The following is a 55,682-nucleotide window of genomic DNA, read 5'->3' on the forward strand; positions in this document are numbered from 1 at the left end:
AGCCTGGGCCTGGCCAAAGGCGACCGCATTGCCATCATGATGCCCAACGTGCCGCAGTATCCGGTAGCCGTGGCGGCCATCCTGCGCGCCGGCTATGTGGTGGTCAATGTGAACCCGCTGTACACGCCGCGCGAACTGGAGCATCAGCTCAAGGACTCCGGTTCGAAGGCGATTGTCATCATCGAAAACTTCGCCAACACGCTCGAGCAGTGCATTGCCGCCACGCCCGTCAAGCACGTGGTGTTGTGCGCCATGGGCGACCAGCTGGGCATGCTCAAGGGCGCACTCGTCAACTATGTGGTGCGCAACGTCAAGAAGATGGTGCCGGCCTTCAACCTGCCCGGCGCCGTGCGTTTTAACGACGCTGTGGCGCGGGGCACGCGCCTGACGCTCAAGCGGCCCGACATCAAACCCGACGACGTGGCCGTACTGCAATACACCGGCGGCACCACCGGTGTTTCCAAAGGCGCCGTGCTGCTGCACCGCAACGTGATCGCCAATGTGCTGCAGTCCGAAGCCTGGAACAGCCCGGCCATGGCGGCCCTGCCGGCCGGCGAGCAGCTCACGTATGTCTGCGCGCTACCGCTGTACCACATCTTCGCATTCACCGTGAACATGATGCTGGGCATGCGTACCGGAAGCAAAAACATCCTGATCCCCAATCCGCGTGACCTGACGGCTGTGCTTAAAGAGCTCTCCAGGCACAAGATCAACAGCTTCCCAGCGGTCAACACGCTCTTCAACGGCCTGGCCAACCACCCGGACTTCAACACGGTTGACTGGTCGCACCTGAAGATTTCGCTGGGCGGCGGCATGGCGGTCACGGGTGCGGTCGCCAAACTGTGGCTTGAAAAAACCGGCTGCCCGGTCTGCGAAGGTTACGGCCTGTCCGAGACATCACCCTCGGCTAGCTGCAATCCGACCAACAGCAAAGCCTTCACCGGCACCATCGGCGTGCCGATTCCCGGTACTTATTTCAAACTCCTTGATGACGACGGCAACGAAGTGCCACCCGGCCAGCCCGGTGAAATCGCTATCAAGGGGCCGCAGGTCATGGCCGGCTACTGGCAACGCCCCGATGAAACCGCCAAGGTCATGACGCCCGACGGCTACTTCAAGTCCGGCGACATTGGAGTCCTTGATGAAAACGGCTTCTTCAAGATTGTCGACCGCAAGAAAGACATGATTCTGGTGAGCGGCTTCAACGTCTACCCGAACGAGATTGAAGACGTGGTCTCCAAGCTCGACGGTGTGATGGAATGCGCCTGTGTGGGCGTTGCCGACGAAAAATCCGGCGAAGCTGTGAAGCTGGTCATTGTCAAAAAGAACCCCGACCTGACAGAAGCGCAAGTGCGCGAATATTGCAAAACCAACCTGACCGGCTATAAACAGCCCAAGGTGGTGGAGTTCCGCACCGACCTGCCCAAGACGCCGGTCGGCAAGATACTGCGCCGCGAACTGCGCGACAAGAAATAAACGGCAAGTTTCAGAGCTCGCCGCGCTTGCGCGGCAGGTTTTCTAGAGGGCGGCGCAAGCTGCCCTTTTTTCTGCGTCCCCGGTGTTGAAAGCGCGGGCAAAATCAGGCCATGACTTCCGCTGACACCTTCCCCCGCGCACCCACCGCCATCCTCAGCGCCCTTGCTGAAGAGCAGTCCGGCCTGATTGACCTGCTGGAAAACGCGCGGCAGGTGAAGCGCGCTGGCCGTGAGTTCTGGCTTGGTGCCCTGCACGGCCACCCGGTCGTGCTGGTGCTCGCGCGTATCGGCAAAGTGGCGGCTACCACCACGGCGGTGGCGCTGATCGAGCACTTCAAGGCCGGCCGCATTGTTTTCACCGGTGTAGCCGGTGGGCTGGGCGAAAGCGTGAATGTGGGCGATGTGGTGGTGGCCGACAGTTTTGTGCAGCATGACATGGACGCCTCACCGCTGTTTCCCCGCTATGAGGTGCCGCTGTACGGCAAGACGGTTTTTGAAAGCAACGCGGCTTTGACGTCGTTATTGCACGCGGCGGCGCTGGCTGCCGGTACGGTGCCGGCGTATCCGTCTGCGCGCGTCCACCGCGGGCTGATGATCAGCGGCGACCGTTTTGTCTGCAGCGCGCAGGAAGCTGCCGGTATCCGTGCGGCGCTGATTGCAGCAGGCCACACGCCGCTGGCGGTCGAGATGGAGGGTGCGGCCGTGGCACAGGTCTGCCATGACTACGGCGTGGCGTTTGCGTCGGTGAGAACGATTTCCGACCGCGCCGACAACACCGCGCACGTGGACTTTCCGGCATTTGTGGCGGAAGTGGCCAGCGTCTACGCGCGCGCCATTGTTGAAAAGTTGCTGCCGACGATTTCTGCCTGAGCGATTGCTATCTATTTAATAGCTGCTCGCGCTCGTCTTTATTGGATTACAGGCCGATTTGATGCAAAATTCAGCGCCCAAAACGATCCAGAACGCGGCAGACGACCTTATTGCAGCCAACCACGCTTCCTGAAGTACCACATGGGCACCACCGCGCTGGCAATCATCAGTCCCAGTGCATATGGGTAGCCATATGCCCATTCCAGTTCGGGGAAGTAGCCCTTGAAGTTCATGCCGTACACGCTGGCGATCAGCGTGGGCGGCAGCAGGGCGACGCTGGCCACCGAGAAGATCTTGATGATCTTGTTCTGGTTGATGTTGATGAAGCCGACCGTGGCATCCATCAGGAAGTTGATCTTGTCGAAGAGGAAAGCGGTGTGTGAATCGAGCGAGTCGATGTCGCGCAAAATCTGCCGCGCTTCCTCGAACTGCTCGGCGTTGAGCATCTTGCTGCGCATCATGAAACTGACAGCGCGGCGCGTGTCCATCATGTTGCGGCGAATGCGGCCGTTCAGGTCTTCGTGGCGGGCAATGGCGCCCAGCACTTCGCCGGCCAGGGCGTCGGTCACGTCGCCCGACAACACCTGCGCGCTTACTTTTTCGAGCTCGACATAAACGCCTTCCAGCGTGTCGGCGGAATACTCGGCGTCGGCGTCAAACAGCTTGAGCAGCACCTCCTTGGCATCCTCGATCAGCCCCGGGGCGCGGCGCGCGCGCATCCGCAGCAGGCGAAACACCGGCACGTCTTCGTCGTGGATGGAAAACAGCACACCCTTGCTCTTGAGGTCGTCGTTGACCAGGTTCAGGATGAAAGCCACCCGCACGGTGCGCGGTTCTTCGTCGTCGGCAATCAGGAAGTCGGAGCGGATGTGCAGCTCGCCGTTGTCTTCCTCGTAGAAGCGCGCGGACTCTTCAATGTCCTCGTCCATCGCGTCTTCCGGAATGGACAACCCGTAGTACTGCTTGATCCAGCGTTTTTCTTCGAGGGTGGGAGACTCCAGATCCACCCAGATGGGCTGGAATTTGGAGAGTTCTTCCAGGGATTCGATTTCTTCCTGGAAAAGCCGGCCGTTGGCCAGCGTGAAAATATTGAGCATGACTGACTGCCTATCGGTTCAGGGGCCGGCACAAGGCGAACGCTCAGGCCTTGCGCGAAAGCGCGGTAAAAGGGCGGTGGGATATGGCATCGCTTTCAACCCCCCTTTTCAACGTGAGCCTTTGCAAGCCTGGCGTCAGTCTGCGGTGTTGAAAGCTAGCAACTAGGACTGCTTTCCAAGGATTTCTCCGTAATGAATAAGCGGCGATTATGGCATTTCACACCTGGTTTATCCACCGCTTGCGCTACATAAAAAACTCGATGAGCTCGCTCTTTCGCGCGTAAGCGTCCTGTTCGCCCAGCGCCATCAGCGCCTTGACAAACCCCGGTTCGAAAAGCAGGTAGCTGGCCAGTGCGGCGCCTCCCGGACTGCCTTTGGCGCCCAGCGCACCCAGGCCAGCCAGCGCGTTGTAGGTTCCCCGCGGTAATTCGCCGGCGTGGGCTTGTGCCAGTGCGTCGAGCGACTGTGACGGTGCAATCGCCAACACGTCGACGGGCCGGTAGGGCATGACAGCCGCGATTTCGCGCGGCATCTGCCGCACGGTTTTGCTCACGCGCTGAGCCTGCTCCACGTCGGCCTGCAGCGTGTCCTGAAACACACTGGCCATGGCATGGCCGGCAATGGCGCCCAGCGTGGGCCGGCCGCTCACGTTCGGCCCGTTGCTGCCGACGAAACCGGCGCGCTCGGGTTGCCCCACGCCGATCACCAGCACCTTGCTGGCCCCAAGGTGCAAGGCGGGTGAGAGCGGGGAGCTCTGGCGCATGGAACCATCGCCAAAGAACTCGCGGTGGCCGTCCACCCAGAGCGGTGTGGAGGGGAACAGGAAGGGAATGGCGCTGGAAGCCATCAGGTGTTCGATGGTGACGGGCTGGAACTCTGCACGCCGCCCTGGCCGGCTCCAGAGATCGGCGTGGCGGCCGGCAGCCATCTGGCAGAACGTCCAGTGCACGCCGCTGCTGTAGCTGGAGGCCGTGATGGCCAGCGCGTGAAGGGTTTTATCCTGCAGCGCCTGCTCGATATGGCCCAGCGAAATGGCATGGTGCAAGGTGTCGACCAGCGGTGTGTTGTCCAGCAGGGATTGTTGCGCCCGCACCTGCTGCGACAAAAACAGCGCCGCCGCAATGCGGCTTGAGCGGATCCACGCGGGAACCTTGAGCTGGTAAACCTGCGATGAGCGCAATGTGGTCCAGAAATTGGCCAATCGGCCGAACGCCTGCAAGCCTTCACCCGCATGGCTTGCCAGGAAGGCCGCGTTCAACGCACCGGCTGACGTGCCCACCAGGATTTTGAACGGGAATTTCGGGTCAGCCGCACCGCCCTGCACGCTGAGCATGGTTGACAGGGCGTGAAGCACTCCCGCCTGGTAGGCCGTGCGTGCGCCGCCGCCCATGAGGACAAGGGCATTTTGCGCCTCGTCAGGGCGGGTTAACGCAGAAGAAATGATGGTCTCAAGCGACATGGCCGGGCCGGGTATGCGGCGGACGTGGTGAAAGCAGGCGAGGCATGAGCTTGATCGGCTGGTGTTATGGTTTTTTCGCCATGGGGCGCTGTTTCAGTCTTTGCCATTGCCCCATTGATGGGGCCGGGCCGGCTGCGGGCAATTGTGTCAGCATGATGCCGCCGCGAAAGACTTCCTGCAAGTCCGCTGGCTTGGCCGCTACACGGTTTGACTTGGTAAAAATCCAGAAGAATCAAAGGCCTTCAGGCGCTGTCAGGGCGGCACGCCAGCACGCAGCGCATGCAGTGAAATGGGGTCAAGGAGTTTTTCATAAGGTTTCATTATTTATTGCGGCGCAAGGTTGCAATTGCGGGGCATCGGGCGCATAGTGAATCCAAGAGAGTGTCCCCGTCCGCTGCCTCGCCTTCATGGGCCCGGCAGTGTTTTCAACCCAGCTCCAACCTTGGAAAAAGGAGTCTCTTTATGAACTTGACGATCAGCGGCCACCATCTTGAAGTTACCCCCGCGCTACGCGGTTATGTGACAAGCAAGCTGGATCGGATTACCCGGCATTTCGACCAGGTAGTAGACGTAAAAGTCCTGTTGACAGTGGACAACATGAAAGAAAAGGAAAGACGCCAGCGGGCCGAATGCAATGTGCATGTCAAGGGCCGCGACCTGTTTGCCGAGAGCTCCCACGCTGATCTTTACGCCGCAGTTGATGAATTGACAGACAAGCTGGACCGTCAGGTTGGGCGTTACAAAACCAGAACCCAGGATCACCACCACGTTGCTGCCAAGCGCCAGGCCTGAAGGTCTTTTCGGGCTGTCCCTTTTTCAGGGTGTGCGGCTTCTCCCGAAGGGCCGCATGTCACCGATGGCGTGCAGGCGGAAAACCTGCATCGCACGTTTTCTGTCGCGGCGAATCTGCAGGGCATCTGCAGGCGCGCCAAACCAGACGCCGAAGCCGCTTGTGGCGCCAAGCGGCTTTTTAATGCCTTTTTTGCGGTCAACCCGCTGCAAAGTGCATAATTCGGCGACTAAAAGATTGTTATGAACCGTCTTTCGCAAATTTTGCCCCCCTCCCAGGTTCTGGTCAGCGTTGAAGCAACCAGCAAGAAACGCGCTTTCGAGGAAGCCGGTCTGCTGTTTGAAAACCAACATGGCCTGAACCGCGCATTGATCACGGACAGCCTGTTCGCCCGCGAACGCCTGGGCTCCACCGGGCTTGGCCACGGCGTGGCGATTCCGCACGGCCGGATCAAGGGCCTCAAGGCCCCCATGGCGGCCGTTTTCCTGCTACAGGCGCCTATTGGCTTCGATGCGCCGGACGAACAGGCCGTGGCCCTGCTGATTTTTCTGCTGGTTCCCGAGGCAGCCACTCAAAAACACCTCGAAATTCTTTCGGAAATTGCCGAATTGCTCAGCGACAGCTCCCTGCGCGAGCAACTCAAGACCAGCACCGATGCCGCTGCGCTGCACAACCTGATCGCTTCCTGGCATTCCGTCCACGAAGTCAGTTCTTAGATGCGGTGTTGCACGGTTGCACGCTGTCCGGCCCGGCGGGGTCTTGAACAGGAAAAGTACAAGGCCGCATGAAGCCCACCGTTGTCAGCGCTGACGTTTTATTTGAAGACCACCGCGCCGCCCTGAAATGGGAATGGGTCGCCGGCCTCGGGGCCTCCGAGCGGCGTTTCGACGAAGTCGCCGTGCGGGCTGCACGCTCCGGCGCCGATCTGGTCGGATACCTCAACTACATTCATCCCTACCGCGTGCAGATCCTGGGCGAACGCGAGGTTGCTTACCTCACGAATGCCAGCCCAGAGGACTGCGCCCGGCGCATTTCCCGCATCATCACGCTGGAACCACCGGTGCTGATCGTTGCCGACGGCCAGACCGCGCCGGACACGCTGCTGTCCATGTGCGAACGCGCCCAGTTGCCGATGTTCGCCACACCCGAATCGGCGGCTTTCGTGATTGACGTGCTCAGGGCCTACCTGTCCAAGCATTTTGCCGACCGCACCTCCATGCATGGCGTGTTCATGGACATCCTGGGCCTGGGCGTCATGATCACCGGTGAATCCGGCCTGGGCAAAAGCGAACTGGGGCTGGAACTGATTTCGCGCGGACACGGCCTGGTGGCCGACGATGCGGTAGACCTGTACCGGATCAACCAGACCACGATTGAAGGACGCTGCCCGGAACTGCTGCAGAACCTGCTGGAAGTACGCGGCATCGGCCTGCTCGACATCAAGGCCATTTTTGGGGAGACGGCGGTGCGCCGCAAGATGCGCCTGAAAATGATCGTGCACCTGGTGCGCCGCGAGACGCTGGAGCGCGATTACGAACGCATTCCGTATGAGCCGCTGACGCAGGACGTGCTGGGCATCCCGGTGCGCAAGGTCATCATCCAGGTGGAAGCCGGCCGTAATATCGCCGTGCTGGTCGAGGCCGCCGTGCGCAATGCGATCCTGCAGCTGCGCGGCATCAATACCTACCAGGATTTCGTGGAGCGGCACCGCCGCGCCATGGAACAGGATGACTAGGGCCCCCACGGTCGCTCACTGCGTGTAGCTCCCTGCCCCCCGAGGGGGCCGCTGTGCCTGCGGCCCGGCAAAGCCGGTTCCGCGGCCCCTGCTGGAACAGAATCCTCGCGACCTCGGACCGCTCGCTACGGTTTCTTCACACCTTCTACGCGGTGGATTTCTAGATTGCTATCAAATTAGTAGCTGCTTGCGCAAGTGAGCAAAGGGTTTCAGGCCCTTTTTTCTCAAAACTCAGGCGTGATGATGCCGTACCGGCGCGCCGTTGCGGTTGGGGCACTTGTCCTTGGTGCAGTTGGCGTAGATCGACAGCGAATGGTCGGCGATGGTGAAGCCTTTGGCTTTGGCGACGGCATTCTGGCGTTTTTCGATCTCGGCGTCGTAAAACTCCTCGACCTTGCCGCAATCGAGGCAGACCAGGTGGTCATGGTGCTGGCCTTCGTTGATCTCGTAGACCGCTTTGCCCGATTCGAAATTGCTGCGGTTCAGCAGTCCGGCCTGCTCGAACTGGGTCAGTACCCGGTAGACCGTGGCCAGGCCGATGTCCGACCGGTCTTCCAGCAGCACCCGGAACACATCTTCGGCTGTCATGTGGCGCTGTTTGCCCGCCTGGAAGATCTCCAGGATTTTCAGGCGTGGCAGGGTTGCCTTGAGGCCGGTGTTTTTCAGTTCGTCGATGTTGCTCATGGGAAAACTCTCTGGGTGAAACCGCTGTGTAAAGCGGTGGTGCGACCCTTCTGGGCAGGTGCCGGCCGGGGGCCCCCAGCCGCTACAATGAACGATCATATCGCTACACCCCCTCACTATGTCAGCCATGCCTGCAAATCATCGTTACAGCGCCAAAACCGCTTTCCTGCTCCTGGCCTGCACGGTGCTGGCGTCCTGCAGCAGCCTGAGCAACATGAGCAGCAGTTCGATCAACCCGGTCAACTGGGTCACGCCCTATAAGGTGGACGTCATTCAGGGCAATTTTGTCTCCAGGGAGCAGGTTGAGCTGCTTCGCCCCGGCATGACGCGTGAACAGGTCAAGGCCATCATGGGAACGCCCCTGATGGCCAGCCTGTTTCATGGCGACCGCTGGGACTACGTCTTTACGCTGAAGCGCCAGGGCGTGGAGCCCCAGTCGTACAAATACACCGTGTTTTTCAAGGGTGACCAGCTGGAGCGCTTTGAAGGCGACGCCATGCCGAGCGAAACTGAATTCATTGCCAAACTGGGCAACCGACGCAAACTGGGCGATGTGCCCGTGCTGGAAGCCACCGAAGAGCAGCTCACCAAGGCTTCCACAAAGGTCAAAGCCAATCCGGCGGCAGCCACTTCGGCGCCCACCAGTACGCCGGCGGGCTCTCCGTCTGCCTCCTATCCGCCGCTCGAAAGCCCGAAACAGTGAGCGGGGCCGGCTCAATCCAGGCGACCCAGGCCAGACGGCACCGGGTCGCGGTGGCGGGCGCCAGCGGCCGCATGGGCCAGATGCTGATTGAGGCCGTCGGCGCCAGTGCCGACTGCCAGCTGACCGGTGCGCTTGATGTGGCTTCCAGTCCCGCCATCGGCAGCGATGCCGCCGCCTTTTCGGGACGCATGAGCGGCGTCCTGATCAATGCCGATCTTCGGCAGGGCCTGAAAGATTCCGGCGTGCTGATTGATTTCACGCGTCCCGAAGGCACGCTGGCCCATCTGGCGGCTTGCCGCGAGCTGGGTGTCAAGCTGGTGATCGGCACCACCGGTTTTTCCGATGCGCAGAAAACCGAAATAGCCGCGGCGGCCAAAGACATCGCCATCGTCATGGCTCCGAACATGAGCGTAGGCGTCAACGTCACGCTCAAGCTGCTCGAGATGGCGGCTCAGGCCCTGTCTACCGGCTATGACATCGAAATCGTCGAGGCGCACCACCGCCACAAGGTGGATGCCCCATCCGGCACCGCACTCAAGATGGGTGAAGTGATTGCCGGTGCGCTGGGTCGCGACCTCAAGGATTGCGCCGTCTATGCCCGCGAAGGCGTGACGGGCGAGCGCGACCCGTCGACCATCGGTTTTGCGGCCGTGCGCGGCGGCGACGTGGTGGGTGACCACACCGTGATGTTTTTGGGCACCGGCGAGCGTATCGAAATTTCCCACAAGTCATCCAGCAGGGCCAACTATGCCCAGGGCAGCTTGCGTGCCGCGCGCTTCCTCGATTCGCACGCCACCGGCCTTTTTGACATGTTTGACGTACTGGGCCTGAAAAAATGAATGCGGTGCCGGCCACGGCAGTTTCGGAGGTTTTAACCTGATGGACTTCTTCAGCCTGATGACCCAGGGCGGCATCGTCAGCCAGCTGGTGGCGGCCTTGTTGCTGGCCATGTCGGTCGCGAGTTGGGTCGTGATCCTGTGGAAGGCCTGGCTGCTTCAGCGTGCCGCCAAAGACGTGGCACGCAGTACCGCTGCTTTCTGGCAGTCGACCTCTGTAGAACAAGCCCGGGAGAAAGTTGCCGCCTTCGACCGCGAGGCGCTGGTGTTGCCTCTCATTGTTGCCACGGACATCCAGGCCGGCGGTACGCTGGCGTCGGCGGGCGACAAGTCCCAGCAACTCACCCGCGTGTTGCGCGACGCCCTTCATGACATCCTGGACAAGCTGCAGTTCGGTCAGGTGCTGCTGGCTACCGTCGGTTCTACGGCTCCCTTTGTGGGGCTGCTGGGTACGGTCTGGGGCATCTACCACGCACTTGTCGGCATCGCTTCAGCCGGCCAGATCACCATCGACAAAGTCTCCGGCCCCGTCGGCGAAGCGCTCATCATGACGGCGGCAGGCCTGGCGGTAGCGATTCCAGCCGTGCTGGCGTACAACATTTTCGGCCGTCGCGTCGGCCGTATCGAGGCCGACCTCGAAGGCTTTGCACGCGATTTGCGCGAACTGTTTTTATCAACAGCGTCATCAAAATGAAAAGCACATTTTTTCGACGGGCCGCCCCTGGAAAAAATGGCCCCAAAATTTGGGGAAAGGGGCAGCGTACCGCCGCAGGCCCACGAAGTGAAAAGCGTGGGGGCTCATGAGTTTCGGCCGCCTCGAACGTACCCAGGGCCCGCAGCCCATGAGTGACATCAACGTCACGCCGCTGGTCGACGTGATGCTGGTGCTGGTGGTCATTTTCATCATTACAGCTCCGCTGCTGGCCAGCACCATCCGGCTCGACCTGCCAAAAACCGAGGCGGCCAAGCCGGCAGATGCGCCGAAATTCGTCACGCTGGTGGTCGACAGGGCCGGCCAGGCTTTCCTGAATGACAAGCCCTTGGGCCTGGATGAACTTGCCCGCCGGTTGGCGGAAACTGCCGGCCAGAATCCCGACACCGAAGTGCAGTTGCGCGCGGACGAAGCCGTGCCTTACGGGAAAGTCGTGGAAGTCATGGGCGTGGCGCAAAAAGCCGGGCTCAACCGCATCGGCTTTGTGGCAGATCCTGTTCCGTCCGCGGCTGCCGGCCCTGCGGCGGCCCGGTAACCTGCGCAGAGCCGCCCAGCATCTAAAATCGGGGATCGCCCTTTGGCCGCGTGGCCCCGTATGGCGGGGCCGGAGCCTTTCACGGCCTCCATTTTGTTATCCCGTTTTCGCCTTTCCGGTTCTCCATGCAAGACAAATACAACCACCTCGACGTTGAGCGCGACGCTCAAGCCCACTGGACCGCAGCCGACGCCTACCGCGTGACGGAAGACGCCAGCCGCAAGAAGTACTACGCCTGCTCCATGCTGCCCTACCCCAGCGGCAAGCTGCACATGGGCCACGTGCGCAACTACACCATCAACGACATGCTCACGCGCCACCTGCGCATGAAGGGCTACAACGTCTTGATGCCCATGGGCTGGGACGCCTTCGGCCTGCCGGCCGAAAACGCCGCCATGAAGAACGGCGTGCCGCCGGCGCAGTGGACCTACGACAACATCGCCTACATGAAAAAGCAGATGCAGGCGATGGGGCTGGCCATCGACTGGAGCCGCGAAGTTGCCACCTGCGACGCGAGCTACTACAAGTGGAACCAGTGGCTCTTTCTGAAGATGTTGGAAAAAGGCATTGCCTACCGCAAGACCCAGGTCGTGAACTGGGACCCGGTCGACCAGACTGTGCTGGCCAATGAGCAGGTGATCGACGGCAAGGGCTGGCGCACCGGCGCCGTGGTGGAAAAGCGCGAGATCCCGGGCTACTACCTCAAGATCACCCAGTACGCCGACGAACTGCTCGACAGCGTCAGCAACAAATTGCCCGGCTGGCCCGAGCGCGTCAAGCTGATGCAGGAAAACTGGATCGGCAAGAGCGAAGGCGTGCGCTTTGCGTTCACGCACGACATCCAGGACGCCTTCGGCAAGCTGATCGGCGAGGGGAAGATGTATGTCTTCACCACGCGCGCCGACACCATCATGGGCGTGACCTTCTGCGCCGTGGCGCCGGAGCACCCGCTGGCGCAGCACGCCGCCGTGTCCAATCCAAAAATCGCCGCCTTCATTGAAGAATGCAAGGCCGGCGGCACGACCGAAGCCGAGCTGGCCACGCAAGAGAAAAAAGGCGCGCCCACCGGCCTCTTCGTCACGCATCCGCTCACTGGCGACAAGGTGGAAGTCTGGGTCGGCAACTACGTGCTCATGAGCTACGGCGACGGCGCCGTGATGGGCGTGCCCGCACATGACGAGCGCGATTTCGAGTTCGCCAAAAAATACAAACTGCCGATCAAGCAGGTGGTCGACGTCAAGGGCCAGGCCTACAGCCTGGACGCCTGGGCCGACTGGTATGGCGACAAGCAGCTCGGCGTGACCATCAATTCCGGCAAATACGACGGACTCCATTTCAAAGCTGCGGTAGACGCCGTGGCCGCCGACCTGGCGGCCAAAGGCCTGGGCGAGAAGAAAACCACCTGGCGCCTGCGCGACTGGGGCGTGAGCCGCCAGCGCTATTGGGGCACGCCCATTCCCATCATCCACTGCGAAGAGCACGGCGCCGTGCCGGTGCCTGAAAAAGACCTGCCCGTGGTCTTGCCGCAAGACTGCGTGCCCGACGGCTCGGGCAACCCACTGCACAAGCACGCGGGCTTTCATGCCGGCGTGGTCTGCCCCGTCTGCGGCAAGCCCGGCCGCCGCGAGACCGACACCATGGACACCTTTGTCGACTCGTCCTGGTACTTCATGCGCTACTGCGACCCGAAGAACGGCGACAAGATGGTGGCCGAAGGCGCCAACTACTGGATGCCGATGGACCAGTACATCGGCGGTATCGAGCACGCCATCCTGCATTTGCTTTACGCCCGTTTCTGGACCAAGGTGATGCGTGACCTGGGCCTGGTGAAGGTCGACGAGCCTTTCACCAAGCTGCTCACGCAGGGCATGGTGCTCAACGAGGCCTTCTCGCGCGTGACCACCGGCAAGCAGTATTTCTGGGCGCACGAGCTCGATATCGTGCGCGACGAGCACGCCAAGGTGATCTCCGCCACTTCCAGGGCCGACGGCTTGCCGGTGCCTTACGAGGGCTGGACCACGATGTCCAAGTCCAAGAACAACGGCGTCGACCCGCAGGACCTGATCGAAAAGTACGGCGCGGACACCGCCCGGCTCTACACCATGTTCACCGCGCCGCCCGACACCACGCTGGAGTGGAACGATGCGGCGCTCGAAGGCTCCTACCGCTTCCTGCGCCGTGTCTGGAACTTCGGCGTCAAGCTCCATGCTATGAATTCAGGAGCTGAGGGCGCAGAGCCATCGGGTGCTACAGCCTCTTTTGACAAGGAAACCAAAGCGCTGCGCCTGGAAATTCACACAGTGCTCAAACAGATTGACTACGACTACCAGCGCATGCAGTACAACACGGTGGTGTCGGGCAACATGAAGTTGCTGAACGCGATGGAGGACTTTAAAGGTGCCTCGTCTGCAGGTGCAAACGCTGCGCTGCGCGAAGGCTTCAGCATCCTGCTGCGCTGCCTCTACCCGGCCACGCCGCATCTGGCGCATGCGCTCTGGTCACAGCTCGGCTACGCGGCGCGGCACGGTGAACTGCTCGACGCCCCCTGGCCCGAAGTTGACGCAGCCGCTCTTCAGCAGGACGAGATCGAGCTGGTGTTGCAGATCAACGGCAAGCTGCGCGGTTCCGTCACCGTTCCCGCCGGTGCCGACAAGGCTGCGATTGAAGCGGCTGCGCTGGCATCCGAGGCATTCGTCAAACAGGCCGCAGGTGCGCCCGCCAAGAAGGTGATCGTGGTGCCAGGCCGGCTGGTCAACATCGTCATCTGAGTCATTTGAGACCGCATCAACCCAAAGAAGGCAGCCCATGCAGCGTCGCACATTCTTTTTCCTGTCGGCTTCTGTTGCCGCCCTGAGCCTGAGCGGATGCGGCTTCGCGCTGCGCAAGGCCCCCACCTTTGCCTTCACCACACTCTATTCGGGCCTGGCTGAAACCTCACCGCTGGGCGTGGAACTCAGGCGTTCGCTGCAGGCGACCCGCAAAGTGGAGGTGATCACGGATGGCCGCAGGATCAATGAGGCACAAGTCGTCCTCGATGCACTGGGCGATCAGCGCGAAAAAGTTATCCTGAGCCGCAATGCTTCGGGCCAGGTACGCGAGTTTCAGCTGCGCCTGCGTTTTCGCTTCAAGCTGCGTACCCTGGCCGGCAAGGAACTCATCCCCGACACTGAAATCATGCAGCAGCGCGACATCAGCTTCAATGAGTCCGCGGTATTGGCAAAGGAGGCCGAAGAAGCCCTGCTGTACCGCGATATGCAAAGCGATGTCGTCCAGCAGATCATGCGCCGCCTGGCGGCGGTGACGGAACTCTAAAGCCCCTAACCCATCAGGCCCGCATCAGCGTACTTTTGCCAAATAAACTCTCGATGAGATCCACAGCCACTTCGGCCGTGCCGTTGCGCACATCCAGCGCCGGGTTGAGCTCCATCACGTCGAGTGAGCCGAGCAGGCCTGTGTCGGCAATCATTTCCATGCAGAGCTGCGCCTCCCGGTAGGTGGGGCCGCCTTTGATGGCGGTGTCCACACCTGGTGCGATCGACGGGTCGAGGAAGTCCACGTCAAAGCTCACATGCAGGTGGGTATGGGCGTCCATGCCCGAGAGCGCTTTTTCCATGGTGTGGCGCATGCCCATCTCGTCGATGTAGCGCATGTCGAACACCTCCAGGCCCTCTTGCCGCACAAAGCGCTTTTCGCCCTCGTCCACACTGCGGATGCCGATTTGCCGTATCGCCTTGGCGCTCATGGCAGGCACCGAGCCGCCGATGCTGGTGAGCGCTGCCGGGCCGTGGCCGCACAGCACCGCCACCGGCATGCCGTGCACATTGCCGGTGGGCGTGAGCGCGTTGGTGTTGAAGTCGGTGTGTGCGTCCAGCCAGAGCACGCGCAAGGTCTTGCCGGTATCGCGGCAGTGGCGCGCCACCGCGCTGATCGAGCCAATCCCCAGGCAGTGGTCGCCGCCCAGCAGGATGGGCAGGTGGCCGTCCGCCAGGCTTTGGTACATCGCTTCGTGCACCGCCTTGTTCCAGGCGACCACCTCGTCCAGGTGCCGGTAGCCCTCCTCGGGCGGCAGCCATGGGTTGGTGGGGCCGGCCAGGTTGCCGGTGTCGAACACTTCGAGCCCGCGCCCGTGCAGCGCTTCGCGGATGCCCGCCACGCGCAAGGCTTCGGGGCCCATGGAGGCGCCGCGGCTGCCCGCGCCGATGTCGGTGGGAGCGCCAATCAGGTCAACAGACTTGGTCATCAACGTGCCATTTCAGGGATGGGGGAAATGCGGGGCGCCTTGACGGTCGGCGCTGTGGCAGATGCCAGCAGGCCGAACAGGTTTTTGGGGTCGTCAAGATGAGGCACCAGGTCGATCTGGCGGCGGTTGGCGGCGTCGGCCAGTTGCAGCTTGTGCAGATAGCGCAGGGCGGAATAGTCCTCCAGCGCAAAACCGACCGAATCAAAAATGGTGACTTCTTCCGGCGACGCGCGGCCTTGGGCAGTGCCCTTGAGCACATCGGCAAATTCCGCCACCTTGAAGTCTTCCGGCATTTGCTGGATCTCACCCTCAATGCGCGACTGAGGTTCAAACTCGACCACCACACGCGCATCTTTGCGCAGCAGGATGTCGGCGTGCAGCTCGGTCTTGCCCGGGCAGTCACCGCCCACGGCGTTCAGGTGCATGCCGGGCCGGATCATCTCCGGCGTCAGGATGACGGCGTTGCGTTTGTCGGCAGTGATGGTGGTCACGATGTCGGCTCCTTGCACGGCTTGGTCGGCGGACTGGCAAATCGTCACGCTCAGGCCCTGCAGCCCCATCGCATGCAGGTTACGGGCCAGTTTATCGCTGGCGGCCGCGTCAATGTCAAACAGGCGCATCTCGCGTATACCCAGCATGTGGTGAAAGGCGATCGCCTGGAAGTCGCTTTGCGCGCCGTTGCCGATGATCGCCATCACGCGGCTCCCGGGCCGGGCCATCCACTTGGCGGCCAGTGCCGACATGGCTGCCGTGCGCAATGCGGTGGTGATGGTGAGCTCTGACAGCAGCAAGGGGTAGCCGGTGTCCACATCAGCCAGTACGCCGAAGGCGGTCACAGTCAGCAAACCCAGTTCGGTGTTTTTGGGATGGCCGTTGACGTATTTGAAGGAGTACTGGTGCCCGTCGCTGGTGGGCATGAGCTCAATCACACCGTCGGGGGAGTGGATGGCGTGGCGCGCCGACTTGTCAAAGTCGTTCCAGCGCCGGTAGTCGTGCTCTATTTCGCCGGCCAGGCCTTCAATAAAGGCGGCGGCGCCGCGCTGGCGCACGATTTTCTGAATGCTTTCAATGCCAATGTAGTCAACCATCATGGGGCTCCCGGTCTTGTGTTGTTTTCCATTGTCCGCAGGGGCTGTGCCAAATAAAAGTCAGTAAGTTGATCAAATTAATGGCTTAGTTGAGCAAATCAACAGACTAAATTGGCGATTCGACAATAAAATGACGCCATGGACGACACCGACCGCCAACTCCTTTCCCTGTTGCGGGACGACGCCCGAGCCTCGGTCGCCTCCATCGCCAAGGTTTTGCGCGTCTCGCGCGGCACGGTGCAAAACCGGCTGGCCAAATTGGAGGCCGACGGCACCATCACCGGCTACACCGTCCGCCTCAAACCCCAGGCCGAGGGCCACCGCATCCGCGCCTTCATGACCGTGGCCGTCGAAGGCAACCGCACGGACGCGGTGCTGGCCGCCCTGCGCGGCGATCCGGCCGTGAGCGCCCTGCACACCACCAACGGCCGCTGGGACATGGTGGCCGAGTTGCAGGCCGACACCCTGGAGGCCTTTGACCGAGTGCTGAGCCGTATCCGCCTGCTCGAAGGCATTGCCAACACCGAGACCAGCCTGCTACTGTCGACCACCAAGCTTTAAACTCCCCTCATGAATCTGGCCCCCGCCCAACTCCAGGAACACCTCAAGCGCGGTTTGAAAAGCCTGTATACCCTGCACGGCGACGAGCCGCTGCTGGTGCAGGAGTTTGCCGACGCGCTGCGCGGTGCGGCGCGCGAACAGGGCTACACCGAGCGCACGGTGCACACCGTGGCCGGCGCGCATTTCGACTGGAGCGAGGTGCTGGCCAGCGGCGGTTCGCTCAGCCTTTTCGCCGACAAGCAGGTCGTCGAGATCCGCATCCCCAGCGGCAAGCCTGGAAAAGACGGCTCCGTCGCGTTGCAGCAAATCGCCGAACGCGCACAGGGCGACGACTCCACCCTCACCCTCGTCATGCTGCCGCGGCTGGACAGCATGACGGCCAAGGGCGCGTGGTTCGGCGCGCTCGAAAGCTTCGGCGTCACCGTCAAATTCGACCCGATAGACCGGCGCAGCCTGCCGCAGTGGATTGCCCAGCGCCTGCAACAGCAGGGCCAGCGCGTGGCCGCCGGCGAAGAAGGCCAGCGCACGCTGCAGTTCTTTGCCGATCGGGTGGAAGGCAACCTGCTGGCCGCGCACCAGGAAATCCAGAAGCTGGGACTGCTGTACCCGGCCCAACCCGACAGCGCCCTGAGCTTTGAGCAGGTGGAAAACGCCGTGCTCAATGTGGCGCGCTACGACGTGTTCAAGCTCTCCGAGGCCGTGCTGGGCGGCCAGTCCGTACGTGTGGCGCGCATGCTCGACGGCCTGCAGTCCGAGGGGGAGTCCGAAGTGCTGGTGCACTGGGCGCTCAGCGAAGACATTCGCAGCATGAAGCGCGTGAAAGACGCTATTCAAGCAGGGCGCCCCATGCCGATGGCGCTGCGCGAAAACCGCGTCTGGGGCGTCAAGGAAAAGTTGTTTGAACGCGTGCTGCCGCAGATCGGCGACACCACGTTGTCAAATCTGCTGCACGCTGCACACAAGGTTGACGGCATTGTCAAAGGTCTGAAGCAGCCCGACTGGCCAGCCGATGGCTGGCAGGCGCTGCACCGGCTGGCCGGTATGGTGTGTGAGCAATGCGCCATGCAGGGGCAGGGCCGCCCCAGGCAGGCATAGTCCCCGCGCACCCAGGCGCGCGTTGAGAAGCCTAAAATGGTGCGATGAACGCGCCTGACTCCCACAAAGCCCTTTCTTCTTCCAGCGACCTCGCCGGCGATGTCCCTGGTCTGATGGAAGCGCTCGGATCCAAGGCAAAAGTGGCTTCAGCCCAGGTAGCACGCGCGCAAGCAGCTATAAAAAACAGAGCACTCCTGAATCTGGCCGCCCTGCTGCGTCAGAACCTGGCGGCGCTGGAAGCCGCCAACCAGCGCGATATCGAGCGCGCCACGGCCTCTGGCCTGGCCGGGCCCATGCTGGACCGCCTCAAGCTCACCCCCAAAATCATCGAGACCGTGGCGGTTGGCTGCGAGCAATTGGCTGTGATGCCCGACGTGATTGGCGACATCGTCGGCATGAAGGAGCAGCCCAGCGGGATTCGCGTGGGGCAGATGCGCGTACCGATTGGCGTGTTCGGCATGATTTACGAGAGCCGTCCCAATGTGACGATTGAAGCCGCGTCACTGGCGATCAAGAGCGGCAACGCCTGTATTTTGCGCGGCGGCTCCGAAGCGATTGAATCGAACAAGGCGCTGGCTGCGCTGGTGCAGCAGGCGCTGGTGGCCGCCGGCCTGCCCGCCGATGCCGTGCAGCTGGTGCCCACCACTGACCGCGAAGCCGTGGGCCATTTGATCGCCATGCCGCAGTATGTGGACGTGATCATCCCGCGCGGCGGCAAAGGTTTGATCGAGCGCATCAGCCGCGATGCCAAGGTGCCGGTCATCAAGCATCTGGACGGCAACTGCCATGTGTATGTCGACGACCCTTGCGACATCGAGATGGCGGTGAAAGTGGCCGACAACGCCAAAACCCAAAAATACAGCCCCTGCAATGCCAGCGAAGGTTTGCTGGTCGCGCGCGGCGTGGCGGCGCAGTTTCTGCCCAAAATCGGCGCCATCTACGCCGCCAAGGGCGTTGAAATGCGCTGCGATGCCGAATCGCAGGCCATTCTGGCTGGCATTAAAGGCGCCAACCTCAAAGCTGCCACTGAGCAGGACTGGTACGAGGAGTACCTCGCGCCCATCATCAGCATCAAGGTGGTGGCGGGCATTGATGAAGCAATCGCCCACATCAACCAGTACTCCAGCCACCACACCGACGCTATTCTCACGCGCGACCACATCAATGCCCAGCGCTTTTTGCGCGAGGTGGATTCGGCCAGCGTCATGGTGAATGCGAGCACCCGCTTCGCCGATGGATTCGAGTTTGGGCTGGGTGCCGAAATTGGCATCAGCACCGACAAATTCCATGCGCGCGGGCCGGTCGGGATTGAGGGGCTCACTTCCCTTAAGTACGTGGTACTGGGGCAGGGCGAAGTCAGGATCTGATTCGTTAACCTGACAAATAGGAATCTGTATTCATGATACTTACGCGCCGCCCATTGCCGTTTGTACTGGCAGCGTCTCACCACGGGATGATGATCGTCAATCGCAATGATTACCAGGATACCCCTGAAGGCAGGTACGGTGTCGGCCACCAGGTGCTTGAATATGCCTCCTTTGATCCTGCTGAAGTTGATGACGTGCTTCAGTTGCTGGACATGCGACACGAATTCTTCGGGGATGGTCTCGTAGCGATCGATGGGGGAGCCAATATTGGCGTGCACACCCTCGAATGGGCCCGGCACATGCAGGGATGGGGCAAAGTAGTTGCATTCGAAGCGCAGGAGCGGGTGTTTTATGCACTCGCCGGAAATATCGCCCTGAACAACTGCTTTAACGCCAACGCCCATTACGCGGCTTTAGGATCGCAGGAAGGCAGCATCACTGTGCCTATGCTGGATTACAGCCAGCCTTCCAGTTTTGGGTCACTTGAACTTCGCAAGAAGAGCCAGAACGAGTTCATCGGCCAGGACATAGATTATTCCGAAGCTGCTGGCAAAAAAGTACGGATGATGACTATTGACGGCCTTGATTTGCCACGCCTTGACTTCATCAAGCTTGACATTGAAGGCATGGAGATCGAAGCGTTGACGGGGGCACTGCAGGCCTTGCAAAAGCACAAACCCATGATGGTGATCGAAGTCATCAAGACCAATCGCTCGGACTTGACGCAACTTCTGGAGCGTTATGGCTACACGACCCGCCCTATGGGCGTCAACATCATCGCGCTCCATTTGACAGATCCCGCCTTGGCCCGTCTGGATTCGACCTCCTGACCTGGGTGGATTTTTCTGTTTTGAAGGTTCCAGTCACGCCTTGTAACCCGCCGGCCCGTCCCAATATCCCTAGAATCCGGTCAGATATAACCGAACACGGGCCTGCCGGGTTCAGGTCTTAAAAGCGAAAATCGACCCTTGGCGAGGACAATTTTTGACGATTTTGCAGGCCCATCTCTGCACATGGGTCAAGAAAGCGGCGAAAAAAATACCGCTGCAGCTGATTTGCAGACGACGACTTTTGAGCCCCGGCAGACTATTGACAACAACATCCCGCAGCAGAAAGTGGCCGCATGGTTCCGCACCTCATCACCGCCCTGAACGGCCCTATCAACGAACTCGAACAACGGGTCCTGGACTCCACGCCGGCGATTGAGCGCTGGTTCCGGCTGGAGTGGATGGAGCACACGCCGCCGTTTTACAGCTCGGTCGACATCCGCAACGCCGGCTTCAAGCTCGCCCCGGTTGACACCAACCTCTACCCCGGCGGCTGGAACAACCTGACGCCCGAAATGCTGCCGCTGGCGGTGCAGGCCGCCATGGCCGCGATCGAAAAAATCTGCCCCGAGGCGCGCAACCTGCTGGTCGTGCCCGAGAACCACACGCGCAACAGCTTTTACCTGTCCAACGTGCTGCAGCTCAAGCGCATTTTTCACCAGGCCGGCCTCAATGTGCGTTTCGGCTCGCTGAGCTCCGACATCAAGGAGCCCACCACGCTGAACCTGCCGACCGGAGAGACCATCACGATCGAGCCGCTGATCCGGACCGACCGCCGCTTGGGCCTGAAAGACTTCGACCCCTGCACCATTTTGCTGAACAATGACCTGTCGGCCGGCATCCCCGGCATCCTGGAAGACCTCAACGAGCAGTACCTGTTGCCGCCGCTGCATGCCGGCTGGTCGGTGCGCCGCAAGTCGCGGCACTTCAAGGCCTACGAAGAAGTTTCCAAGCGTTTCGGCAAGCTGCTGGGCATAGACCCCTGGCTTATCAACCCCATGTACGCCCAGTGCGGTGAAGTCAACTTTGCCGAAGAAACCGGCATGGACTGCCTGACCACCAACGTCGATGCGCTGCTCACCAAAATCAAGCGCAAGTACAAGGAATACGGCATCAACGAAAAGCCTTTTGTCGTCGTCAAGGCGGACAATGGCACCTACGGCATGGGCATCATGACGGTGCGCGACGTGAAAGACCTGGACGCGCTGAACCGCAAGACGAAAAACAAGATGAGCACGACAAAAGACGGCCAGCCGCTGTCCGAAGTGATCATCCAGGAAGGCGTGCTGACCAACGAGCGCGTCAACGACGCCGTGGCCGAGCCCGTGGTCTACATGATGGACCGCTACGTGGTGGGCGGCTTTTACCGCGTGCATGCAGAGCGCGGTGTGGACGAAAACCTCAATGCGCCCGGCGCCAGCTTTGTGCCGCTGGCCTTTGCCGACAGCGGCCGCCTGCCGCAGCCCGGCGAGAAGCCCGGCTCCAGCAGCCCCAACCGCTTCTATATGTATGGCGTGATCGCCCGACTGGCGATGCTTGCTGCGAGCTATGAACTCGAAGCCACCGACCCGGACGCCGAGGTTTACGACTAACACCCCTATCGTTCTCACTTCGCTACGCTTCGTGTAGTGCCGTTTCCCCTTGCAGGGGACGCCGCAAGGCATCCGGCAAAGCCGGCCTGCCCGCGGCCGCTTTCGAAAGTCAGGGAGCTTATGTGTCCGCGACGGCTCGAATTAGGAGTCTTTTAGGCGTCTGGCCCAAGCAGGCCGTGCGCAAGCAGCTATTAAAAAAGTAGCGCCCAGAATTCACCTGCCTGCGCTGGCTTCCCCGGCATCGGCGGGGCCGGTTTGTTACAAGTTGTTGCGGTGCAACAAAATCGGGATTAGTTGGATTTAGGGGTGTTCGCCGACTTGCAAGCAGGGCACCCGGGCGCAAAATAGCGTTCCCAAAGGTAACCATTCCCGCCGCTTTGGACCCGCTTGAACGGGCCGAGTGCAAAGACGGGAAGTTTTTGTGTCCAGTAAAAAATCATCACTCGCGGCGCTCACCCTGGGCGCCATTGGTGTCGTCTACGGCGACATCGGAACCAGCGTCCTGTATGCCGTCAAGGAAGTTTTCGGTTCCGGGCATGTTCCCTTTACCCCAGACAACGTCTACGGCATCCTGTCCATCTTCTTCTGGACGCTGACCGTCATTGTCTCGATCAAGTATGTGGCGCTGGTGCTGCGCGCCGACAACAACGGTGAAGGCGGCCTGATCGCCATGTTGGCGCTGGCCTCCACCGCGGTGAAAGACAAGCCCCAGCTGCGCAAGACCTTGCTGATCGTTGGCATCTTCGGCACTTCCCTGTTTTATGGCGATGGCGTCATCACGCCGGCGATTTCGGTGCTGTCGGCCGTCGAAGGCCTGGAAGTCGTCTCGCCTGCCTTCAAGCAGGGCGTGATCCCTATCACCCTGGTCATTTTGTTTGCCCTTTTTGCGGTGCAAAAGCACGGCACGGCGGGCATAGGCAAATTTTTCGGCCCCATCACGCTGATCTGGTTTGCCGTGCTGGCGTTGCTGGGCATTTCGCAGATCGTGACCCATCCCGAAATCCTGGTGGCAGTCAGCCCGCACTACGCGGTGATGTTCATGTGGGCCAACCCCGGTACCACCTTCATCATTCTGGGCGCCGTCGTGCTGTGCGTAACCGGCGCCGAGGCGCTTTACGCCGACCTTGGCCACTTCGGCAAAAAACCGATTCGCCTGGCGTGGTTTTCCGTGGTCATGCCTTCGCTGGTGCTCAATTACTTCGGCCAGGGCGCGCTGCTCATCGGCAACCCTGCCGCAGTGAAGAACCCGTTTTTCCTGATGGCGCCCGAGTGGGCGCTGCTGCCGCTGGTGGGCCTGGCCACCATGGCTACCGTGATCGCCTCGCAGGCGCTGATCACCGGCGCCTTCAGCGTGACCAAGCAGGCCATCCAGATGGGCTACCTGCCGCGCCTCAATATCCAGCACACCAGCGTGCGCGACACCGGCCAGATCTACATGCCCTTCGTCAACTGGGGCCTCTTCATCACCATCGTGCTTGCGGTGGTGATGTTTCGCTCGTCCAGCAACCTGGCGGCCGCGTACGGCATTGCGGTATGCACCGACATGCTGATCACCACCATCCTGACTTTTTACGTGATCCGCTACGGCTGGAAGTACCCACTGAGTTTGTGCATTGCGGCGACCGGTGTCTTCTTTGTCGTCGACTTCGCGTTCTTCGCCTCCAACCTCATGAAACTGTTCGCCGGCGGCTGGTTCCCGCTGGTGATTGGGGGTGCGGTCTTCACGCTGATGATTACCTGGAAGGAAGGCCGCCACCTGCTCAATGAAAAGCTGCGAGCCGATGCGATCGATTTACCGAGCTTCCTGGACGCCGTCTTCGTCAGCCCGCCGGCCCGTGTCGAAGGCACCGCCGTATTCCTGACAGCCGAGCCTGGCAGTGTGCCCAACGCGCTGCTGCACAACCTCAAGCACAACAAGGTGCTGCATGAGCAGAATCTGTTCGTGACGGTGCGCAACCATGAGATCCCCTGGATCGGCATGAACAAGCGCCTGGAGATCGAATCACTGGGTCACGACTGCTGGCAGGTCAACGTGCACTACGGCTTCAAGAACGACCTGGACCTGCCCAAGGCCCTGCAGCAGATCAAGGGCCGGGGCTGCGAGCTGGAGTCGATGACGACCAGCTATTTCCTCTCGCGCGACACGGTGATCCCGACCATCGGCAGCGGCATGGCACCCTGGCGCGAGAAACTGTTTGCTCAGATGCACCACAACGCCAGCGGTGCGGCAGACTTCCTGAACCTGCCAAACAACTCGGTGGTGGAACTGGGCAGCAAGATCGAGATCTGAGGGTTTCTGGCCGCTCCGGCTTTGCCAGAGGACTCGTTTTAAATATCTGGCACGCGTATTCCTGCCTGCGTTGAATTGTTGATGCCAATCCATAGCTGCTCGCGCCTGGCCGTATGGGCAAGCCGCATAAAGCATGCTGGTGAAATTGTTAGAGCTTCATGCGCGGAGCTACGTGCCCTTGCCGCGCATGATGGCAGCGGATACATCCGGGGTTGTTTCGGCATAGCGCCTGAACTCCATGGTGTAGGTAGCCCGGCCCTGCGTGAGTGAGCGCAAGGTGGTCGAGTAGCCGAACATTTCCGACAGCGGCACCTCGGCGCGCACCAGCTTGCCGCCGCCGCCCGCAATGTCTTCCATGCCCTGCACCATGCCGCGCCGCGATGAGAGGTCGCCCATCACATTGCCCATGAAGTCTTCGGGCATTTCAACCTCGACCGCCATCACGGGCTCCAGCAGCACCGGCTTGGCACGGCGCATGGCTTCCTTGAAGGCGAGCGAACCGGCCATGCGAAACGCGTTCTCGTTCGAATCGACATCATGGTAGGAGCCAAACACCAGCGTGGCCTTCACATCGACCACCGGGTAGCCCGCAAGCACGCCGGCCTTGAGTGTTTCCACAATGCCCTTGTTGACCGCCGGAATGTATTCACGTGGAATTACGCCGCCCTTGATGGCATCGACGAACTCAAAGCCCTTGCCAGAAGGCTGCGGCTCCAGGTTGAGTACCGCGTGTCCGTACTGCCCGCGACCGCCCGACTGCTTGATGAACTTGCCTTCAACATCGTTCACCGCCTGCCGGATCGTTTCACGGTAGGCCACCTGCGGTTTGCCCACATTGGCCTCTACGCTGAACTCGCGCTTCATGCGGTCGACCAATATCTCCAGGTGCAGCTCGCCCATGCCCGAGATGATGGTCTGGCCCGACTCTTCGTCGGTGTGTACACGAAACGAAGGGTCCTCCTGCGCCAAGCGGTGCAGCGCAATACCCATTTTTTCCTGGTCCGCCTGGGTCTTGGGTTCAACGGCCTGTGAAATCACAGGCTCGGGGAAGACCATCTTTTCCAGGATGATGACGTGGGCCGGGTCGCACAGCGTGTCGCCGGTGGTTGCTTCTTTCAGGCCCACGGCGGCGGCGATGTCGCCGGCGTACACCTCCTTGACCTCGTTGCGCTCATTGGCATGCATCTGCAAAATGCGGCCCAGGCGCTCGCGCTTGCCCTTGACGGGGTTGTAGACCGTGTCTCCGGCTTTGACCACACCGGAGTACACACGAAAGAAAATCAGCTGCCCGACATAGGGGTCGGTCATGATTTTGAAAGCCAGCGCCGAGAAGGGTTCATCGTCTTTCGGGTGGCGTTCCGCTTCCCCGTCGTCTTCGGTGTGACCCAGGATGGCGGGCACGTCCACCGGCGAAGGCAGGTAGTCGATCACCGCGTCCAGCATCGCCTGCACGCCCTTGTTCTTGAAGGCGCTACCGCAGAGCATGGGCACGATCTCGTTGGCCACTGTGCGCTGGCGCAGCCCCTGTTTGATCTCGTCTTCGCTCAACGGCTCGCCCGCGAGGTACTTGTTGAGCAACTCGTCATTGGCTTCAGCGGCCGCCTCAATCATCTTGGTGCGCCACTCGTTGGCGGTCTCCACCAGGTCTGCCGGAATGTCGCCATACTCGAAATGCAGGCCCTGGCTGGTGTCGTCCCAGATGATGGCCTTCATCTTGACGAGGTCTACCACGCCTTGAAAATGGTCTTCCGCGCCCACCGGAATCTGCACCGGCACAGCCACGCCTTTGAGACGCTCGCTGATCTGGCGTTGCACGCGAAAAAAATCGGCACCGACCCGGTCCATCTTGTTGACGAATGCCAGGCGCGGCACCTTGTATTTGTTGGCCTGGCGCCAGACGGTTTCTGACTGCGGCTGCACGCCGCCCACGGCGTCATATACCATCACCGCGCCGTCGAGCACACGCATGGAGCGCTCCACCTCGATGGTGAAGTCCACGTGGCCGGGCGTGTCGATGATGTTGATGCGGTGCTCGGGGTAGTTGCCGGCCATGCCTTTCCAGAAGGCGGTGGTCGCTGCCGAGGTGATGGTGATGCCGCGCTCCTGCTCCTGCTCCATCCAGTCCATGGTGGCCGTACCTTCATGGACTTCGCCGATCTTGTAGTTCACACCTGTGTAGAACAGGATGCGTTCGGTCGTGGTGGTCTTGCCGGCATCGATGTGCGCGCTGATGCCAATGTTGCGATAACGCTCGATAGGGGTGTGGCGGGGCATGGCGAACTCCTTTTTTGCCGGTCCGCGCTTGTTGGATTTGTTTGCACGGCCAGTTCACCAGTTTGCGCCAAAGCGCCGGTCTTTGCTCGGTTTTCCCCGAGCACCCACGTCGGGTGTGGGCCCTGGCGTCAGGCCGCTTGCAGCATTTCGGCCATGAAGGCAGGCAGAGGCCTGCCGTCCGACAACAGGTATTTCGCCATGGGGATCACCGCGCTCTGCACCGAAGGCCGCGCACTCATCCTGTCGCGCCATGCCAGCAGCAACGGCGTAGCCGGTGTAAGGGGCGCGCCCAGGCGTTCGCCAAACAGCATCGCCATGTACAGCGCGATATCGGCAAACGAGAAGCTCTCCATCACGAACTCCCGCCCTTGCAGGAGATTTTCAAGCCGCGTGTAGAAGGCCCGCGCACCATCAATTGCGGCTACCGCTTGCGGATCGTCCAGGCTGTGCTGCAGGCCCATGAGCCGGATGATGTGAGGAAAGTAAACCTCGTCCGACATGTGCTCCATCTGGCGGGCGCGGGCGCGGGCGGCGATGCCGGCCGGCCACAGCGCGGGCTGGGGCTGCAGGTCTTCAAGGTATTCCAGGATCTGCGTCGAGTCAAACAGCTCCAGGTCGCCGTTGATCAGTACGGGCACCTGTTTTTTCGGGTTGATTCGCACGACCTCCGGATGCTTGGGTGAGTAGCCCTCGGTCTGCGAGAAGGGCACCATGACGATATTGAGCGGTATGCCTTTTTCAAACGCGGCGATCTGCACCTTGGCGCCGAACATGCTGAGGCGGGCTGAATAGAGACGAATTGCGGGCGTTTTGTCTGTAAAGGTGTGCGGCATGGGTGGGTGAGTTTCGTGGTGATGGGCGTTTGTTCAATGACTATGACGTGGAGGGCGGCGGCTCACGGTCAAACAAGCCGGGCGCGCCGCCGATTTCCGCGCCTTCAATCAGCAGCATGCGCAACTTGGTCGAGACGCCACCCGGCGCTGAGAAGCCGCCCGACTGCGCGCCTGCGGCCAGCACGCGGTGGCAAGGCACGATGATGGGAAACGGGTTATGCCCCAACGCCTGACCCACGGCACGCGCCGAGCCGGGTTCGCCAAGCTCGGTGGCGATATCGCCGTATGTGCATGTTTTGCCCGGAAGGACTTCCTGTGCAATCGCATAAACCCGGCGGTGAAACGGGGGAATGCGGCGCAGATCCAGTATGCAGAACCGCAAATCGCGGGCGTCACCTGCCAGCAGGGCTGTCATGGCGTCTATGGCCAGCTGCATGTCCTGTGGTGGCGTGGCGGGCGCGAGCGGCGCAAACTCTCCCCGCAGACGGGACAACATGCGGCGCTCCGATGTTTCGGGCAAGCGCACGGCTGCAATGCCGTGTGCGTTCCATACCAGCGCGCACTGCCCAACAGCAGTGTCAAAAAGCGCGAATGTGTGGAGTTCATTGTCAGCGGCCATGGTGCCCGACATGCTACACGCGACCGGTATCCGAGGTTTGAGGCATTTCGACATTGGAAGATCGGCGCTGCCACTGCGTCAAAAAAATCCATCGCATGTACCGAAACGAAGTGAGCGAATCTCCAGCGCCAATTGGATGGAGTTTTCCTCATGTGTTGCTGGCCGGACGTAGGCGCACGTAAGGTCTGTTGTTCTTGCCGCATCGTCAATGCAAACTGGTGAATGTAAGAATTAATTTCGTTACCTATCTTGCACACCACTGAAGCTTTTAATTTTCTGCAGACGTACCATGCGTTCTTTTTGAAGGAACTCACAATGGCAACACCGTTCTTTGGCAAGCGAGAAAACGAGACACCAACGGGCTTGCGTCATGGCCCGGGAAATGGTTATGGGACCACGGGCACGTCCAGTGCTTCCGGCGCGCTGCAGTCGGGTGCATCGTCCTCAAATGTGAACCAGCAAAACACCGCCAAGGCGGTCAATGAAGCGCCTGCGAGCACGGGAAAAGAAGGCGGCAGCAAGTTGACGGTCGGCCCCAATATCAAACTGAAGGGCGTGGAGATCACGGACTGCGATACGCTGGTGGTCGAAGGCCTGGTGGAAGCCACCATGGATTCGCGAGTGATCCAGATTGCCGAGCAGGGTGCGTTCAAGGGCTCCGCAGAAATCGACGTGGCGGAAATCCGTGGGGAATTCAACGGCAACCTTACAGTGCGGCAGAAACTGGTGATTTACTCGACCGGGAAAGTCACGGGCATCATCCGCTACGGCAAGCTGGTGATTGAAGAAGGCGGCCAGCTCTCAGGCGAGATCCTGTTCGGTGCGCTGGCTGCGGCCAAGCCGGCGAGTGCGGTCAAACCAGGTTTGCAGGCGGTGTAGGAGACTTAAAGCAAAAACAGGGCGCGTTTCTAACGCGCCACCGAAACCTCCACATCACTTTCCTGCTGCTCGCGGCAGGAAAGTGATGCGGGGTTTTCGTGTTCGCCGTTCTGGCTACTGCCACCGGAACGCCAGCGGTACCAGCGCGGAGGCCAGAACCACCTGCAGGCCCAGCGCCAACCCGGCGGAGCGCCCGCGTCGGCATTGACCTGCAAGGCCCGCGCGGCGCCCAGCCCGTGAGATGCCGTGCCCAGCGCAAAACCACGCGGCCCAGCCTGCAGCGTCAACGGGAATTCGCAAGGCGTCAAACAGGTATTTGCCGCTGAGCGCACCCACGAGGCCAGTAACCACGGCAAACACAGCCGCCAGCGCAGGGATTCCGCCGATCTTTTCCGCAATACCCATGGCGACCGGTGCGATGACAGATTTGGGCGCAAGCGACAGGGTAACTTCGACGGGCAAGCCTGCGGCCCATCCCTGCAACAATGCCGATCCGCTGGCCGCAGCACCACCGGCTACGGCCGCAAGCAGCAGCCGACCCCGGCGCAGTTCTTCGCGCCGCAACCATAGTGGCCATGCCAGTGCCACCACCGCAGGGCCGAGCAGGAAATGGATGAACTGGGCGCCCGCAAAATAGGTGGGGTAAGGCACGCCGGTGGCCAGCAGGGCACCGGCCAGGCAGACGACCGTCCAGGTGCAGCATCAGCACGGTCACGAGCAAACCCGCCGAAGTGGACGCCACCACGACCAGCAGCATGCGTGCGCCGTACTGGCTGACCAGTGACGGACGGGTCATCATCCCGACGTCGACGGGCACAAAGAGTAACGAAAGGTGCGAGAGCAAGAAGTCTGCGCACACTGCCACAGGGCTGCGCACCGTGTCTGACTGGAGGCCCGGCAGAAGCAAAACCACGCCAATCACAGGGCCCGAAAACGGCAGGGAAAACCGCGGGAAAGAAGTTCCCCTGCGGACTGAAAAACGAGTAACCAGGCCAAATTCCGCGATGCTGTCATGACATGATTTCCACGGCAGGTGGGTGCACTCTCGATGCGAGGGCAACGCCGGGAATTGCTGGGATGGTCATGGCAATACCCATCTGGAAAGTTTAAGGGCTGGAAAAAAGATCTCCTTGCGGCCACTCCCGCACCGCATTCGCCGCGCCCCACAGTGCCTGGTCGATGTCTTTGAAGAATGCGCGGCGCCCGGATGGGTCCGGCCTGGAATTGAAGGCTACCACCCATGCATAGCCTTGCCGGGTCCGAAGTGCCAGGGTCTGCAGGCCCGGCTGGCTGCCCGTGTGCCACCAGTTATCACCTTTGTCACTCCTGACGACGTGGATGCCTGCCGCATAAAAGCTGCGCGGATTGCCATCTTTTTCCAGCATCGGCTCGCTGCGCATGGTTTGCAACGATTCCTCATTCAGAAGCCGTTTCCCCCGTGCGCCGTCGATCGCCAGGAAAAACTTCAGCACATCTGTTGGCGTTGCAATCCAGGCGCCCAGCGCGTCCATGTTTTCGACGGAGTAGGAGCCGTAAGGGCTGGGCACATTCGCGTTCGTAACACCCGGTGCGCCGCGCTGCAGCGGCTCTCCGGGATACGCGTAGTACTTCGTCTCGCCCTGCCGGCTCTCGGTGCTGCTTGCGGCCTGAAAGCCTTTGCCGGTGGACGGCATCAGAAACTCCCGGCTGCTGAAGGTACGGTAGGACTCGCCGGTGACGACTTCCACAACCCTTCCGAGCATGCAGTAGCCGGTATTGGAATAGGCGAAGCGCTCGCCGGGCGCGAAATCCAGCTTGTCCTGAAGGGAATCCCGGATGATCGCATCGCAGCTGACGGGTGCCACGCCTTGCCGGCGGGCAACGGCTCCGAGCCGGGGCTGAAAAAACGGATCACCAGAGCGCTCCCGATCGAATCCGCCTGAATGCTGAAGCAGGTGCCGGATGCTGATGTCCTTGACGCGCGGGTCGGCGGGGGAGGAGGGTGCTATTCCGGCTTTTTCGAAAAGGGGCAGCACCGGGTCGTCCAGCTTCAGCTTTCCGTCCTCCGCCAGCTTGAGCACCATGACTGCTGTCAAGGTCTTGTTGATGCTTCCCATGCGGAACAGGGTTTGCGGCGTCATGGCTTCCTGCTTGTCCCTGTCGGCATAGCCGTAACCTTTGGCAAGGAGCAGCTTGCCGTCCTTGGCCACGACCAGGCTGGCGCCCGGGACATCGTATTTCTTCATGACTTCCAGCATGGCCTTGTCGAAGGGCTCGAGGTGGGGCAGTGACTGCCCCACCTTGAGGCACCAGCCCCACGGCGAAACGAACGCCAGCAAGGCGCCTGCCAGGCCACGGGAGACCTGGCGGCGCATGGTGGAAAAACCGATGGACAGCGTCGTATGCATTTTTTGGGCCGTGGGTTGCCCGCGCAGTCTATGAGGTTTTCATGCGGCTGCGTCTTTCGCCTAAAAGCGCGGTAAATCGGGGTGCTTGATCTGCCCGCCCCGTACCAGCATTTTTCCGTATTCGGCGCAGCGGTTCAGCGTCGGGATCACCTTGCCCGGGTTGAGCAGGCCTTTGCTGTCGAACGCGCGTTTGACACCGAACATCTGCTCGTTTTCTTCAGCGGAGAACTGCACGCACATGGAGTTGAGTTTTTCCACGCCCACGCCGTGTTCGCCCGTCACGGTGCCGCCCATCGCGACACTGGTTTCCAGGATGTCTGCGCCGAAGAGTTCACAGCGGTGCAATTGGTCGGGATCATTGGCATCAAACAAAATCAACGGGTGCAGATTCCCGTCGCCCGCGTGGAACACATTAGCGCAGCGCAACTGGTATTTCTTTTCCATCTCTGCGATAGCCAGCAGGATGTCGGCCAGGCGCTTGCGCGGGATGGTGGAGTCCATGCACATGTAGTCGGGGCTGATGCGTCCCGATGCGGGGAAGGCGTTTTTGCGGCCACTCCAGAAGCGCAGGCGTTCAGCCTCGTCCTGGCTCACCGCAATGGCCGTGGCGCCACAGCGGCGCAGCACGTCGGTCATGCGGCCGATTTCTTCTTCAACTTCCTCCGGCGTGCCGTCGCTTTCGCACAGCAAGATGGCTTCGGCGGTGAGGTCGTAGCCGGCGTGCACAAAGTCTTCCACTGCGGCCGTCATCGGCTTGTCCATCATCTCAAGGCCGGCGGGAATGATGCCCGCCGCAATTACGGCGGCTACGGCATCGCCGGCTTTGCGCAGGTCGTCAAAGCTGGCCATGATGCAACGCGCCAGCTGAGGCCTGGGTATCAGTTTCACCGTCACCTCTGTGGTCACGGCCAGCATGCCTTCGCTTCCGATGATGACGCTCAGCAGGTCATAGCCTGCTCCATCGAGTGCATCACTGCCGAATTCAACTTCCTCTCCTTCAATGGTGAAGCCTCTGACCTTGAGCACGTTGTGTACCGTCAGCCCGTACTTGAGGCAATGCACGCCACCCGAGTTCTCGGCCACGTTGCCGCCTATGGTGCAGGCTATTTGGCTGGAAGGGTCGGGCGCGTAATAAAGGCCCAGCGGTGCGGCCGCTTCGGAAATGGCGAGGTTGCGCACGCCGCCCTGCACCACGGCCGTGCGGCTGATGGCGTCGAGTTTGAGAATCTTGTTGAACTTGGCCAGCGATAGCGTGACGCCCAGCTTGTGCGGCATGGCACCGCCGGAAAGCCCGGTGCCGGCGCCGCGCGCAACCACCGGCACTTCCAGCGCATGACAGCTCTTGAGCACGGCCTGCACCTGGTCATAGGTCTCGGGCAAAGCCACAACCAGCGGCCGCTGGCGGTAGGCGGTCAGGCCGTCGCACTCGTAAGGTGTGGTGTCTTCGTTGTTCCACAGCAGGGCATGAGCCGGCAACACCGCCCGCAGCGCTCGCACGACCTGCGACTGCCGTTCCGAGCGTTCAAGCTGGCTTTGCTGTTTGAGCGAGGCGGGGGCGTTCATGGTCTGTCTGGCTCCGGGGTTGAAACCAGACTGTAGGGCAAGCGGCGGCGGCCGGGTTGAAGAAATTTAATGCCGGGTGTGAAATGCCGGCCGCCAGAATCCGCTCAAAACGGGAAGAGCTTCAAGACTTCGTTCCCGGAGCCTTGCCGGCGCCGGGCGTGTCGTAAAACTTGACCTTGCCGGTCTTCACGTCGTACATGGCCCCCACGATCAGGATTTCTCCCTTTTGCTCCATCTCGCGCAGGATGGGGCTCTTCTCGCGAATCGTTTCCACTGTGAGATGCACATTGCTCTCCGCCACCATCTCGACAAAGGCATAGTTCTTGGACGTGCGATCCTTGATGTCGGCGGACACCAGGTTCGCGGCTGGCTTGATCTTGCCGATGAGTCCCGTCAGGTTGCCCAATTGGGCGTCGTCGCAAGCACCCTTGATGGCACCGCAGCTGGTGTGACCCATCACCACCAGCAGTTTGGCGCCCATGACTTTGTGTGCGAATTCCAGGCTACCCAGGATGTCTTCGTTGACGATGTTGCCTGCCACGCGTGCGTTGAAAAGGTCACCTATGCCCTGGTCAAACACAATCTCGGCCGGTGCGCGCGAATCAATGCACGACACTATGCTGGCCAGTGGGAACTGGCCGTCCGCGGTGGCCTTCACTTCCTTGAGGTAGTTTTGGTGGCGCGGCTTGCCGGAAACGAAACGCGTATTGCCGGCCTTGAAGCGCGACAGGATTTGCACGGGCGTCACAGCGGCCTGGCACTCCTTGGCGTCCTGGATGGGACAGAAGGTGCCGGGCTTGACGGCCTTGGCCGCGGCCGCCTTACCCTCGGCATGAATCGCAGGCGACAGGGCGAGCATGGAGAGCAGGACGCCGGCCACGCCGACGGCCAATTGATTTTTCCTCATAAGATTTTCCCTCGTTGAACGGGTTGGTTTTTTTGGCTATGTGCAGCCGGCCGGGCCCTCCCCCGGTGTCACGGCCAGCCCATCATAAGCATGAGCCGGTACGGACGCAAAACCACTTATCGGACGGCGTCAGGACCTGTTAGTGCTATTTGTTTACGCAGGATGCGCTGCATGTCAAAGGCCTTGAGCAAGGCACAAAACTCAGGGGCCCCGTCAAGGCTTTGCAACGCCGAGCGGCGGCCTTCTCATTAACAGGCCTTGGGGCCCTAACCCAGGCTTTTGCGCAGCCAGTCGGCAAAAGCCGCGCATTCCCAGCGGTCCATGGTGCCGGTGCGCCAGCACAGGTAATGTGCGTGCGGGCTGGGAATATTACCGGCGAACACTTCGTTGCTGCCCAGCCGCACCAGCGAGCCGTTTTCCAGCCAGGGCGCGCCCAGCTTGAGACGTATCAACGCGATGCCCATGCCGGCCGCGGCGGCATCGCACATCAGGCCGATGTCGTTGAACTGGGAGCCGTCGGTGGGTTCGGGCCAATCAAGTTTGTGGGCGGCAAACCACGTGCGCCATGGCTCCAGCGGCGAGCGCAACAGGCTTTCGCCTTCGAGATCTTCAGCCGCCTCAAAGGGGCCGTGTTCGCGCACAAAAGCCGGTGAGGCGAGCGGCGCGACTTCGTCCTTGCTGAGGCAGACGTGCTCCAGGTCCGCATAGCGGCCGGTGCCGAAGCGCACGATGAGGTCGGCATCCTCGGCCACCACGTCCAGCAGGGGGATGGACACCTGCAGCGTCAGGTCGATTTCAGGATAGGCATCGGTGAACTGGCGCAGGCGTGGAATCAGGATGGAGCGTGCGAACGTGGGCGTGACCGCCAGCCGTAACTTGCGCTTGCCGGGGGCGGCGCTTTGCCCGGCAGCGCCGGGAAATTTCTGCAGTGTGGCCAGGCCTTCGCGCACATGCGCCAGGTATTCGCTGCCTTCGGTGGTCAATGAAAAATCGGCACGGCCAAACAGCTTGGTGCCGATGATCTGCTCCAGCTGCTTGACGCGGTGGCTGACCGCACTGGGCGTGACGCAGAGTTCTTCGGCCGCCTGGGTCACGCTACGCAGCCGCGCCAGCGCCTCAAAGGTCAGCAGGCATTGAATGGGTGGGATTCGGGCAGGAGTAGCCATGTCTACTAGTGAACGCTACGCGTCGTTTGCGACGCTTCTTTGCAAGCAGGAGCCGCGGAACCGGCTTTGCCGGGCCGCAGGCGCAGCGGCCCCCGAGGGGGGCAGGAAGCTACACGCAGTGAGCGACCGTGGGGGCTCATGGCTATTTAAAGATGACAGTCTTGTGGCCGTTCAAAAGCACACGATGTTCACTGTGCCACTTGACGGCGCGTGCAAGTACCCGGCTTTCGGTGTCCTTGCCGCGGGCGGTCAGGTGTTCGACTGTGTCCTTGTGATCAACCCGGGTCACATCCTGTTCGATGATCGGGCCTTCATCAAGGTCTGCCGTAACGTAATGCGCCGTCGCGCCTATCACCTTCACACCGCGTTCATGTGCCTGGTAATACGGTCTGGCGCCCTTGAAGCTCGGAAGCATGCTGTGGTGGATATTGATGGCACGTCCCGAGAGCGAGTTGCACATGTCGTTGCTGAGCACTTGCATGTAGCGCGCCAGCACGACCAGTTCGGCACCCTCTGCCTCGATGATTTCAAGTTGCTTTGCTTCGACCTGCGCCTTGGTGGCCGCCGTCACCGGGATGTGGTGGAAAGGAACGTTGTAGCTTGCCGCCAGCTGGTAAAAATCGCGGTGGTTGCTGATGATGGCGCGCACATCCAGCGGCACCATGCCGGACTTCCAGCGAAACAGCAGGTCGTTGAGGCAATGGCCGTCGCGGCTGACCATGATCACGGTACGCATGGCAGCTTCTGTCGAGTGAAGCTTCCACTTCATGCTGAAAGGTGAGGCGAATGCTTCGAGCTGCACCTTCAGTTCTTCCTGGGTCAGCTGGTCGCAGGCAAACTGAACCCGCATGAAGAAGAGTCCGGTGTCGTGGTCGTTGTACTGCGCAGCTTCCTCAATATTGCCGCCGTTCTGCAACAGGAAGCCAGAGACCGCGTGAACAATGCCCATACGGTCCGGGCAGGACAGGGTAAGGATATAAGCGTGATTCATAGGGGGTGAATTGTCGCAGGTGAAGACTGTGTCTGCCCGGCCGGCGGGCAATTGACGGTGCAGGGCGGCGGCAAGAGTGCCAGAATGCAAGATCAAGCGCTGCTATCCCAGCTTCACTCCTTTCGACGCAGGAAAGAAATCACCATGGCCTACCAGAATTTCAACATGGAGCACCAGTGGCTCCCGTTCACGCCCAACCGCAGCTTCAAAAAAGACCCGCGCGTGTTTGTGGCCGCAGACGGCATGCATTTCACGACGCACGACGGGCGCCAGGTGATCGACGGTATTTCCAGTCTGTGGTGCGTGGGCGCCGGCCACAATCGCAAGCCCATCAACGACGCCATAAAGAAGCAGCTCGATACGCTGGACTACGCGACCGCTTTCCAGGCCAGCAACGACCAGGCCTTCAAGGCCGCCGAGATCATCGCAGGCATGGCGCCCGGCGACCTCAACAAGGTGCTGTTTTGCAATTCGGGCTCAGAAGCCGCGGACACGTCGTTGAAGGTCGCGCTGGCTTACCACCGTGCGCGGGGCGAAGGCCACCGTAATGTATTCATCGGCCGTGAAAAGGGCTACCACGGCGTTGGTTTCGGCGGCATGAGCGTGGGCGGCATTCCGGCCAATCGCAAGGTGTATGGCGCCGCGTTGCTGCCTCGCGTGGACCACATGCGTTTCATTCATGACCCGGTCAACCACGCCTACATCAACGGTACTGAGCCCGTATGGCAGGAAGACCTGCTGCTGGAGCTGGAAAATCGCATCCTGCCGCTGCACGACCCGAGCAACGTGGCTGCCGTCATCGTCGAGCCGGTATCAGGAAGCGCCGGATGGTACCTGCCGCCCAAGGGCTACCTGAAACGCCTGCGCGAAATTTGCGACAAGCACGGCATCCTGCTGATTTTTGATGAAGTTATCACGGGTTTCGGCCGCCTGGGCACCGGTTTCGGGGCGGACTATTACGGTGTGGTGCCCGACATGCTAAATTTCGCCAAATGCGTGACCAACGGTGTCATCCCGCTGGGCGGTGTGATCTGCTCCGACCGCATCTATGACGGCATGATGAATGCCAATGCCGGTGCGCCCGAGCATGCCGTGGAGTTCTTTCACGGCTATACCTACTCCGGCCACCCGGTCGCTTGCGCGGCCGCAATCGCGACGCTGGAGCTGTTCAAGGAAGAACAGTTGTATGAACGTGCCGGCCAGATGGGCAAGGTATTGGGCGACGCGATGCACAGCGGCCTGAAGGGCCTGCCCAATGTGATCGGTATTCGCAGCCTGGGGCTGGCCGGCGCGGTCGAGCTGGCGCCGGTGGCGGGTGTGCCGGGCAAGCGTGCCTATGACATCTTCATGGACTGCTTCCACAACGGTGTGCTGGTGAGGCCGGCGGCTGACAACGTCGTGGTCTGCCCACCCTACATCGTCGAAAAAGAACATATCGACCGCATCGTCAATGTGGTTGCCGACGCCATCCGCAAAAACGCTTGATTCACCGATGGAGGAGCCTCAAAAGGCTCTTCAGGGTTTGGGTACCAGCTGCTTCTGCAGGCCCGCGCAATAGTCGGTCTCCGGGAGCGGGGCCGTTGCCCACACCGCATCGAAAGCGTCTGCCCTCTCGGCATTCGCAGGGTTCCCGGCAAGCAGGCGCACTACTTTGGCTTTTATGTCCGTCGGCAGATGCAGCGGTACGCCCAATTGCCGGTTCGCATGGCCGCTTCCGGCCAGCAGCAGCACTGTCTTGCCGGGCAGCACGGCCTGCCCCAGGGTGTTGGCCATGGTGATGTCCTTGGCAATCTGGATACGTGTCATGGGCGTGATCTGGCTCTCGGGCAACAGGTTGCAGTGGCCGAGACGGATCAACTGCTGTTGGGCTTTGAGGGCGGGGCCTGGCAAGCGGGCGTCAAGCCGGCTGTCAGCCATGCTGTCTGGCATCTGCACCCGGGGCAGATTGGCGCCCATCACGGGGACACCGGCGCGCACCGCGGTCATCACGGCAGGACCGTAGGCTGTCCAGGGCCAGCCCTTGTCGTTCCAGTTGAGCGCATTGCGGGCCTGCTGCTCGGTGGCACTGGGCCTGAGCGCGGAAGTGCTTGCACCCGTGTCGGCCATCTCAAGGGCTACGGCAGCCAGCACCCCTTTGGCCGCCAGGGCGGCGACCACCTGTTGTTCGATTGTCTGGTGCTCAACGGCATCGTGCTGCTCCCCGAGGATCAGGACGTCGGCAGGGAGCAGCGCCTCCAGCCGGGTGGATGTTTGTGCGGCTTCGCTGCCCTGCGCCTGCAGAATGGGTGCTTCAGGCCGGCCCGCGCAACCGCCCGCCAAAGCCATCGTGGCAGTGCAGACAAGGCATGCCAAAGCACGAGGGGTGAAGAAATGGCGCATCGGTGGATACTACCGCTTCCAGCGGCTTCTGTTCCGCGCCGTTAAGCTCTGCCATGCCTTCCTTGCCCCACCGCGCCGCCCAGTCCCCGCCCGTGCGTGTCGTCCTGACCTTGTTGCTGGCCTGGGGTGCCGCTTCTTTGTGTATTGCGCTGCGCACGCCTTTGCCCTGGATGATCGGCCCCTTGCTGGCGACGGCGGTGGTCTCCATGCTGGGCGGACCCACGGCCAGCTGGACGCCGCTGCGCAACGTCGGGCAATGGATCATCGGTTGTGCATTGGGGTTGTACTTCACGCCGCAGGTGGTGGCGTTGCTGGGGGGCCTGTGGTGGGCGATTGCGCTGAACATTGTGTGGGCACTGGTATTGGGCCTGGCTTTCGGGTCATGGCTCTACGGCGTGCATCACGGCCCGGGTCGCCTGCATGTTGCTGGCCTGTCACGCATCACCACCTATTTCGCGGCGCCTATTGGCGCCGCATCGGAAATGACGCTGATGGCAGAGCGCCACGGTGCGCAAACCGATCTGGTGGCGTCGGCGCACAGCCTGCGGGTGTTGCTGGTCACATTGGTCATTCCTTTCGGATTTCAATGGGCGGGGCTGCATGGGTTGGACGCTACTTTGCCGGGTGCGCGCGTGGTTCAACTGCCGGGCCTTGTCCTGCTGGCCTTGTTGACGGGTGCCGGTTGTTGGGTCATGCTGAAACTCGATCGCACCAACCCCTGGTTTATCGGTGCGCTACTGGTGTCGCTGCTGCTCACGGCCTGCGGCGTCACGCTGTCGGCCTTGCCGCAAGGCATGACCAATGCAGCGCAGCTGGTCATCGGCATCAGCCTGGGCGTGCGGTTCACCCGCAGATTTGTGCACGTGGCGCCGCGCTGGCTGGGTTCGGTGGCGCTGGCGACGGTGGGAATGATTGGGTTGTGCGCCGCTTTTGCATGGGGGCTGGCTCAGTTTGCCGATCTTCACTGGGCCACCTTGCTGTTGGGCACCTCACCCGGCGGTATCGCCGAGATGGCCATTACGGCCAAAGTGCTGCAACTGGGTGTGCCAGTGGTCACGGCATTTCATGTCACCAGGCTGGCCGCCGTGCTGGTGCTGGCCGAGCCTATGTACCGTTGGTTTTACGAAGCCGAGTCATAAGCTCGCCCCGTCCAGGCTCACTGCGTGTAGCCCGTTCCCCCTTCCAGGGGCGGCGCCTGCGGTCTGGCAAAGCCAGTCCCGCAGCACCCACTGGTCGTTCTTGCAGAATTCTTTAAGCCAGAAGTGAGCGACTGCGGGGCTTAATGAAGTGAAATTGGGGTGTTGGCCAGCCCGCTGTAGCCTTCCAGCGTGTCTTCGATTTCTTCTTGCGTGGGGGTGTTTTGCGCCCAGGCGCTCAAGCGCTGCTGGAACATTTCAGCCCAGGATCCATCCAGATAGACCTCTTTGCCCGAACGTTTGTCGACGATTTCGAAGCCATGCCGGGCCAGTTGCGGAACGGCCGGGACAGGCGCGGATTCTTCCGGCGCATTGGCGTGAATCTGCATGACAGCAAAAGATTCCGAGTCGTAAAGCATTTGCATGGTGTAGGTCCTTTAGCTTCAGATAGCAACGATGAGGCCAAGTTCAAGGGCTCGGGGGGTTAAGTGCGAAAGCATGCGGTAAAGGCGCGTAGTGCGTGTAAAACCGCACATAAAACGGGCACCTCCGTGCGGCATAACAACGCCGGTTGGTTGAACTCAGCTCTTGGTGATCGCGCTGAGCTGCTGGTCAATGAAATCCCCGTTCTGCTGGGTGATCCTGCTGCGAACGGGAAGATACCCCAGTGACGGGGCATACCATAGTTCCACTTTCTGATCGAACTCACGCCGGGGCTGACGAGTGAGTTTGAGCGTATTCAGCTCGCCATAGGGAAGTGCCATTTTCTCTTCGCCTTCCACCCGGAAAGTCCAGGTGTCTGCATCCCGCGGTCCCACGGTGTAAATCGAAATGGTGGAGCCCGCCGGAAAGCCGGTGGGGTTGCCCGCGAGCATGGCAGCCAGCTGGATGAAGACGCTGACCCGGTCCTGCGCACCCTTGATCCAGGGGGCCGCCGGCGTATTGGCGCTGAAGATGATCTGCCCCTTGTCTGCTTCAAAATGCGCGGCCACTTCGCTTCTTGATTTGTCCGAAAAACGGGTCGGCGCCAGGCCTTCCGGACCCACCTGCCCGGTGCTTGCCATGCTGCGTGAACCCAGAAACAGTGCGCTGACGCGCATGGAGGCGCTGTAGTTGTTGCCTGAATAGCGCCATCCCAGTTCTGCGTCTGCGTGGTAGTTCAGGCCTTTTGCGCTGCCGGTCATTTTGTATTCCAGTCGCGCGCTTTCCGGCAAGACCACCGCCGTCACCGCCGACTGGCCTGGTTCGGCTATCGCGGGGGCGCTGGCAGCCGCAATTGTGGGCGTCGCCTGCGCGGGCAGGCTTTCCGGATTTTTTGCCTCGGGTGCGCTGGATGTCATCACCTCGGAAGAGGGCGTTGCTATTAAATCAGTAGCAGGTTGCGCTGGATTTTCCTGGGCTTCAACGGGTTTCTTCCTAAAAATCCTGGGTTTTGGAGGCGGCGTGGAGGGCGCGGGTGCCAGCGCTGTCGGTGCAGGAGACGGTGCGATGCTGCGCGTTGCGAAGGCCGGGCTGCGAGGGGAGGTGGCAGTTTGCTCGGGGCCGAATCGTACCGGCGACGACTTCAGCATCAGCGTGTGGACAGCCAACACCCCTGCAGCCAGCGCTGCAAGCACACGCCAGCGAGGCGCCGAAGGATAGCGGTCGGTGGACGTGGTCACGCCTGTGTGAATCCAAGATCACCGGAAAGTTGCCGGGCGGCGGCGGCCAGCGGCCGTGCCACCGCGCCGTCCCAGTCCGGATCAAACGTTGCAAGCGAACCCAGCGCCACAATGCCGAGCGCGAGGTGGCCGTCGGCATCGAACACCGGCGCACAGAAGCCGGCTACGCCGGGCAGCAGGGTATTGACTGCCCGCGCCATGCCGCGGCGGCGGATATCTTCCAGCAAGGCATTCAGCTCGGCCATGGTGGCGGGAACATCTTTTCGCGCCAGCTTCTGGTTGCGTGTCAGTTCAGCCCTGACCAGCAGCGCCAGCCGCCCCTGTGGTTTGGCTTTAGCCTTGGGCCGGCTGGAAGACAAAAATGCGGCAAAGCACAAGCCCGTGGCGGACGACAGCAGCGGCATGACATCGCCCAGCCGCAGATTAACCGTCGCAGACTGCGGCGATTCTTCCCAGTGGACGAGGGTCGGTCCCTGGTTGCCCCAGACCGCCAGTGCCAGGGTCTGGCCGGTTTGCACCATCAGGCGCGGCATGAGCTGGCGGGCCAGCTTCACGCTGTCCAATCTCGAAAGGGCAGCGAGTCCTAACTTGAGCGCAGCCGGGCCGAGGTCGTATCGGGCGGTTGCCTCGTCCTGGACGACCAGTGCCAGCCGCTGAAAACTGACGAGATAACGGTGCGCCTTGGCCGCGCTCATGCCCGCTGCGGCTGCCAGGTCGCGAAGCATCAGCGGGCCGGGTGAGGTAGAGAGTGCCTCCAGTAAGCTGAAGCCAACCTCGACCGACTGGATACCCGCGCGTTGCGGCGGCAGGCTGCTGCGTGCTGTGGCGGGTGTGCCTGGGCTTGCTTTCATGGCTTGTCTAGAATTTCGGGTTAGCCGTCGGTCAATGAATGCAGGGATCGTAACGCGAGGGGGCGCAATGCCGGCCGGTCGCCAGCCACGGCACAATTGACCCTTCGGTAACACCGACAGCCACCAATCAGGATATTGATGAAACTTGCCACTTACAAAGACTCTTCACGCGACGGCCAGCTGGTCGTGGTGTCGCGCGATCTTTCAACAGCCCATTATGCGACGGGCATCGCGGGCAAATTGCAGCAGGTGCTGGACGACTGGAACTTCATGTCGCCGCAGTTGCAGGACCTGTACGAAACATTGAACCAAGGCAAGGCACGGCACGCTTTCCCGTTTGAGCCGTCGCGCTGCATGGCGCCATTACCGCGCGCCTACCAGTGGGCAGACGGCTCGGCCTACATCAACCATGTGGAACTGGTGCGCAAGGCGCGCAACGCCGAAGTGCCGGAAAGTTTTTACACCAACCCGCTGATGTACCAGGGCGGCAGCGATGATTTCATTGGGCCCTGCGACGATGTGGTGGTGGCGAGCGAGGAGTTCGGCATTGACTTCGAGGCCGAGATCGCCGTGATCACCGGCGATGTGCCCATGCGCGCCACCCCCGAGCAGGCGCTGGAAGGCGTGCGCCTGCTGATGCTGGCCAACGACGTGTCCTTGCGCAACCTGATTCCCGATGAGCTGGCCAAGGGCTTCGGTTTCTTCCAGAGCAAACCGGCAACCGCTTTCAGCCCGGTTGCCGTTACGCTGGACGAAGTCGGCGACGCCTGGGACAAGGGCCGCCTGCACATGACGCTGCAAAGCACCTGGAACGGCCGCAAGGTCGGTATGTGCGAAGCCGGCCCCGAGATGACATTCAGTTTCGGCCAGCTGATTGCCCATATCTGCAAGACCCGCAACGTCCGTGCCGGCAGCATCATCGGTTCAGGCACCGTCAGCAACAAGGACTGGAGCCACGGCTACAGCTGCATCGCCGAAAAGCGCGCGATCGAAACCATCGAGGATGGCAAGCCCAAAACCGAGTTCATGAAATTCGGCGACACCATTCGCATTGAAGCCAAAGGCAAAGACGGGCAATCGGTGTTTGGCGCGATTGACCAGAAGGTTGTAGCCTTGGTCTGAGCCGCGCAAAGGGGCCTTCCCTGCCAGCATGAGCCGCGGAACCGGCTTTGCCGGGCCGCAGGCGGGCGGCCCCCTCGGGGAGCGTGGGGGCTCTATTTTTTATCTGGAATACGCTTTTCTTGAGCCGTCTTCAAAGACGGCATCGTCGCGCAGCAGCTTGCCGTCATCGTCCCAGGCCTTTTCGCGCGTGATGCGGCCGCGCTCGTCGTAGCTCGATTCGGCTACCAGCCTGCCGGCTTCGTTAAAACGCTGATGCGTACCCTGGGGCAGTTGCCGGTAGCGGTTGGAGGCTGTGTAGCGGCCGGTGGCGGCGATTTTTCCGCTGTCGAAGAAGTCGGTAGTCTGCAGCCAGGCGGTGTCGCCTTCACCACCGTACTCGGTTTTGCTGCGCGGCTGGCCGTTCAGGTAGTAAGTCTGGTCGCTGACCGGCTTGCCGGCCGACCAGCGCCTGTCGCGCGTCAGCGCGCCGCTGTCGGCGAACTCCTGCTCGCGTTCCTTGAACGAGGTTTTTGACGGGTTGGCTTCCAGCAGCCACTGGACTTCGCGGCGTTTCACGCCGGCATTGTTGAAATAGCGTTCAGTGCGAATGTTGCCCGATACTTCATCCAGGTAATCTGGTTTTCCACCGTCACCCAGCGTTTCATGGCGAATTCGTTTACCGGCCAGGTAACTGCTGCTGCCGTTCAATATCCCCTTGCCGCTGAACAGTTCGACCTTCGAGGTACCCCCCGAAAAACCGCACCAGCGGGCATCGTCTGCCGCCGGTGCGAGCAATGGCTTGTCGCCGCAACGCAAAGCCTGCAACTGGCCGCGGTCATTAAATTCGGCATACGCCTGCTCTACGCTACCGCCTGCGCGTGGCCCGTAAAACACGATGCGCCGCAATTGTCCATTGGTGTGAAAGCTGCGCGCCAGGCCGGCCTCGGTGCCGTTTTCGTAGACGGAGTCGCGCAGCACCTGGCCGTCCGGTGCGAATTCGCGCGCGCGGCCATGGCGGTTGCCACGCTCGTTTTCGCTGTATTCCCGCTGCAGTTTGCCGTTCTGGTAGTAGCGCATCAAGCCCATGAACTTGCCGCCCTGCAGCTCCTGCTCGCGCACCAGCTGTCCGGAGTCGCGGTCCTTGCAGCGCATGATGCCGGTCTTGCCGGCGGTGGTGCCGCCGTGGTTTGGGTTGACGCTTTCGCCGCTGACTTCACAATCCTGCACGGCATGCACCGAGGCTGAGGCCAGCGCGCAGGCACAAAGAAGGGCCAGGCGCTGCGCGGCGTTCTTCATGACGTGGCTCCGGTCTGGGTGATGAACAGCCGTATACCGCGCAGGAACATTTCAACTGAAATGGCCACAAGGATCAGGCCCATCAGGCGCTCGAAAGCCATCATGACGCGGTCGCCCGCCACCCGCTGGATCCGCTCGGACAGCACCAGCACCACGGCGCACACCGCCATGGTCACGCACAGCGCCGCGATCCATTCGAGCCGCCGTGCCGGCGCCTGGGACACCAGCAGCATGACCGTGGCCAGCGCCGAAGGGCCGGCCAGTGCGGGAATCGCCAGCGGCACAATCAGCGGCTCGCCCTGCAGCGGCGCGGCCTCGGGCTGGTCCGACGGGAAAATCATGCGCAGCGCGATCAGGAACATGACCACCGCGCCGGCAATCTGCAGCGACAAATCGCTGAGGTTCATCAGGCGCAGGAAGCCGTCGCCGACAAACATGAAGGCCAGCAGCAGCAAAAACGCGATCAGCACCTCACGCAGGATGACGCGCATGCGCCGCTCCGGCGCCACACCCTTCAGGGCATTGACAAAAATCGGAATGTTGCCGAACGGATCGGTGATCAGCAGGAGCAGCACCGTGGCGGAAGCAAAGGTATAGGCCATATATATCTCAGGCCGGGTTGGCCGAGTAAAGGGCTTCAAGTGATTGGAAACCCTTGATCTCGATGGGGTTGCCGAAGGGGTCGCAGAAAAACATGGTCCATTGCTCGCCGGCTTCGCCGGCAAAGCGCACTTGCGGCTCCAGCACAAACTCCATGCGGGCCGCCTGCAGGCGCTGCGCCAGGGCCTGCCAGTCGGCCAGGGCAAGCACCAGGCCGAAATGCGGCATGGGAACGAGCTTGTCGCCGACATGGCCGGTGCGCTCCGTCTTGAACGGTTCGCCCAGGTGGAGCGACAGCTGGTGGCCGAAAAAGTCGTAGTCGACCCAGGTAGGGGCCGAGCGGCCTTCCGCGCATCCCAGGATCCCGCCATAAAACTGGCGGGCCACGTTGAGGTCTCTGACATTGAAGGCAAAGTGAAAGAGGCTTTTCATGGTGCAAGCTTATCAGGGCATTGTCCGAAAGAGACGCTTTTGCAGCCTGGCCGGCAACAGGCATGGCGCCAGGCCTGCCGATGAATGCTATGAAATAGATAGCTGCTTGCGCTTGTCAATAAAGGTCTGTGGGTGTTTTTTGCTTGAATCCGTATCGAGACCGGTTCGACCCTGGTGTTTGCCTGGTGAAAACACAAAAAGCGGTTGACGCGCTGCTGCGGCGTTGCACAATGAAGGCGTGCGCTGGATCATCCAGCCGCCCGATGCAAATCGTGCACAACCTGCCAGGAGACATTCATGAGTGACGCGGACAACCCTTCTTTCCCCGGTTTCGGCAAGCTGGTGCCCGGTTTTGACTTTTTGCAGAACCTGGCCAAACAGGCGGCAGGCAGCGCCACACAAAGCATTCCGCAGTTGCCCAACCTCGGCAACTGGGTAGCGCCCACGCTGAATGTTGAAGAGCTCGACAAGCGCATCGATGAACTCAAGGCCGTCCAGTTCTGGCTCGACCAGAACGCCACAGCGCTCAAGGCGACCATCCAGGCGCTGGAGGTGCAGAAAATGACGCTGGCTACCCTCAAAGGCATGAACTTCAACATGGGCGACGTGGCCAATGCCTTCAAGCTCAAGGTGGCCGACAGCGTGGCCGGTGGCGTGCAGCGTGTGGCCGACAAGGCCCGCACGTTTTCGGGGCTGGAGGTTCCGCCAACGAGCTTTGGCGCAGACAAGCCGGCCGCAAAATCCAAGCCACCCGCCGCGGCCAAGGCCGGCGCGCAGCCGGCCGGCGTGGTGGACCCGATGCAGTGGTGGGGCGCGCTGACCCAGCAGTTCCAGACGATTGCGGCAGATGCCATGAAGGATGCCGCCAAAAAAACGGCCATGGACACTACCAAAAGCCTGGCGACCGGCCTTGCCAAGGACGCGATGAAGACCGCCACCGGCATGGCAACGGGCATGGCCCGCAACATGGCGGAGTCCGCCGGTAAAACCGTGGCGGGCGGCGCACGCGCGGCCATGAACACGGCCCTGCGCAGCAGCCAGGCCTGGCCTACACCGGCCGCCGGCAAAACTGCCGCCAAAACGAAACCCAAGGCCAAGGCGCCAGCGCGCAAGGCTGCAACCAAAACCGCACGCAAAACCACGCGTTGATACAGGCTGACTTTTCACTGAATTTCACCAGGACCCCATGAAGCTTTTTCCCTACGGCCACGCCACCCATCCGCAATGGCAGATGGCGGCAGGCCTTGTGCTGGCGCAACTGCGCGCCTACCTCGCATTGCCCGGCTACGCCAAATCGCCCACGCTGGCGCTGCTCTACATCACCGATCACTATGCGGCACATGCGCAGGACATTCTTGACCACCTGAGCGCCGAATTGCCCGACATCACCGACTGGAGCGGCACGGTGGGTGTGGGTATCGCCTCCAACAACGTCGAGTACTTTGACGAGCCGGCGCTCACCGTCATGCTCTGCGAGCTTCCGCACGACCAGTACCGTGTGTTCTCCGGGGTGTCGCCCTTGCCCCCGGCCAGCCAGGGAAGGTTCAAGGCGCATACGGCGCTGGTGCATGCGGACGCCGGAACGCCCGACGTTGCCGAACTGATCGACGAAATGGCACAGCGCACCGGCAGCGGCTATGTGTTTGGCGGCCTGGCCTCCAGCCGCTCCAGTACGGTGCAGTTTGCCCTTAGCGGGCATGGCAATGTCAAGGGGCAGGGCGCGGCCGGCGGTGTCTTCACCGGGGGGCTCAGCGGTGTGGCTTTTGGCCAGGGCGCGGCACTGATGTCGCGCATTACCCAGGGGTGCCGGCCCGTGTCTGCGCATCATGAAATCACAGCCTGCGAGTCCAATGTGGTGACGGAGCTCGATGGCCAGCCGGCACTGGAGGTGATGCTGGCGGACCTGGACGTGTCGCTTGATGAGCCGCGGGAGGCCCTGGCCAAGGTGCGGACCACGCTGGTCGGCCTGAGCCGCCCGGCAGACGTTCCCCATGACGGCGCCGGCCGGCACGGCCAGTTTGGCGCAGAGGTACTGGTACGCCACCTGATCGGGCTGGATCCGGCGCGCAAGGGTATTGCCATTGCGGAGGTGCCCGTCGTGGGCATGAAGCTGGCTTTCTGCGAACGCAACATGGAAGCCGCGCGCGCCGACCTGGTGCGTGTGTGCGCCGAGATTCGTGAAGAGCTGGAACCGGAAGAAGTTACGCTGGAAGTTGCCAGCGCCTTGAGTGCGTCAGAGGCCGAATCCGCGCCGCACGCGGCCCGGCGCATAGCCGGCGCGGTGTATGTCAGTTGCTCCGGCCGTGGCGGCCCGCACTTCGGTGCGCCCAGTGCCGAACTGCAGATCGTGCGGCGGGCCCTGGGCGATGTGCCGCTGGTTGGCTTTTTCGCCGGCGGCGAGATCGCCCGGCACCACCTTTACGGCTACACCGGTGTGCTGACGGTGTTTACGTCGCCTGGATAGGCTTACCCCTATCGGACGCTCACTGCGTGTAGCGCCTTTTCCCCTTCCAGGGGACGGGCTCCTTGCGGCCGGCAAAGCCGGACCGCGGCCCCCGCTTGCTCGACGGTAAGGGACTTACGAAACCTGGGCTTCAAGCAGCTCCACCGGATCGCCGTAACGCGCCGCCAGTGCCACCACTGACGGGTCGCGCAGCGCGCACAAAAAACCGTCCTTGATCAGGGTCTGATTACCTGCAGTCACGGTGCCGTCCAGCGTGATGAGGTCCATGTGCACCGGCGGCTCTTCCCAGTCAGGCATGACGCGGCGTATGTAGTCGCTGGGTTGTGCCAGGTCGATGCCGAAGTGCAGCGCGCCGGGCGCGTTCGAGCCGGCTGGGTACACCGTGTGGCGCGGTGCCTTGGGGTTGAAACCGCAGCCGCCGCCTTCGATCATTCGGCCGCCGACCAGCATCTCGCGCAGGATCACCGCTTCTTCTGAAATTCCATCGACCGAGGAAATCGTGTCGCCTTCAAAATGCACGGCGATTTTTTCCTCAAACGGTTTGGCAAAACCGACCGCCCATTGCGGGTAAAGCACGCCCGCCATGGGCACCACGGCCTTGAAATCATTTTTGACCGAGTTGTGATCCCACAGATTGGGGCCGTGTGTCGGCAGGTAGTGCACATAACAGCCGTCTTCCTCGGCTGTCATCTGGCCGCGCCAGCGGTTGGTGGCCAGCTGGCTGGCGCGCATCGCCTGCGTGAAGCTGATGCGGAAGTCGCTGCCGCGAGAGTCGGTGAAGCGCAAGTCGAAATCGCCTTCGATCGGGTAACGGCTGGCCGTTTGGCGGATGATCTCGCCGATGAGGTCGACCGGAAAGCGCGCCTGCGGCGTGTGCAGCAGGTCCAGGTTGCGAAAGTAGGTGATCTTGACCCAGCGCTGGCCGGCGCGGCGCAGGTTGATGCACAAAGGGTCGAGGATGGAGCAGAACCAGGTAGACACCACAAAAGTGGCCTTCTTCAGCATGGCGTGCACTTCTTCAGGTACGGCGGTCACTTGCGTGCTCGGCTCCATATAAATGCGCGCCTCGGCGCCGCGCGATTTGGCAATACCGATCACGGCGTCGATCACACGCGGGTCCAGCAGAGGGTCGGCCAGCATCAGGACCCAGTCCCCGGGGCGTATCGCCATCACGCGCGAGAAGTTGTCCAGCGCCTGGAAGAAGTATTTGGTGTCGGTCAGATTTGCAGCGACCGGGATGGGCAGGCCAACGTAGGTGGAGGTGGGGTTCATCGTGCTTCTGATGGAAATTGCATGCATAAATCAGTCTTGCAGGTTGCAATTCGCTGAATATTATCAGTAAACTCCGAATTTTCTTAGCCAACTAATATAATTGCGTGCAATAGGCCGCGGGCGGCGATCTGAACTGAATACCAGCAGGCCCCGCGGAACCGGCTTTGCCGGGCCGCAGGGGGCCGCCCCTTTGAGGGGGGGACGGGCTACACGAAGTGAGTCCCGGACGGGGGTGTTCGTCGTAAATTAGCGAAGGCCTCGAACTCCCAGCTCCGCATGGCCAGCAGCAAGGTGAATCCTTCGCGGTCCTTGTCGCCCAGCTTCTGGTCGGTCTGGTGCTGTTGGGCAAAGTCCTGCGCCACCCGCTGCATGCGCTCAAGGAACGAAGGCGCCAGGCCGCGGCTGATGGAGCCGTGCACCAGCAACAGGCCTTCGCCGTTGCCGTCAAATCCACCGGAAAAATAGTCAAGCAGGGCGTTTTCGCGGAAGTAGTCCATGACCGGCCCGTGTGGTCGCCAACGGAAGGTCTTGGCGAGCTTGAGCCGGTAGCGGTTCAGCGGCTTGAGCTCGATGATGCCGATACGGTCCAGTTGCGCAAGGTATTTGATGCACTCGGCTTCGGTCAGCCGGTAACTGGTGGTGATTTGCTCCAGCGTCCATTGCGACAGCACACAGATGGCGGCCAGCAACAGCTTCTTGTCGGCCACCACGGCTTTTTCCTGTGCTTCGGTCAGCTCCGCCAGCAGCGGCTGGGTGTCGGCGATGCGCCTGGCCAGGTCGGCAAAGTCCAGCTTGAGCGCGCGGCAGATCGCGTCGATACGCGAGAGGGGCATATCGCCCCTGGCCAGCATGCGCTTGACGCTTGACTCGGCCATGCCAAGTTTGACGGCCAGGTCGGCGTACGTCATGCGCGCAGCCTTGAGCTCTTTTTTGAGGGCGGTGATCAGATCTGCGGTAGTGCTCATGAGTATCGATTATCGGTACTTTAAGGCTGAACGGTGAGAACTGGTTCTAATTTCGGTGCTTTTTTCGGGACATGGCCTGCACAGTGCGGCTTCATTCACACAGGAGCTGCCCCATGCCAATCAGCCTAAAAACCGCCCACCGCCGTGTTGTGCCACCGCCTTCCTGGTTCGCACAGATGAAGGTATCGGGCTGGAACGCACCGGCCTGCCGCCGCGAATCCGCGCTCGCCGGCGTGTTGCTTGCGATGCTGGCGGCGGCATTGCTGGGGCCGTCGGTGGCGCAGCCTTTGCACTATCACGACTTCGCCGACCAACGAGCCTGGGGATGGTTGCCGCATGCGATGGACGTCCTCAGCAACCTGCCGTTCGTGCTGTGGGGCATGGCGGGTGCCTGGGCCCTTGTGCGTGCCGTGAAGGCGCGGGCTGTCAGCGCCGCAGCCGCAGGTTTCGCAGGGCTGTTCTTTTCCGGCTTGGCCCTCACCTCCGTGGTTTCTGCGGCCTACCATCTGCAGCCGGGAGATGCCGGGCTGGTCTGGGATCGCGGCGGCATGGTGTTTGCCTTCGCCGGCCTGCTCGGGCTTGGCACCATGCAGGCCGTCAGCACCCGTGCCGGTATGGCGGTTGCTGCAATGGTCCTCGTTCTCGGACCGTTGTCCGTGCACCTGTGGTCGCAGACGGGCAATGTGCTGCCCTGGGCCGTTTTGCAACTCGGTGGCATGTTGCTGATTGTCGGCGTCGCCTGTTTGCGGCCCACGCTGGCAGGGCGGGTGTTGCCCATCCGCTGGATGCTGGTGGTGGCCATTTATGCGCTGGCCAAGCTGCTCGAGCTGGGTGACCACGCGGTGTTCGAATGGACGGGTCAGCTGGTTTCGGGCCACACCCTGAAGCACGTGGTGGCCAGTTGTGCTGCCTGGCCCGTCGTTGCGGCGCTTCTGGACGCCCGGAAATTCAAGGCAGAATCCACAGCAGCATTCAAAAACAGAGCAGGCAGGCCATCTCGCCACAGCTTGCCGCACAACAACTGAAAAGAGGAGTCAAGCATGCCTGTTGATATGGCCGCCGCGGTGTCGCCACCCCCCGTTCACGAGCATCCGAACCAGTTCGCGCTCCTCAAGCAGCGCCGCTTCGCCCCTTTCTTCTGGACGCAGTTTTCAGGCGCGGCCAACGACAACCTTTTCAAGTTTGCCTTCACCGTGATGGTGACCTACCAGCTCAGCGTGAGCTGGCTGCCTCCCGCGCTGGCGGGGCTGGCCATCGGAGCATTGTTCATCTTGCCGTTTTTGCTGTTCTCTGCTACCAGCGGGCAGCTCACGGACAAGTTCGAGAAGACGCGCGTGATCCGTTTTGTCAAAAACCTGGAAGTGGTGATCATGCTGATCGCTGCGGTCGGCTTCATGAGCAGCAACGCCAATGTCCAGGTGCCCGTGCTTTTGGGGTGCACGTTTTTGATGGGGCTGCATTCCACGATATTCGGCCCGGTCAAATTTGCCTATCTGCCGCAGGCGCTCAACGAGCGCGAGCTGACCGGCGGCAACGGCATGGTTGAGATGGGCACCTTTGTGGCCATTTTGTTGGGCCAGGTGGTGGGTGGGCTGATGGTGGCCGTACCCCAGGTCGGGCCGGACTATGTGGCCATTGCATGCATCGGCCTCGCACTGGTTGGCCGGCTTGTCTCGCAGTTCATTCCGCTGACGCCTGCGACTGACCCGGGCCTGAAAATCAACTGGAACCCGGTGACAGAAACCTGGCGCAACCTCAAGCTTGCCAACGGCAACCTGGTGGTGTTCCGCTCCATGCTGGGTATCAGCTGGATGTGGTTTTTTGGCGCGGTATTCCTGAGCCAGTTTCCGAGTTTTGCCAAAGAGGTGCTGCACGGCAATGAACAGGTGGCGTCTTTGCTGCTGGTCGTTTTCTCCATCGGCATCGCGACCGGATCGCTGCTCTGTGAGGTGCTCAGCAAACGCCACGTCGAGATAGGGCTGGTTCCTGTGGGAGCCATCGGCATGAGCGTGTTTGCGGTTGACCTTTACTTCGCCTCGCGCGGCTTGCCGTCAGCGCCCGTCATGACCTTGGGCGCCTTCATGTCGCAGCCTGCGCATTGGCGCGTAATGATCGACCTGGCCTTGCTCAGCCTCTTTGCCGGCCTTTACAGCGTGCCGATGTACGCGCTGATCCAGTTGCGCAGCCAGTCCACGCACCGGGCGCGCATCATCGCGGCCAACAACATTCTCAATGCGCTGTTCATGATCGTCAGCGCCATCCTGGCCGGCGCCCTGCTCAAGGCCGGGTTCAGCATTCCGCAAATATTCCTGTTCGTTGGACTGGCCAATGCAGTGGTGGCGTTCTACATTTTCATGCTGGTGCCCGAGTACCTGCTGCGTTTTATCGCACTGATTGCTTCGCGCCTGGTCTACCGCTTCAAGATCACCGGTGACGACAACATCCCTGCCGCCGGCGCCGCCGTGCTGACCTGCAACCACGTCAGCTTTGTCGACCCGGTGCTGCTGATGGCCGCCAGCCCGCGCCCCATCTACTTTGTGATGGACCACCGCATCTTCAAAATGCCGGTTCTGGGCTGGCTGTTCCGGCTGGCCAAGGCGATCCCGATTGCACCGCGGACGGAAGACCCGGCGTTGTACGAGGCGGCTTTCGAAGCCGCCGCCAAGGTGCTGCGTGACGGCGATTTGCTCGCAATATTTCCCGAGGGCGGTATTACAAAAAATGGCGAACTGCAGGAGTTCAAAGGCGGCGTCATGAAGATTCTGGAGAATGCCCGGCGTGATGGTGTGCAGGTCAATGTGGTGCCGATGGCGCTGACCGACTTATGGGGTTCATTTTTCAGCCGCGCCGAAAAAGGAGTCGCCATGACCAGACCCTTTCGGCGCGGGCTCTTCAACCGGGTGGGCCTGAATGTAGGCATGCCAATTGCTGCGGACAAAGTGGAGCCTTCGGATCTGAGGGCGAAGGTGGAACAACTTCTGGGACAGGACAAGACATGACTGCGCTTCAATTTTTTAAAGCTGGCGGCAGGATTTCTCGCGGTGGCTTCTGGCTGCATGGCCTCATCGCGTGGGCGGTTTTGTACCTGGCCTGGGCAGCCGCAGGGCCGGCCCCTTCGGTGGTGCTGGCCTGGCTCATCAATGGTCCGGTACTGGCGGCGCTGATATTGCTCTGCATCCGGCGCCTGCATGACCGTAATCGTTCGGGCTGGTGGCTGCTGCTGGTCCTGGTGCCGGTGGCCGGTGCGTTGTGGCTGGCGTGGCAACTGGCCTTCAGGCGCGGCCTGCCGCAAGACAATCGCTGGGGCCCCGACCCGTTGGCGCCGCGCGGCGACTATCTGGTGGTGCGGTAGAGGATGACGCGGGACCACAACATGCACAACAACACTTTGATCGTGAACGATGTGACCGGCCTCAACCCGGTTGCCGTCTGGGCCATCAGCAAACCCAAAACCGTGGAAGAGGTGTGCGATGCCGTGCGCCGTACCGATGGCCCGCTGTCGGTGGGCGGTGGGCATTTCAGCATGGGCGGGCAGACTGCCAGCCCCGGCAGCCTGCACCTGGACATGCGTGAACTCAACCAGATCATCCGCTTTTCGCCGATGGAGAAAACCATACGCGTGCAGGCTGGCATTCGCTGGTGCGACATCCAGCGCTTTGTCGATCCGCACGACCTTGCTGTGAAAATCATGCAGACCTATGCCAATTTCACGGTAGGTGGCGCACTCAGTGTGAACTGCCATGGCCGCTACATGGGCCTGGGTGCAGTGGTGATGTCGGTGCGGGAGATCCGGGTGGTGCTGGCCGACGGTAGCGTGCAGGATGCTTCGCCTTCCGTCAATGCGGAACTCTTTTACGCTGTGATCGGCGGCTATGGCGGTGTGGCCGTGATCGTTGAGGCCGAACTGGACCTGGCGGACAACACCAAGGTCAAGCGGCTGGCCCGCAAGATGAGCGCGGCCGAATACATCAGCCACTTCAAGGCCAAGGTCAGGTATTTCCAGGACGCGGTCTTTCACAATGCCGACCTGTACCCGCCGCATTACCGCAAGGTGCGCTCCGTCACCTGGGCGCGCACTGACGAAGCCACCACCGAGCCAAGACGTTTGCAGCAAGGCGGCGAAACCTACTCTGTGAACCGCTACTTTGTATGGGCCGTGACCGAGACCCCCTTGGGTAAATGGCGGCGCGAATACCTGATCGACCCCCTCCTCTATTTTTTCCGCAAGGTGCACTGGCGCAACTTCGAGGCGGGTTACGACGTGGCGGAGCTTGAGCCGGCTTCGCGCAAGTACACGACCTATGTGCTGCAGGAATACTTCATTCCGGTGGAGCGGTTTGACGACTTCGTGCCGATCATGGCGGAAATCCTGCAGCGCTATCGCGTCAATGCGCTTAACGTGTCGGTGCGGCATGCGCGGCCCGACCCCGGCACCCTGCTGGCCTGGGCCCGGGGTGAGACCTTTGCGTTTGTCCTCTATTACAAGCAGCGCACCCGGGACAACGCCATCAACCGCGTGTCGGTCTGGACGCGCGAGCTGATTGATGCGGCCATCAGTGTCGGCGGCAGCTACTACCTGCCCTACCAGCCGCATGCAACGCCGGAGCAGTTCCACGCCGCCTATCCGCGGGCCAAAGAGCTGTTCGCCCTGAAACGCAAGCTCGATCCGCAGTTCCGCTTGCGCAATGTGCTCTGGGACAAATACTACGCCCCCACATTGAACCCCACGCTGAACGATTCCAACACCTGAACGACAGGACCTGCCATGACCACCACCTCACCCGTCTCGGAATTTCGCGCCGTTTTCAGCGTCACCCGCTGGCACGACGGTTTTTACAAGTTCCTGCAGAATATCTACCGCCTTTATCCTGAGGACCGGTTTCACACACTGATCAAGAACACCTCGGCCGAACTCGACAACGATGAAGCCATTTACCGCAGGCTCCAGCGTGAACTGCCGAAGATCAAGCCCTTCATGGCGGACCTGACGCTGGCGTTGCCGGCACTCTTCAAGCAGAAGAAGGAAATGGCCGACCAGACCCAGCGGCTGCTGGGCGACAAAAAGCAGATTGACGGTTATGTCGAGATCGGCTCCACCGGCCGCTATATCAGCGAGCTGAAAAAGCGCATCAAGGTGACTGGCCTCGTCACCCTGGTGAATGATGTGGCGCCCACCAACTCGCCGGTGGACATCGCAGAGCGCGGCGGCCTGTTCAAGATCGGCAGCTTTGTGCCGATGAACGACTATGACCCGCTGCCGGCGAGCATTCCCGATGCCAGCGTGGACCTGGTGACCTGCTATATCGGCCTGCACCACTGCCCGCTGGACAAGCTGGATGCCTATGTTGCCTCCATCGTGCGTGTGCTCAAGCCGGGCGGCATGTTCATCCTGCGCGACCATGACGTCACCACGCCCGAGATGTTCACGTTTGTCTCGCTGGTGCACACCGTCTTCAATGCCGGCCTGAACGGCGCATGGGAAACCAACCAGCGAGAGCTGCGCTACTTCCGTCCCGTCGCCGAGTGGGTGGCTTACCTTGGCGAACGTGGACTGAAGGACAGCGGCAAGCGCGAGCTGCAGGCGCACGATCCTTCCGACAACGTGCTGCTGGCGTTCACAAAATCCGGCGAGGCTGTCGCGTGATGCGCTGGCTGCGCAATCTCACAGTTGCGGGCGCCTTCGCCGCGCTTGTCGGAATGGCGCCGGCCGCCGGCCCTGCGCCGGTGGCGGGGTCCGAGCATGTGCGCGGCGTCGAGCAGACGCTGCTGACTTATCCCGAGTGGTTCCTGGTATTCAGCCCCTATGAGTACGGCGAGTTCATAGGTGCCAGTGCGCCCAGCCGCTTTCCTTTTTATGGCCACATCGGCCAGTTCTGGGAAAGCTACAAAGCCGTCTTTGACGAGACGAGCCGCCGCGGGCTCGACCTCAACCCCGGCTATCACCTGATGA

53 protein-coding genes and 1 pseudogene (2 of these 54 running past the window's edge) are annotated in these 55,682 nt (G+C 61.4%); 29 read left to right on the forward strand and 25 right to left on the reverse strand.

Going from position 1 to position 55,682, the window contains the following annotated elements; genetic code table 11:
* Together AC1DY9_RS09900 and AC1DY9_RS09905 are read left to right on the forward strand one after the other, a co-directional pair.
* Positions 1-1,476 carry the 3' portion of a long-chain-fatty-acid--CoA ligase gene (locus tag AC1DY9_RS09900; RefSeq protein ID WP_457281500.1) on the forward strand. The gene continues 213 nt to the left of window position 1, outside the view, so only the last 1,476 of its 1,689 coding nucleotides appear in the window; the start codon falls outside the window, past its left edge; its stop codon occupies positions 1,474-1,476.
* 110 nt (positions 1,477-1,586) lie between these two features.
* Positions 1,587-2,345, forward strand: a complete 759-nt coding sequence (locus AC1DY9_RS09905; protein ID WP_477666438.1) for a 5'-methylthioadenosine/adenosylhomocysteine nucleosidase — start codon at positions 1,587-1,589, stop codon at positions 2,343-2,345.
* Between the two features lie 107 nt (positions 2,346-2,452).
* Here the strand turns inward: AC1DY9_RS09905 and corA are convergent, their stop codons facing one another.
* Both corA and AC1DY9_RS09915 read right to left on the reverse strand, forming a co-directional pair.
* On the reverse strand, positions 2,453-3,442 hold the full coding sequence (corA, locus tag AC1DY9_RS09910; RefSeq protein ID WP_457281498.1) for a magnesium/cobalt transporter CorA: 990 nt from the start codon (positions 3,440-3,442) through the stop codon (positions 2,453-2,455).
* A gap of 244 nt (positions 3,443-3,686) precedes the next feature.
* On the reverse strand, positions 3,687-4,901 hold the full coding sequence (locus tag AC1DY9_RS09915) for a patatin-like phospholipase family protein (RefSeq protein WP_457281497.1): 1,215 nt from the start codon (positions 4,899-4,901) through the stop codon (positions 3,687-3,689).
* A 462-nt stretch (positions 4,902-5,363) separates the two neighbouring features.
* Here AC1DY9_RS09915 and hpf point away from each other — a divergent pair, with 462 nt between their 5' ends.
* Positions 5,364-5,693, forward strand: coding sequence for a ribosome hibernation-promoting factor, HPF/YfiA family (gene hpf / locus AC1DY9_RS09920; protein ID WP_007872838.1), 330 nt, complete (start codon positions 5,364-5,366; stop codon positions 5,691-5,693).
* A 24-nt stretch (positions 5,694-5,717) separates the two neighbouring features.
* Here the strand turns inward: hpf and AC1DY9_RS09925 are convergent, their stop codons facing one another.
* The gene (locus AC1DY9_RS09925) at positions 5,718-6,044 is read right to left on the reverse strand and encodes a hypothetical protein (RefSeq protein WP_457281665.1); all 327 of its coding nucleotides are present in this window, start codon (positions 6,042-6,044) and stop codon (positions 5,718-5,720) included.
* On the opposite strand from AC1DY9_RS09925, the gene AC1DY9_RS09930 reads away from it, so the two are divergent.
* Both AC1DY9_RS09930 and hprK read left to right on the forward strand, forming a co-directional pair.
* Complete coding sequence (locus AC1DY9_RS09930) at positions 5,934-6,407, forward strand: PTS sugar transporter subunit IIA (RefSeq protein WP_457281496.1); 474 nt, start codon at positions 5,934-5,936, stop codon at positions 6,405-6,407. The genes AC1DY9_RS09925 and AC1DY9_RS09930 overlap by 111 nt on opposite strands.
* A 68-nt stretch (positions 6,408-6,475) precedes the next feature.
* Positions 6,476-7,426, forward strand: a complete 951-nt coding sequence (gene hprK / locus AC1DY9_RS09935) for an HPr(Ser) kinase/phosphatase (protein WP_457281495.1) — start codon at positions 6,476-6,478, stop codon at positions 7,424-7,426.
* A 231-nt stretch (positions 7,427-7,657) separates the two neighbouring features.
* Here hprK and fur read toward each other — a convergent pair whose 3' ends face one another.
* Positions 7,658-8,110, reverse strand: coding sequence for a ferric iron uptake transcriptional regulator (fur, locus tag AC1DY9_RS09940; protein ID WP_457281494.1), 453 nt, complete (start codon positions 8,108-8,110; stop codon positions 7,658-7,660).
* A 127-nt stretch (positions 8,111-8,237) separates the two neighbouring features.
* Here fur and AC1DY9_RS09945 point away from each other — a divergent pair, with 127 nt between their 5' ends.
* The 6 genes from AC1DY9_RS09945 to AC1DY9_RS09970 all read left to right on the forward strand — a co-directional run bounded on the left by AC1DY9_RS09945 (position 8,238) and on the right by AC1DY9_RS09970 (position 14,208).
* The gene (locus AC1DY9_RS09945) at positions 8,238-8,813 is read left to right on the forward strand and encodes an outer membrane protein assembly factor BamE (RefSeq protein ID WP_457281493.1); all 576 of its coding nucleotides are present in this window, start codon (positions 8,238-8,240) and stop codon (positions 8,811-8,813) included.
* Complete coding sequence (gene dapB / locus AC1DY9_RS09950; RefSeq protein ID WP_477666439.1) at positions 8,810-9,652, forward strand: 4-hydroxy-tetrahydrodipicolinate reductase; 843 nt, start codon at positions 8,810-8,812, stop codon at positions 9,650-9,652. The genes AC1DY9_RS09945 and dapB overlap by 4 nt, the downstream gene beginning before the upstream one ends.
* 40 nt (positions 9,653-9,692) lie before the next feature.
* The gene (locus AC1DY9_RS09955) at positions 9,693-10,343 is read left to right on the forward strand and encodes a MotA/TolQ/ExbB proton channel family protein (RefSeq protein WP_457281491.1); all 651 of its coding nucleotides are present in this window, start codon (positions 9,693-9,695) and stop codon (positions 10,341-10,343) included.
* Between the two features lie 106 nt (positions 10,344-10,449).
* Positions 10,450-10,896 (forward strand): ExbD/TolR family protein, encoded by a 447-nt coding sequence (locus AC1DY9_RS09960; protein WP_457281490.1) that lies wholly within the window; start codon positions 10,450-10,452, stop codon positions 10,894-10,896.
* 125 nt (positions 10,897-11,021) lie between these two features.
* Positions 11,022-13,664, forward strand: a complete 2,643-nt coding sequence (gene leuS / locus AC1DY9_RS09965; protein WP_457281489.1) for a leucine--tRNA ligase — start codon at positions 11,022-11,024, stop codon at positions 13,662-13,664.
* A gap of 37 nt (positions 13,665-13,701) precedes the next feature.
* The gene (locus AC1DY9_RS09970) at positions 13,702-14,208 is read left to right on the forward strand and encodes an LPS-assembly lipoprotein LptE (RefSeq protein ID WP_457281488.1); all 507 of its coding nucleotides are present in this window, start codon (positions 13,702-13,704) and stop codon (positions 14,206-14,208) included.
* A gap of 13 nt (positions 14,209-14,221) precedes the next feature.
* Here the strand turns inward: AC1DY9_RS09970 and rocF are convergent, their stop codons facing one another.
* Positions 14,222-15,136, reverse strand: a complete 915-nt coding sequence (gene rocF / locus AC1DY9_RS09975; RefSeq protein WP_457281487.1) for an arginase — start codon at positions 15,134-15,136, stop codon at positions 14,222-14,224.
* On the reverse strand, positions 15,136-16,224 hold the full coding sequence (locus AC1DY9_RS09980) for an ornithine cyclodeaminase (RefSeq protein WP_457281658.1): 1,089 nt from the start codon (positions 16,222-16,224) through the stop codon (positions 15,136-15,138). Before AC1DY9_RS09980 ends, rocF begins: the two co-directional genes overlap by 1 nt.
* Before the next feature lie 138 nt (positions 16,225-16,362).
* Between AC1DY9_RS09980 and AC1DY9_RS09985 the strand changes: the two genes are divergently transcribed.
* From AC1DY9_RS09985 to AC1DY9_RS10010, 6 genes are all read left to right on the forward strand, one after another.
* Entirely contained in the window at positions 16,363-16,785 is a 423-nt protein-coding gene (locus tag AC1DY9_RS09985; RefSeq protein ID WP_457281486.1) for an Lrp/AsnC family transcriptional regulator, read from the forward strand.
* Positions 16,786-16,794: 9 nt separating this feature from the next.
* Positions 16,795-17,880 (forward strand): DNA polymerase III subunit delta, encoded by a 1,086-nt coding sequence (gene holA, locus AC1DY9_RS09990; RefSeq protein ID WP_457281485.1) that lies wholly within the window; start codon positions 16,795-16,797, stop codon positions 17,878-17,880.
* Positions 17,881-17,924: 44 nt separating this feature from the next.
* Positions 17,925-19,247, forward strand: a complete 1,323-nt coding sequence (locus AC1DY9_RS09995) for a glutamate-5-semialdehyde dehydrogenase (protein WP_477666440.1) — start codon at positions 17,925-17,927, stop codon at positions 19,245-19,247.
* Between the two features lie 86 nt (positions 19,248-19,333).
* Complete coding sequence (locus AC1DY9_RS10000; RefSeq protein WP_457281483.1) at positions 19,334-20,077, forward strand: FkbM family methyltransferase; 744 nt, start codon at positions 19,334-19,336, stop codon at positions 20,075-20,077.
* Positions 20,078-20,370: 293 nt separating this feature from the next.
* On the forward strand, positions 20,371-21,666 hold the full coding sequence (gene gshA, locus AC1DY9_RS10005) for a glutamate--cysteine ligase (RefSeq protein ID WP_457281482.1): 1,296 nt from the start codon (positions 20,371-20,373) through the stop codon (positions 21,664-21,666).
* A gap of 421 nt (positions 21,667-22,087) precedes the next feature.
* Complete coding sequence (locus tag AC1DY9_RS10010; protein ID WP_457281481.1) at positions 22,088-23,956, forward strand: potassium transporter Kup; 1,869 nt, start codon at positions 22,088-22,090, stop codon at positions 23,954-23,956.
* 168 nt (positions 23,957-24,124) lie between these two features.
* On the opposite strand, the gene fusA is transcribed toward AC1DY9_RS10010, so the two are convergent.
* The 3 genes from fusA to AC1DY9_RS10025 all read right to left on the reverse strand — a co-directional run bounded on the left by fusA (position 24,125) and on the right by AC1DY9_RS10025 (position 27,682).
* The gene (gene fusA, locus AC1DY9_RS10015; RefSeq protein ID WP_457281480.1) at positions 24,125-26,230 is read right to left on the reverse strand and encodes an elongation factor G; all 2,106 of its coding nucleotides are present in this window, start codon (positions 26,228-26,230) and stop codon (positions 24,125-24,127) included.
* A 128-nt stretch (positions 26,231-26,358) separates the two neighbouring features.
* Positions 26,359-27,063, reverse strand: a complete 705-nt coding sequence (locus AC1DY9_RS10020; RefSeq protein ID WP_457281479.1) for a glutathione S-transferase family protein — start codon at positions 27,061-27,063, stop codon at positions 26,359-26,361.
* A gap of 40 nt (positions 27,064-27,103) precedes the next feature.
* Complete coding sequence (locus AC1DY9_RS10025) at positions 27,104-27,682, reverse strand: methylated-DNA--[protein]-cysteine S-methyltransferase (RefSeq protein WP_457281478.1); 579 nt, start codon at positions 27,680-27,682, stop codon at positions 27,104-27,106.
* Positions 27,683-27,997: 315 nt separating this feature from the next.
* Here AC1DY9_RS10025 and AC1DY9_RS10030 point away from each other — a divergent pair, with 315 nt between their 5' ends.
* Positions 27,998-28,561, forward strand: coding sequence for a bactofilin family protein (locus AC1DY9_RS10030; RefSeq protein WP_457281477.1), 564 nt, complete (start codon positions 27,998-28,000; stop codon positions 28,559-28,561).
* Positions 28,562-28,675: 114 nt separating this feature from the next.
* Here AC1DY9_RS10030 and AC1DY9_RS10035 read toward each other — a convergent pair whose 3' ends face one another.
* The 7 genes and pseudogenes from AC1DY9_RS10035 to purU all read right to left on the reverse strand — a co-directional run bounded on the left by AC1DY9_RS10035 (position 28,676) and on the right by purU (position 35,575).
* A complete protein-coding gene (locus AC1DY9_RS10035; RefSeq protein WP_477666441.1) occupies positions 28,676-29,212 on the reverse strand; it encodes an LrgB family protein in 537 nt (178 codons plus the stop codon).
* 40 nt (positions 29,213-29,252) lie between these two features.
* Positions 29,253-29,575, reverse strand: a pseudogene (locus AC1DY9_RS10040) (CidA/LrgA family protein); the annotation flags it as partial.
* Positions 29,576-29,667: 92 nt separating this feature from the next.
* On the reverse strand, positions 29,668-30,948 hold the full coding sequence (locus AC1DY9_RS10045) for a serine hydrolase domain-containing protein (protein ID WP_477666442.1): 1,281 nt from the start codon (positions 30,946-30,948) through the stop codon (positions 29,668-29,670).
* Positions 30,949-31,008: 60 nt separating this feature from the next.
* Entirely contained in the window at positions 31,009-32,511 is a 1,503-nt protein-coding gene (locus AC1DY9_RS10050; protein ID WP_477666443.1) for an FAD-linked oxidase C-terminal domain-containing protein, read from the reverse strand.
* 121 nt (positions 32,512-32,632) lie between these two features.
* Complete coding sequence (locus AC1DY9_RS10055; RefSeq protein WP_477666444.1) at positions 32,633-33,418, reverse strand: carbonic anhydrase family protein; 786 nt, start codon at positions 33,416-33,418, stop codon at positions 32,633-32,635.
* A gap of 266 nt (positions 33,419-33,684) precedes the next feature.
* Positions 33,685-34,584: a LysR substrate-binding domain-containing protein gene (locus AC1DY9_RS10060; protein WP_457281472.1), complete on the reverse strand. Its 900-nt coding sequence runs from the start codon at positions 34,582-34,584 to the stop codon at positions 33,685-33,687.
* Between the two features lie 142 nt (positions 34,585-34,726).
* The gene (gene purU, locus AC1DY9_RS10065) at positions 34,727-35,575 is read right to left on the reverse strand and encodes a formyltetrahydrofolate deformylase (protein WP_457281471.1); all 849 of its coding nucleotides are present in this window, start codon (positions 35,573-35,575) and stop codon (positions 34,727-34,729) included.
* Between the two features lie 144 nt (positions 35,576-35,719).
* Between purU and aptA the strand changes: the two genes are divergently transcribed.
* A complete protein-coding gene (gene aptA, locus AC1DY9_RS10070; RefSeq protein WP_457281470.1) occupies positions 35,720-37,060 on the forward strand; it encodes an omega-aminotransferase AptA in 1,341 nt (446 codons plus the stop codon).
* A 30-nt stretch (positions 37,061-37,090) separates the two neighbouring features.
* Here the strand turns inward: aptA and AC1DY9_RS10075 are convergent, their stop codons facing one another.
* A complete protein-coding gene (locus AC1DY9_RS10075; RefSeq protein WP_477666445.1) occupies positions 37,091-37,927 on the reverse strand; it encodes a ChaN family lipoprotein in 837 nt (278 codons plus the stop codon).
* Positions 37,928-38,007: 80 nt separating this feature from the next.
* Between AC1DY9_RS10075 and AC1DY9_RS10080 the strand changes: the two genes are divergently transcribed.
* Positions 38,008-39,093, forward strand: a complete 1,086-nt coding sequence (locus AC1DY9_RS10080; protein ID WP_477666446.1) for an AbrB family transcriptional regulator — start codon at positions 38,008-38,010, stop codon at positions 39,091-39,093.
* A gap of 140 nt (positions 39,094-39,233) precedes the next feature.
* On the opposite strand, the gene AC1DY9_RS10085 is transcribed toward AC1DY9_RS10080, so the two are convergent.
* From AC1DY9_RS10085 to AC1DY9_RS10095, 3 genes are all read right to left on the reverse strand, one after another.
* Positions 39,234-39,515: a BTH_I0359 family protein gene (locus AC1DY9_RS10085; RefSeq protein ID WP_457281467.1), complete on the reverse strand. Its 282-nt coding sequence runs from the start codon at positions 39,513-39,515 to the stop codon at positions 39,234-39,236.
* 156 nt (positions 39,516-39,671) lie between these two features.
* Positions 39,672-40,751, reverse strand: a complete 1,080-nt coding sequence (locus tag AC1DY9_RS10090; protein WP_477666447.1) for a DUF3108 domain-containing protein — start codon at positions 40,749-40,751, stop codon at positions 39,672-39,674.
* Positions 40,748-41,560, reverse strand: coding sequence for an IclR family transcriptional regulator (locus tag AC1DY9_RS10095; protein WP_477666758.1), 813 nt, complete (start codon positions 41,558-41,560; stop codon positions 40,748-40,750). The genes AC1DY9_RS10090 and AC1DY9_RS10095 overlap by 4 nt, the downstream gene beginning before the upstream one ends.
* A 180-nt stretch (positions 41,561-41,740) precedes the next feature.
* Here AC1DY9_RS10095 and AC1DY9_RS10100 point away from each other — a divergent pair, with 180 nt between their 5' ends.
* Positions 41,741-42,724: a fumarylacetoacetate hydrolase family protein gene (locus AC1DY9_RS10100; RefSeq protein ID WP_457281465.1), complete on the forward strand. Its 984-nt coding sequence runs from the start codon at positions 41,741-41,743 to the stop codon at positions 42,722-42,724.
* A 99-nt stretch (positions 42,725-42,823) separates the two neighbouring features.
* Here the strand turns inward: AC1DY9_RS10100 and AC1DY9_RS10105 are convergent, their stop codons facing one another.
* Genes AC1DY9_RS10105 through AC1DY9_RS10115 form a run of 3 tightly spaced genes read right to left on the reverse strand, consistent with a single transcriptional unit; the run spans position 42,824 to position 45,031 of the window.
* Positions 42,824-43,999: a toxin-antitoxin system YwqK family antitoxin gene (locus AC1DY9_RS10105; RefSeq protein WP_457281464.1), complete on the reverse strand. Its 1,176-nt coding sequence runs from the start codon at positions 43,997-43,999 to the stop codon at positions 42,824-42,826.
* The gene (locus tag AC1DY9_RS10110) at positions 43,996-44,601 is read right to left on the reverse strand and encodes a MarC family protein (RefSeq protein WP_457281463.1); all 606 of its coding nucleotides are present in this window, start codon (positions 44,599-44,601) and stop codon (positions 43,996-43,998) included. The genes AC1DY9_RS10105 and AC1DY9_RS10110 overlap by 4 nt, the downstream gene beginning before the upstream one ends.
* 7 nt (positions 44,602-44,608) lie before the next feature.
* Entirely contained in the window at positions 44,609-45,031 is a 423-nt protein-coding gene (locus tag AC1DY9_RS10115) for a VOC family protein (protein WP_457281462.1), read from the reverse strand.
* Positions 45,032-45,328: 297 nt separating this feature from the next.
* Here AC1DY9_RS10115 and AC1DY9_RS10120 point away from each other — a divergent pair, with 297 nt between their 5' ends.
* The gene (locus AC1DY9_RS10120; protein ID WP_457281461.1) at positions 45,329-46,180 is read left to right on the forward strand and encodes a PhaM family polyhydroxyalkanoate granule multifunctional regulatory protein; all 852 of its coding nucleotides are present in this window, start codon (positions 45,329-45,331) and stop codon (positions 46,178-46,180) included.
* Between the two features lie 37 nt (positions 46,181-46,217).
* On the forward strand, positions 46,218-47,495 hold the full coding sequence (locus AC1DY9_RS10125) for an FIST signal transduction protein (RefSeq protein WP_457281460.1): 1,278 nt from the start codon (positions 46,218-46,220) through the stop codon (positions 47,493-47,495).
* A 114-nt stretch (positions 47,496-47,609) separates the two neighbouring features.
* On the opposite strand, the gene AC1DY9_RS10130 is transcribed toward AC1DY9_RS10125, so the two are convergent.
* Both AC1DY9_RS10130 and AC1DY9_RS10135 read right to left on the reverse strand, forming a co-directional pair.
* Entirely contained in the window at positions 47,610-48,767 is a 1,158-nt protein-coding gene (locus AC1DY9_RS10130; RefSeq protein WP_457281459.1) for a hypothetical protein, read from the reverse strand.
* Positions 48,768-48,973: 206 nt separating this feature from the next.
* Positions 48,974-49,732 (reverse strand): helix-turn-helix domain-containing protein, encoded by a 759-nt coding sequence (locus tag AC1DY9_RS10135; RefSeq protein ID WP_457281458.1) that lies wholly within the window; start codon positions 49,730-49,732, stop codon positions 48,974-48,976.
* 113 nt (positions 49,733-49,845) lie between these two features.
* Here AC1DY9_RS10135 and AC1DY9_RS10140 point away from each other — a divergent pair, with 113 nt between their 5' ends.
* The 6 genes in view from AC1DY9_RS10140 to AC1DY9_RS10165 are tightly spaced (at most 21 nt apart) and all read left to right on the forward strand, a layout consistent with a single transcriptional unit that may run on beyond the window.
* Positions 49,846-50,757, forward strand: coding sequence for a hypothetical protein (locus AC1DY9_RS10140; RefSeq protein ID WP_457281457.1), 912 nt, complete (start codon positions 49,846-49,848; stop codon positions 50,755-50,757).
* A 15-nt stretch (positions 50,758-50,772) separates the two neighbouring features.
* Complete coding sequence (locus tag AC1DY9_RS10145; protein WP_457281456.1) at positions 50,773-52,731, forward strand: MFS transporter; 1,959 nt, start codon at positions 50,773-50,775, stop codon at positions 52,729-52,731.
* The gene (locus AC1DY9_RS10150) at positions 52,728-53,084 is read left to right on the forward strand and encodes a DUF805 domain-containing protein (protein ID WP_457281455.1); all 357 of its coding nucleotides are present in this window, start codon (positions 52,728-52,730) and stop codon (positions 53,082-53,084) included. Before AC1DY9_RS10145 ends, AC1DY9_RS10150 begins: the two co-directional genes overlap by 4 nt.
* A 21-nt stretch (positions 53,085-53,105) precedes the next feature.
* Positions 53,106-54,482, forward strand: coding sequence for an FAD-binding oxidoreductase (locus AC1DY9_RS10155; RefSeq protein ID WP_457281454.1), 1,377 nt, complete (start codon positions 53,106-53,108; stop codon positions 54,480-54,482).
* Positions 54,483-54,497: 15 nt separating this feature from the next.
* Positions 54,498-55,376 carry a methyltransferase domain-containing protein gene (locus AC1DY9_RS10160; protein ID WP_477666448.1) on the forward strand — a complete coding sequence of 293 codons (879 nt, stop codon included), beginning with the start codon at positions 54,498-54,500 and terminating at the stop codon, positions 55,374-55,376.
* Positions 55,376-55,682, forward strand: the beginning of a protein-coding gene (locus tag AC1DY9_RS10165) for a hypothetical protein (RefSeq protein WP_477666449.1). It continues 728 nt past the right edge of the window; 307 of the gene's 1,035 nt are visible here — the first part of the coding sequence; the start codon lies at positions 55,376-55,378; the stop codon falls past the right edge of the window. Before AC1DY9_RS10160 ends, AC1DY9_RS10165 begins: the two co-directional genes overlap by 1 nt.

This window comes from Polaromonas sp. P1_F6 (genome assembly GCF_056405695.1).

What these genes read in the sequence shown, in the direction of transcription:
- AC1DY9_RS09905 (WP_477666438.1), top strand. Translation starts at nt 1,587, where the DNA reads ATGACTTCCGCTGACACCTTCCCCCGCGCACCCACCGCCATCCTCAGC.
- corA (WP_457281498.1), bottom strand. Translation starts at nt 3,442, where the DNA reads ATGCTCAATATTTTCACGCTGGCCAACGGCCGGCTTTTCCAGGAAGAA.
- AC1DY9_RS09915 (WP_457281497.1), bottom strand. Translation starts at nt 4,901, where the DNA reads ATGTCGCTTGAGACCATCATTTCTTCTGCGTTAACCCGCCCTGACGAG.
- hpf (WP_007872838.1), top strand. Translation starts at nt 5,364, where the DNA reads ATGAACTTGACGATCAGCGGCCACCATCTTGAAGTTACCCCCGCGCTA.
- AC1DY9_RS09930 (WP_457281496.1), top strand. Translation starts at nt 5,934, where the DNA reads ATGAACCGTCTTTCGCAAATTTTGCCCCCCTCCCAGGTTCTGGTCAGC.
- AC1DY9_RS09925 (WP_457281665.1), bottom strand. Translation starts at nt 6,044, where the DNA reads ATGTTGGTTTTCAAACAGCAGACCGGCTTCCTCGAAAGCGCGTTTCTT.
- hprK (WP_457281495.1), top strand. Translation starts at nt 6,476, where the DNA reads ATGAAGCCCACCGTTGTCAGCGCTGACGTTTTATTTGAAGACCACCGC.
- fur (WP_457281494.1), bottom strand. Translation starts at nt 8,110, where the DNA reads ATGAGCAACATCGACGAACTGAAAAACACCGGCCTCAAGGCAACCCTG.
- AC1DY9_RS09945 (WP_457281493.1), top strand. Translation starts at nt 8,238, where the DNA reads ATGCCTGCAAATCATCGTTACAGCGCCAAAACCGCTTTCCTGCTCCTG.
- AC1DY9_RS09955 (WP_457281491.1), top strand. Translation starts at nt 9,693, where the DNA reads ATGGACTTCTTCAGCCTGATGACCCAGGGCGGCATCGTCAGCCAGCTG.
- AC1DY9_RS09960 (WP_457281490.1), top strand. Translation starts at nt 10,450, where the DNA reads ATGAGTTTCGGCCGCCTCGAACGTACCCAGGGCCCGCAGCCCATGAGT.
- leuS (WP_457281489.1), top strand. Translation starts at nt 11,022, where the DNA reads ATGCAAGACAAATACAACCACCTCGACGTTGAGCGCGACGCTCAAGCC.
- AC1DY9_RS09970 (WP_457281488.1), top strand. Translation starts at nt 13,702, where the DNA reads ATGCAGCGTCGCACATTCTTTTTCCTGTCGGCTTCTGTTGCCGCCCTG.
- rocF (WP_457281487.1), bottom strand. Translation starts at nt 15,136, where the DNA reads ATGACCAAGTCTGTTGACCTGATTGGCGCTCCCACCGACATCGGCGCG.
- AC1DY9_RS09980 (WP_457281658.1), bottom strand. Translation starts at nt 16,224, where the DNA reads ATGGTTGACTACATTGGCATTGAAAGCATTCAGAAAATCGTGCGCCAG.
- AC1DY9_RS09985 (WP_457281486.1), top strand. Translation starts at nt 16,363, where the DNA reads ATGGACGACACCGACCGCCAACTCCTTTCCCTGTTGCGGGACGACGCC.
- holA (WP_457281485.1), top strand. Translation starts at nt 16,795, where the DNA reads ATGAATCTGGCCCCCGCCCAACTCCAGGAACACCTCAAGCGCGGTTTG.
- AC1DY9_RS09995 (WP_477666440.1), top strand. Translation starts at nt 17,925, where the DNA reads ATGAACGCGCCTGACTCCCACAAAGCCCTTTCTTCTTCCAGCGACCTC.
- AC1DY9_RS10000 (WP_457281483.1), top strand. Translation starts at nt 19,334, where the DNA reads ATGATGATCGTCAATCGCAATGATTACCAGGATACCCCTGAAGGCAGG.
- gshA (WP_457281482.1), top strand. Translation starts at nt 20,371, where the DNA reads ATGGTTCCGCACCTCATCACCGCCCTGAACGGCCCTATCAACGAACTC.
- fusA (WP_457281480.1), bottom strand. Translation starts at nt 26,230, where the DNA reads ATGCCCCGCCACACCCCTATCGAGCGTTATCGCAACATTGGCATCAGC.
- AC1DY9_RS10020 (WP_457281479.1), bottom strand. Translation starts at nt 27,063, where the DNA reads ATGCCGCACACCTTTACAGACAAAACGCCCGCAATTCGTCTCTATTCA.
- AC1DY9_RS10025 (WP_457281478.1), bottom strand. Translation starts at nt 27,682, where the DNA reads ATGGCCGCTGACAATGAACTCCACACATTCGCGCTTTTTGACACTGCT.
- AC1DY9_RS10030 (WP_457281477.1), top strand. Translation starts at nt 27,998, where the DNA reads ATGGCAACACCGTTCTTTGGCAAGCGAGAAAACGAGACACCAACGGGC.
- AC1DY9_RS10045 (WP_477666442.1), bottom strand. Translation starts at nt 30,948, where the DNA reads ATGCATACGACGCTGTCCATCGGTTTTTCCACCATGCGCCGCCAGGTC.
- AC1DY9_RS10050 (WP_477666443.1), bottom strand. Translation starts at nt 32,511, where the DNA reads ATGAACGCCCCCGCCTCGCTCAAACAGCAAAGCCAGCTTGAACGCTCG.
- AC1DY9_RS10055 (WP_477666444.1), bottom strand. Translation starts at nt 33,418, where the DNA reads ATGAGGAAAAATCAATTGGCCGTCGGCGTGGCCGGCGTCCTGCTCTCC.
- AC1DY9_RS10060 (WP_457281472.1), bottom strand. Translation starts at nt 34,584, where the DNA reads ATGGCTACTCCTGCCCGAATCCCACCCATTCAATGCCTGCTGACCTTT.
- purU (WP_457281471.1), bottom strand. Translation starts at nt 35,575, where the DNA reads ATGAATCACGCTTATATCCTTACCCTGTCCTGCCCGGACCGTATGGGC.
- aptA (WP_457281470.1), top strand. Translation starts at nt 35,720, where the DNA reads ATGGCCTACCAGAATTTCAACATGGAGCACCAGTGGCTCCCGTTCACG.
- AC1DY9_RS10080 (WP_477666446.1), top strand. Translation starts at nt 38,008, where the DNA reads ATGCCTTCCTTGCCCCACCGCGCCGCCCAGTCCCCGCCCGTGCGTGTC.
- AC1DY9_RS10085 (WP_457281467.1), bottom strand. Translation starts at nt 39,515, where the DNA reads ATGCAAATGCTTTACGACTCGGAATCTTTTGCTGTCATGCAGATTCAC.
- AC1DY9_RS10100 (WP_457281465.1), top strand. Translation starts at nt 41,741, where the DNA reads ATGAAACTTGCCACTTACAAAGACTCTTCACGCGACGGCCAGCTGGTC.
- AC1DY9_RS10105 (WP_457281464.1), bottom strand. Translation starts at nt 43,999, where the DNA reads ATGAAGAACGCCGCGCAGCGCCTGGCCCTTCTTTGTGCCTGCGCGCTG.
- AC1DY9_RS10110 (WP_457281463.1), bottom strand. Translation starts at nt 44,601, where the DNA reads ATGGCCTATACCTTTGCTTCCGCCACGGTGCTGCTCCTGCTGATCACC.
- AC1DY9_RS10115 (WP_457281462.1), bottom strand. Translation starts at nt 45,031, where the DNA reads ATGAAAAGCCTCTTTCACTTTGCCTTCAATGTCAGAGACCTCAACGTG.
- AC1DY9_RS10120 (WP_457281461.1), top strand. Translation starts at nt 45,329, where the DNA reads ATGAGTGACGCGGACAACCCTTCTTTCCCCGGTTTCGGCAAGCTGGTG.
- AC1DY9_RS10125 (WP_457281460.1), top strand. Translation starts at nt 46,218, where the DNA reads ATGAAGCTTTTTCCCTACGGCCACGCCACCCATCCGCAATGGCAGATG.
- AC1DY9_RS10130 (WP_457281459.1), bottom strand. Translation starts at nt 48,767, where the DNA reads ATGAACCCCACCTCCACCTACGTTGGCCTGCCCATCCCGGTCGCTGCA.
- AC1DY9_RS10135 (WP_457281458.1), bottom strand. Translation starts at nt 49,732, where the DNA reads ATGAGCACTACCGCAGATCTGATCACCGCCCTCAAAAAAGAGCTCAAG.
- AC1DY9_RS10140 (WP_457281457.1), top strand. Translation starts at nt 49,846, where the DNA reads ATGCCAATCAGCCTAAAAACCGCCCACCGCCGTGTTGTGCCACCGCCT.
- AC1DY9_RS10145 (WP_457281456.1), top strand. Translation starts at nt 50,773, where the DNA reads ATGCCTGTTGATATGGCCGCCGCGGTGTCGCCACCCCCCGTTCACGAG.
- AC1DY9_RS10150 (WP_457281455.1), top strand. Translation starts at nt 52,728, where the DNA reads ATGACTGCGCTTCAATTTTTTAAAGCTGGCGGCAGGATTTCTCGCGGT.
- AC1DY9_RS10155 (WP_457281454.1), top strand. Translation starts at nt 53,106, where the DNA reads ATGCACAACAACACTTTGATCGTGAACGATGTGACCGGCCTCAACCCG.
- AC1DY9_RS10160 (WP_477666448.1), top strand. Translation starts at nt 54,498, where the DNA reads ATGACCACCACCTCACCCGTCTCGGAATTTCGCGCCGTTTTCAGCGTC.